Below are 57,671 nucleotides of genomic sequence, written 5' to 3'. Positions count from 1 at the left end.
GCACTACCACAAGATTCGACAAAAGTAAATAGTTAACTCAAAATAAAATTTATACATATAGCAACTTGCAAAAATGCGGTTGCTTTTTTTGTGTCTATTATTAAAGGAATTAATCATTACTTGAAGTTATTACTATTTTTATAGTCATAAAATTACCAAAATAGTTGTATGACTATTTTTATAGTTATATATTTGTCGTAAACATTTGGGAAATGATTGAATTAACGAAAGCAGAAGAACAGGTAATGCAATATTTGTGGAATATTGAAAAAGGCTTCTTAAAAGATATTGTAGAGCAATACCCTGAACCTAAACCAGCTTATACAACTGTTTCAACAGTGGTGAGAGTTTTGGTAAAGAAGAAAGCTATTGGATACAATACTTATGGAAAAGTAAATGAATATTTTCCTCTGGTAAAAAAAGAAGACTACTCTAAAAAGTATGTAAACACATTGGTTAACAACTTTTTTAATAATTCACAAAAGCAATTTGCCTCTTTCTTTGCAAAAGAAAGCGACCTCTCAATCTCGGAACTTGAAGAACTAAAAGAACTAATTGACAAACAGATAGAGCACAAGAAAAAATGATATATATTGGATATTATTTACTAAAAACAAGTATTGTTTCCGGTATTTTCTTTTTGATATATCAGGCATTACTACGGAAAGAGTCTTTCTTTCAAATGAACCGCTTTTATTTGTTAGTAAGCCTGCTTTTTTCTTATCTATTCCCATTTGTCAAGCTGAATATCTACACCGAAACTAATTCACAATTACCAATAATTAGCAACATCCAGAGCTCAATCAACCAGTTTTCTTTTTCGGAAGAAATACTTTTGAATGAAGTTCATTCAACACAACCTGTCAACCTTGTTAATTACGTTGGATCAGTATTATTAATAGGTGTTTCGGCTGTTCTACTATTCCGATTTTTCAAACATTTATTTCAAATAATAAAAACCATTATAGTAAATGATAAAATAAAGCAAATTAAATACACTTTAGTGCTATTAAAACAGCACAACACCTTTTCTTTCTTTCGTTATATTTTCATTTCCCAAAACCATTTGGAGTCAACCAATGGGGATGTAATACTCAATCATGAACGCAGTCATATCAAAAACAAACATACTTTTGATCGACTATTCATTGAATTGATGACCATTCTTTTTTGGATGAATCCGTTTATTTATTTGTATCGAAAGGCACTTGAAGAGGTTCATGAATTTCAGGCCGATAATGATGCTATTAGCACTAACGAATCCATCAGTAATTATTTTAGATTGGTTCTGCAGCATTCGGCTGGAGAGGCATACACGCCTCTGATGAGTCCTTTCAGTTATAAACTCATCAAAAAACGAATTACTATGTCAAATCATAAATCAAAATCAATTAAAAAATTCCTTTTTATATTTCCAGTTGCATTAGCTCTATCTGTGGTACTGATATCCAATACCAATTCATTATCGCAGGATAAGATAGCAACCGATATTCCAGAATCACTGACATGGCCAACATCTCAGGAAGAAGCCAGTATGTTATTTACTAAAATTAAAGGAGATGATGCTAACTCTATTCTATCTGATAATGTATTTCCCATTTTAATTAACTCCAAAGGACAATTATTATTGAAAGGAGATAAAGCAGATATGAATGAAGTCAGACCTGCTGTAATGAGTTTCTTATATAATTCAGGATTGACAGCTCAGAATCTAAACAACAATCATTTTTCAAATAACAGTTTTGTATACTTACAAAGGGATATCAGCACACCCGATGAAGATGCCAATGCATTACTAAATGAGGTTAACAATGCCTATTCTGATCTACGAAATGAAATTGCTACGAGCGCTTTTAATAAATCGTTAAACAATTGCAATTCAAGAGAACGAGAAGCAATTATGAATTTCACTCCAAACAGAATTTACATTGCTCAACCGAAGAATATGCTTAGTTCAAAAAAGGATACTAAACAAACAAGCTTTATTTCCCCAATTAAAAATGGTGATTCATACACAATAACATCCGATTATGGCATGCGTATTCATCCTATTTCAAAGGTAAAAAAGTTGCACAAAGGAACCGATTTTAAAGCTGAATTGAACACACCAGTTATTGCAATAGCTGATGGAACAGTTCGAGAGATACAGAATAATTTCCAACAAGGAAAAGGATATGGTAAATACATTATTATAGATCATTCAAATGGATATTCATCGCTTTATGCTCAACTAAATGATTACAAAATAAAAGAAGGCGATAGAGTAAAACAAGGTGATGTCATTGGTCTTGTTGGTTCAAGTGGTATGTCAACCGGTCCACACCTACATCTGGAAGTTAAGAAAGACGGTGAAAATATTGATCCGATGAAAGTCATCAAATAAAAGAGTTCACTGAAAAAATTGACGCATGGATGACTATATTGTTTTCCGTGCGTTATTTTTTTGAGAACAAGTAAGCCACAAATCCGTTTATCTTTCGCCTAAAAGATTGTTATCTTTGGGCTTCCTAAAAACGGACTTATGGCAGAAAAAAAGGCAACAGATAAAAACACTTTTGTAGAGGATGCGGGACAGATAGACGTTTATGGTGCAAGGGTTCATAATCTTCAGAATATAGACCTGACTATTCCGCGAGATAAGCTGGTTGTTGTAACCGGATTAAGTGGAAGTGGAAAGTCATCGCTTGCTTTTGATACCATTTATGCCGAAGGACAACGTCGTTACATTGAGACTTTTTCTGCCTATGCACGACAGTTTTTGGGTAACATGGAGCGCCCTGATGTAGACAAAATAACAGGCTTAAGTCCGGTTATTTCCATAGAACAAAAAACCACCGGAAAAAATCCACGTTCGACAGTTGGTACAACTACCGAGATATACGATTTCCTTCGTTTATTATATGCTCGCGCCGGACAAGCTTACTCGTATAAAACGAGTGAGTTAATGGTGAAATATACCGATGAGCAGATTCTAAAACTCATTATTGAACAATTTAATGGGAAAAAGGCATATATAGCTGCACCGTTAGTAAAAGGACGCAAAGGTCATTACAAAGAATTATTCGATCAGATACGTAAAAAAGGATTTTTGCATGTAAGAATTGATGGGGAGATCCATGAAGTTGTTCAGGGAATGAAAGTCGATCGTTATAAAAATCACTTTATCGAAATGGTGGTTGATCGGGTTAAAATCTCCGGTGATGACACCAGACGCCTGAAAGAAAGTATTCAATTAGCCATGCAACATGGTAAAGGAATTATGATGCTGGTGGATGCCGACACAGATGAGCAACGATATTACAGTCGTCAGCTGATGTGTCCTACCAGTGGAATATCCTATAACGAGCCGGCACCACACTCCTTCTCTTTCAACTCGCCTCAAGGAGCTTGCCCTAAGTGTAAAGGCCTGGGAACCCTTGATGAAGTTGATTTTGATAAGATTGTGCCCGATGCAAAATCAACCATTAAAAAAGGGGGTATTGCACCGCTAGGAAAATATAAAAACAACCTCATCTTCTGGCAGATTGAAGCCATTGGTGAGAAGCATGGATTTACAATCAACACTCCCATCAAAGACATTCCAGAGGAAGCAATTGATATAATATTACATGGATCTAGCGAGCCAGTTACTATAAAGAACGACTCACTAGGTGGCGCTTCCAATTATTATCTCAGTTTTGAAGGAGTAATCAAATACATTCTCGATCAGCAGGATAATGATACATCAATGAAAGCCCGAAAATGGGCTCGTCAGTTTATTAAACATACGAACTGTGATGAATGCCATGGCCAACGCTTAAACCGCGAAGCCCTTCATTTTAAAATAGGTGATAAAAATATTGCTGAACTGGCAGATATGGATCTGGGTCTTCTGCACGAATGGTTCAATGGTGTTGAAGACCGAATGACCGATAAACAAAAGAAAATAGCCCATGAGATACTCAAAGAAATTAGGAGTCGCTTAGGTTTTCTGATTGATGTGGGCTTGGATTATTTATCGCTAAATCGTGGTGCCATGACCCTTTCGGGTGGTGAAAGTCAGCGCATCCGTTTGGCCACTCAAATTGGATCGCAATTGGTGAATGTTCTTTATATTTTAGATGAACCAAGTATTGGATTGCACCAAAGAGATAACCATCGTTTAATAAATTCGCTAAGTCAACTTCGCGACACAGGTAATTCTGTTTTAGTTGTTGAGCACGATAAAGACATGATGATGGCCGCCGATTATGTCATCGACATGGGGCCTCATGCCGGGCGTCATGGAGGAGAAGTGGTTGCGGCCGGAACTGCAATGGAGATCATGCAAAAAGATTCTTTGACTGCCGACTATTTAACCGGACGTAAAAAGATTGAAATCCCACAAAAACGACGTGAAGGCAATGGAAAGGTAATTAGCATTAAAGGAGCTACCGGCCATAACCTTAAAAAGGTAAATGTTGATTTCCCACTAGGTAAACTTATTTGCGTAACCGGCGTCTCGGGTAGTGGAAAGTCCTCGTTGGTGAACGAGACCCTCTATCCTATTCTCAACCAACATTTTTATAATGCCGTAAAAGATCCTCTACCTTACAAATCAATTGAAGGATTGGACCATTTAGATAAAGTAGTAGACGTAGATCAGGCTCCATTAGGAAGAACACCTCGATCAAATCCGGCTACTTATACTAAAATGTTCGATGAGATAAGAAAACTGTTTGCTGAATTACCCGAGTCTAAAATACGAGCCTACAAACCGGGCCGTTTCTCGTTTAATGTTGCCGGCGGACGATGTGAAACATGTAAAGGCGGAGGTGTGCAGGTAATTGAGATGAATTTCTTACCTGATGTGATGGTTGAATGCCCCGATTGTGGCGGAAGACGATACAATCGGGAGACACTGGAAGTTCGATACAAAGGAAAATCAATTGGTGATGTACTTGATATGACCATCAATCAGGCTGTAGACTTCTTCGCCCACATTCCTAAACTGATCAAAATTATAAAGACCCTTCAAGATGTTGGATTGGGTTATATCACTCTGGGTCAACCATCAACCACATTATCTGGTGGGGAAAGTCAACGGGTAAAACTGGCCACCGAATTAGCCAAACGCGATACCGGAAAAACTATATATATATTGGACGAGCCAACTACAGGTTTGCATTTCGAAGACATCAGAGTTCTGCTGGATGTGCTGCACCGACTGGTTGATAAAGGAAATACTGTTTTGGTAATTGAGCACAATCTGGATGTAATAAAAGTGGCCGACCATATTATCGACATAGGTCCGGATGGAGGACGTTTTGGTGGTGAACTGGTTTGCTCCGGCACTCCGGAGCAAGTTGCTAAGAACAAGAAAAGCTATACCGCCAAGTTTTTGAAGGAAGAACTAAAAGCATAATCTAAACTTTTTTAGGAGACAGGTATTCATTTTTTGGATACCTGTTTTTTGTTGTATTGATTCGACTGAAACGGATGTTATCCCAATTTATTCCGTATTTTTAATTCCATAAAACCTTAACATTATGAAACGCACCGTACGAATTAAATGCCTTAATAATAATCTTCAAAAGGAATATCCTTTGGGAACAACTCTTCAGCAAGTAGCCGAAGATATGAATATCAAATTACAGAATCCTATTTTAGGGGCATATGTAAACAATACTCTAACCGAATTATCTTACGAACTATATCATCCCAAAAACATAAAGTTTATAGATATAACCGATCCGGATGGAATGAGAATGTACATCCGCAGTCTTTCGTTTGTGCTATCTGTTGCGGTAAAAAAGCTATATCCTCATGCAACTTTACGAATTGAGCATTCGGTATCTAAAGGAACCTATTGTTCTTTAGAGAATATTGAGGAATTACAGATGACGGAAGTTCTGGAGATAGGAGATAAAATGAGAGAGCTGATCAATGCAGACATCCCTTTTATTCAAAAAGAAGAAGAGTCGGATGAAGTGATTAAACTATTTGAAGATGAAAATCAGTTTGATAAAACAGCCCTGATCAAGCATCGTGGTCAGGTTTATTCTACCTATTATACTTTAGATGATTATGCCGGAATGTATTATGGATACTTGGTTCCGTCAACAGGGTATCTGAAAGTTTTTGATTTGATAAAGTATTACAATGGAATGTTACTTCAGATTCCCAAGCGAAACCAACCCAACGAACTTGAAGAGATTGTAATTCAAAATAAAATGTTTGATATCTTTCAGGAGTTTGCTGAATGGAACAGAGTGCTGAAAGTAAGCAATCTGGCTGATATCAATTCAGCCTGTAATAATGGAAAGGCAGAGACCTTAGTTAAAGTTTCAGAAGCCCTGCATGAAAAAAAGATTGGTCATATTGCTGATATGATTGACGCCAGAAACCATAATGTCAAGTTGGTATTAATCAGCGGTCCTTCATCAAGTGGAAAAACCACTTTTGGAAAACGACTGGCTATTCAATTAATGGTAGCAGGTATGAAGCCTCTCAACCTATCTCTGGATAATTACTTTGTGAACCGCGAACAAACACCACTCGACGAAAATGGTGATTACGACTTTGAGGCATTAAATGCTTTAGATGTAGAATTATTTAACCAACAATTAGTTGATCTATTAGCAGGCAAGGAAGTTGAAATTCCCAAATTCTCATTTGAAAAAGGAGAGCGCTATTACGACGGAGAGAAACTACAAATGGATAGCGATAACATTCTTATTGTGGAAGGAATTCACGGATTAAATCCTGAATTAACACACCTCATCCCCAATGAATCGAAATTTAAAATTTATGTTTCAGCCTTAACATCCATCAACATCGACAATCAAAATCTGATACACACGACCGACAATCGATTGATCAGAAGGATTGTGCGCGATTACAAATACCGTAAATACTCGGCGCAGGATACCATATCTCGCTGGCCTAGTGTACGACGTGGTGAAGACTTGCATATATTCCCTTATCAGGAAGAAGCTGATGTAATGTTTAACACGGCGCTACTTTACGAATTATCAGTATTAAAACCTTTGGCTGAATCTATTCTTTTAGAAGTGCAGCCCAACCAAAAGGAATATTCCGAGGCTCAAAGACTATTGCGATTCTTTAGTTATTTCAGGCCTCTTCTTAATTCCGATATTCCGCCAACATCAATATTGCGAGAATTTGTTGGAGGAAGTAGTTTTAGTTATTAATTCGCTCTATAATTAAAAAACTTATAAATGGTTTGAGTTGTTAGGTTGCAATTAATACTATTTCAGCCCAACAACTTTTATCATTTTATTACCTTTGGCGCATTCATATTTAAAAAGTTCAGATGAGTAAAAACCTGGTTATAATACCTACCTATAACGAAAAGGAAAATATTGAGAATATCATTCGGGTAGTTTTTAATTTACCGCGCGATTTTGAAATACTTATCATTGAAGATAGTTCACCTGATGGAACAGCTGATATTATCAGAAGGCTTCAGAAAGAATTTCAGGAGAAGCTTCATATGGTTGAACGCAAAGGTAAATTAGGTTTAGGCACCGCCTACATTGCAGGTTTCAAATGGGCTATAGAGCATAAATATGATTTTATTTTTGAAATGGACGCCGACTTCTCTCATCCGCCAAAAGATTTGATTAGCTTACATGATGCCTGTTTGAATCAGAATGCTGATCTGGCTATTGGATCGCGATATATTTCAGGAGTAAATGTTGTGAACTGGCCAATGGGGCGCGTTTTAATGTCATACTTTGCTTCGGTATACGTGCGTTTTATTACCCGCATGAAAATTATGGATACCACTGCCGGTTTTAAATGCTACAGAAGAAAAGTATTGGAAACCATTAAACTAGATAAAATACGATTGAAAGGTTATGCTTTTCAAATTGAGATGAAATTTACTACATGGAAATACGGTTTTAAAATAGTGGAAGTCCCCATCATATTTACCGATCGTACTGAAGGAACTTCAAAAATGAGTGGTGGCATCTTCAACGAAGCTGTTTGGGGTGTTATTAAAATGAAAATTGCCAGCTTCTTTAAAAGCTACGAAGTTTGACTTTGAATCGCACTCTTGGTAAATTTATCTATTAATCCATAAAACAAGCTTATGTCTACCATACTTATAAAAAATGCCACTATTATTAATGAAGGCATTCAAAAAAAAGGAAGTGTTTTAGTTGAAAACGATGTGATCAAAACCGTTTTTTTCGATGATTCATCCCCTGAGGCTGATCAAACCATTGATGCCGAAGGATTACTTTTACTTCCCGGTGCTATTGATGACCAGGTTCATTTTCGTGAACCCGGCCTTACTCAAAAAGCCGATATCAGAACAGAATCCAAAGCGGCTGTTGCCGGTGGCATTACCTCATTTATGGAAATGCCCAACACCAAACCTCAGGCTACCACGCACGAGATACTGGAAGAAAAATATAAAATAGCAGCCAACAGTTCTGCAGCCAACTACTCATTTTATATAGGCGCCACCAACGACAATGTAGAGGAACTTTTAAAGACGAATCCAAAAACGGTTTGTGGAATTAAAATATTTATGGGTTCATCAACCGGTAATATGTTGGTTGATAACGAATCAATTCTTGATAAAATATTTGCTGAGAGTAAAGTATTGATTGCTACTCATTGCGAAGATGAAGATACTATCAAGGAAAATACTACCATTTATAAAAACAAGTTTGGCGATGATATGCCATTCAAATATCATCCGGTGATACGATCGGCTGAGGCATGCTACAAATCATCGTTAAAGGCTTCTACCCTGGCACGAAAACACAATGCACGCCTTCATATTCTTCATTTGAGCTCTGCCGGTGAGTTAGAATTACTCGATCAGGGAATGCCTTTAAAAGACAAAAGAGTTACCGGAGAGGTTTGTGTTCATCACCTTTGGTTTACCGATAATGATTACGACAAATACGGATCGCGAATTAAGTGGAATCCGGCTGTTAAATCAGAAAATGATCGTAACGGATTACGCAAAGGATTAACTGATGGGGTACTTGATGTGGTTGCTACCGACCATGCTCCTCACACCAAAGAAGAAAAAGACAATAAATATTTTCAGGCTCCATCAGGTGGCCCACTTGTACAACATGCTTTAATTGCCATGTTGGAGATGGTGAAACAAGGGCATTTCACCTACGAAATGGTGGTTGAAAAGATGAGTCATAACCCGGCCATCTTATTCCAGATTGAAAAACGCGGTTATATTAAAGAAGGATACAAAGCCGATTTAGTATTGGTTGATCCCAACAACGCCTGGGAAGTTAAATCCGATAACATTCTTTATAAATGTGGATGGTCGCCATTTGAAGGAACCACCTTCTCACATAAAGTAACCCACACTTTTGTAAATGGTCAATTAGCCTATGTCAATGGCAAAGTAAATGAAGAAGTAAGAGGTGAACGCTTATCATTCGACAGATAATATTAAAACATATGAACAAATTACCACAACTAAAGCATATCGTATTTATGGCGATATGCTTTGCTTTTATAATACAAGCCTGCAATCAAGAAACCACCTCCACAGGTTCATCTGCCAATTCAACCATCAGCGGTGAACTTCTGGCCGATACCATTATTTACACGGTTGAAATTAAAAACTACGATCCTAACGATCATTGGACAAACGAATGTTTAAGCAAATTGGATCGTTCAAAAATGGTAGATAAGTTTTTTGAATCGGTATACAACCATAATGCACAAGCTTATAACTATATGACTGAAGCACCTATGAGTGTTTCTGAAGTAAAAGCTATTGAAGAGCAAGAAGGTTTCTCAAGAGACCAGGTTGGAAAGCTGCAGTTCTGGGAATCGTGGTACTACGACGAAAATAAGCAGATAATGACCAAAAAAGTATTAGCTATTCTGGTATCGTACGAAGCCACCACACAAGATGGCGATTTTCTGGGACACAAAGCAGCTTTCTATATTAAAATGAAGTAGAATTCATCGATTAACTACTTTACACTCTACTCACCTGTATTTATTAAGTATTAAATTCTGAATTGTAGATTTTTATAATATGAGAGGTAGATCAACTTAATTACATAGCCTAACCTCTTCGCTTCATATATTCTACCTTCTATTCCAAACTTTGCTTTCTAACCGGGATTGTAGGATAAAATTGAAGTATCTCTACTTTATCTCCATTAAAATAAAGATGTAAAATATTTGATTGCTTATCAAAGGCATCAAAAAGAAGTGTATTTTTTATGGTAAGGGTTTCAAACTGATCAATCGCTGCCAGATTTCCAGTAAAAGTGACCTGACATACATTATCCTCAATCAAAGCAATAGTTTTTAATGTAAATACAACTACTACCTCATCGATACTGACAGACACCTGACTTACCACATAGTTGTCAATGGTGGATTTCATTTCATCCGACGGATCGTTATAATTAAATGGAAGCTGAGGAAACTCTTTTTGCAGTGTGGACTCAAAATCGTCGGCAAAAAAGTTCAATGTCAATTCACAGCTCTTGCTATCAGAATCAACAACCAGCTTGCCCGTAGTAATTTTTATTGGATGCGCCTTTATAGCAAAGCTTGAAATTAAACACAAAGTAAACAGCAGAATGTACTTATATGGATTACGCATCATAACTAGACCAGAGCATTTATAATCATTGTCAATGCAATTCCACCACCAGCACCTGATACTACCAAATTCCAATCTCGATGTTGAATTGCGAATATTCGTGTTAGTAACCAATTAATCACCAAAAATATACTCACTATAAATACCTGACCCAGTTCTATACCTAAATTGAAAGAAAATAATGGAAACACAATTGATTCGTCAGAAATACCCATCATCATCGAACGAAAAAAATTAGAAAATCCCATCCCATGAATCAATCCAAATGCCAAGGCTAAAAAATAATTGAGATGCACTTTTCTTTTTTGTGCAGTTTTATTGCCAATATTGTAAATACTGGTGAGCAAAATAGTAATAGGTATTAAAGTTTCTACCAACTGTTGATTAACCGGTATAATGTTTAAGCCTGCCAACGCCAGAGTAACCGTATGACCAATGGTAAAAGCAGTTATTAGTATTAAAATCTGTCGCCATTGGCTTAACTGATAAACAGCACAAAGCGTCACAATAAAAACCAAATGATCGACACCCTGCAAATCGGTTATATGATCGACACCTTGTCTTAAATAAAAAAGAAATTGATCCATTCTAATATCGGGTAATTTTAATAAGTTGCACCAAATTAACATTTTTAGAAATATCTAAACTGGATAATTGTCCATAAACCTTGATAATATGAAGTCGTATCTACTTTTGGTTTTATTTATTATAAGTGGAATCAATGCATTTGCTCATCGCGAAGAGACGTATTATATAATTGGAACCTTGCACAATAAAGAGATAGTTATTCAATTAGAAGAGTACGGCGACGTATGTATGGCGCGGTATATTACCGAGGATAATATGTATGATAAAAGTATGGAAGGCACCATACTCCGGAATGGACATTTTGTTTTAACCGCATCTTATTTTAATAGTGAAACAAATCAGAAAGTAGTCACTGATTCTGTTTCATTGCAAGAAGTTAAAACCGATCAATGGGAAGGTAGCTGGAAAGATAAGAATGGAAATATATCTGATTTTAAACTTAAACGTCTTGAGGTGGAAGACCTCAACCACCCATGTATTAGTGCCATTAAAAAATACCGAATTACTCCTTATCTGGCATACAAAACACGACATATCCAATTCGATACGCTAAAGACTGAAAAAATTAGTAAACATGTTTATGTGCAATATCTTACCGAACCCAATAGCGATATTACCTTGTTCAGAGTTAAAGCTCATAAAAAAGGCATATTAGAAGTTGATTCTATTAATACCTGGCTGGAATCACAACATTTGAATGCTATCAATATGAAATACAGCTGTGTTATTCAGGGCAAAAAAGGTAATTATTCGATTGGTTTTGATATTTTCTTTCTGGATAATGAATTAATCAGCTACCAAACCATTACCAGTGCCTCTTGTTATGGAGTTCCTGAAGCCGATAAAAAAGAGTTATTTAACTTACAAATGAGGAATGCTGAACCGATTTTCTTCGAAGACTTATATTGGTTTGGCGAAAATCCACAAACCAATTTAACACAAGGTGAATACAAATGGTTTCAGTATAGATATAAAGTATTTGGTCCAAAAGTATTGGATCTTTTAAACCAAATTCACCCAAGAGAAATGAATACCAAAAGAGAAGATGGATTTAGCTATAACAATGTCAAAATATGGCAATTTCCTGAGTGGCACTTAACTCCCAAGGGTGTTTATTTGGGTTATAAATCACCAGGTACCGCACGAAAAAATGACTCTACTCCATGGTCAATCATTCCATACAAAAAACTAAAATCCTACCAAACCAAAAAATTCAATTTAGGAATGTAACAGCTTTCCATCATTCTATTATCATTTAAAATTCCACTCGCTTTGCTTTACTACATAACGGGCCGTTTTTCTACTAACCTGAGAGTCCACCACTTCCTTGCCATCAATTACTTCAGATATGGCCTTATCTGTATAATGTCTGATGGTTACCAGCTCCATATCAACATTATATAATACACCGTAATGCTCGCTTAATTCATCCATTACAGCATCAATATTTTTATGATGATCGACACAAACCGAAAAATTCAATGCTGAACTTTGCATCAAATTAATCTTCAAACGATGCTTACTAATAACCTGAAAAATCTCACTTAGATTTTCTTCTAAAATAAATGAGAAATCTTTTGGTGAAATACTTAAAAGCGTCTGCTTTTCCTTTAAAACATATATTGGAGGCAACTGAACATTCTGTTCCGTATCCTTTATGGCAGTTCCTTTATTTTCAGGCTCAATAAAAGACTTAACCAACAGAGGTATTTGCTTATTCTGCAATGGTTTTATAGTCTTCGGATGAATCACCTGGGCTCCGTAATAAGTTAGCTCAATTGCTTCCCAATACGAAAGTTCATCAATCATTCTGGCCTTTGGATACCAACGAGGATCAGCATTTAATACTCCCGGTACATCTTTCCAGATAGATAAACTTTCGGCATCTAAAGCATAGGCTATAATAGCACCTGTATAATCCGACCCCTCGCGCCCAAGAGTTGTTGTAAGATTGGTATCAGTTGACCCAATGAAGCCCTGAGTAATATATCTCTGTGTACCTTCAAAAGAGAAAGCTTCTTTCATCAATTCAGAGCTTAATTCCCAGTTTACTCCGGCACTTCTGAACAAATCATCAGTGCGCAATATTTTTCTTACATCTATCCACTCATTCTGCCACCCCAACTTATTCAAATAAGAACTTACAATAAATGTACTTATCAGCTCTCCGAAAGGTACAATCTGGTCGTATTCAAAATCGTAATTAAGCGATGGTTCTGTATCCAGCTTAAGCTGCAATGCTTCCAACCATTCATCTATTACACCTTGTTCTTCAGGCTCAAATAAATCAGTAATAATACTAAGATGATATTCCTTTATTTTTTGATAATGTTGCTCAATGCCATTCCCATTAAAATAGGCATAAACCAACTCTTCAAAAGCATTGGTCATTTTACCCATAGCCGAAATAACTACTACTAATGAATCATTATAACTATTTACTATTTTAGCCAGATTCTTTACTCCTGCTGCATCTTTTACTGAAGCACCACCAAATTTAAATACTTTCATTGCTTAACTAATTGTTAAGTAAAAATAATTCAAAGCTCCAGAATTTCTATATATAACTACAAAATTATTTCGCCTATCAATCTATAAGTGACTTTAATCAATTTCAAAAACCCATACTTCCAGAGACTTGTTATATCAATAAATAGATATTAGTTACAATCTAAAACCAAGTACTATGACAAAATTTGAAGTAACAACGTTAAGCGAGTACATTCTTAACAAGCAAATGACAATCCCTCAATCGCGGGGAGGCTTCTCTCACCTGCTTCATCATGTTAGCACTGCGGCTCGCATGGTAAACCGCGAGGTAAACAAAGCAGGTTTAGTTGATATACTGGGAGAAGCCGGCAACACCAACGTTCAGGGCGAAGATCAGAAAAAACTGGATGTATTTGCCAATGATCATTTTATTGATGCCATTCGTGGATGCGGCGAAGTATGTGCCATTGCTTCTGAAGAAAATGAAAGCTTCATCTTTTTTGATGATGAAAAAGGCAGAAATGGTAAGTATGTTTTTTTGATGGACCCTCTGGATGGATCATCCAACATAGATGTTAACGTATCCATTGGAACTATCTTCTCAATTTACAGAAGAGTTACCCCAGTTGGAGAAAAAGCTTCGATGGAAGATTTTCTGCAACCCGGAACAGCTCAATTGGCCGCAGGTTATATTTTATACGGTAGTTCCACCATGCTGGTATACACAACCGGCAATGGGGTGAATGGCTTTACACTTGACCCAAGTATTGGAGAGTTCTGTCTCTCACACCGACACATACAAACACCTGAAGACGGTCGTATCTATTCTATTAATGAAGGGAATTATAAGAAGTTTCCCAAAGGCGTTAAAAAATACATAAAATATTGTCAGGAAAGAGACGATGCCACTCAACGCCCATACACATCACGATACATTGGTTCTTTAGTAGCAGATTTTCATCGTAACCTTTTAAAGGGTGGAATTTTCATCTATCCCGAAACAGAGACAGCTCCATTGGGAAAACTCAGGTTGCTATATGAATGTAATCCTATTGCATTTTTAGCCGAGCAAGCAGGAGGAAGAGCTAGTAATGGTGAAAAGAGAATTATGGAAATTCAACCAACATCATTACACCAACGTGTCCCGTTTTATACAGGCTCTAAAAATATGGTTGCTATGATTGAGGATTACCTTACAGACTTTGCTCATAAAAACTCAAAGCGTTTTAAAGCTGCTCAGGAATCGGTCAGTCACAATTAATAAGTAATGCTAAATCAATGCAAAGGCTTTTCATAACCGGAAAGCCTTTTGTTATTTTCAATACTAAAAGCCCTACTTCACTCATTACTATTGAATAGATAATTTCAATTACCTTTGCACAAAATTTTACGAAGTGGAGCTAAGCCGAATACTATCATATTACCAAAGCGATGAAAGAATTAATCAGGTTAATTCACACATCGAAAAAGATGAAAAATCGATTTACCTGAATGGTTTAGTGGGGAGTGCTAAATCTGTATTAATGGCTACCCTTATAAACGATGGGCCGCACCTGGTGATAATGAACGATCGTGAAGAAGCAGCATACGTTTACAACGACTTGGTTCAACTTAGTTCTCAAAAAAATGTTTCTTTCCTACCTTCGTCATTTAAGCGATCGCCTGAATATGGACAGAAAGATTCTCAGAATGTATTACTCCGTACAGAAGCATTAAGCCATATTCATTCCGATGAGAATAAGCTGTTTCTGCTCACCTACCCAGAAGCTTTAATCGAAAAAGTAATTTCGGCCGACGAACTGGATAATAATCGTCTTGTCATTAAAAAAGGCGACCAGTTAGATATATCATTTATTACCGAAGTACTTACCGAATGTCATTTTCAGCGGGTTGACTTTGTTTTCGAACCCGGCCAGTATTCAGTTAGAGGAAGTATTATCGATGTCTACTCCTTTTCCGATGAAGATCCATATCGTATTGATTTTTGGGGTGATGAAGTGGATAGCATTCGTAAATTTAACCTAGAGAATCAACTATCAAAAGAAAAAATCGATAAGGTGGTAGTGGTACCTAACCTAACCGAGAATCAAAGCAATCAATCCTTAACTGCCTTATCTGATTACTTACCAACCAGCACAAAAATCTGGATGGAAGATCCTCAGTTTATTCAAGACAGATTAAATGCATTAGCTGTAAAAATACAAGAAATTACTCCTCTGGAGGATGAGGAAGAAGAAAATGAAACTCAATACTTAACTGAGAGTCAAGTTTGCAATTATGACGAATTCAAAAAAGGATTGAGCAATAAAACAGTGCTGGTTTTTGGCAGCAAAAATATTTTGAAAAGCTCATCAGTGGTGAATTTTGATATGTCACCACAACCTGTATTTCATAAAAACTTCGATTTGCTGGAAACGGATTTGCAAGAGAAAAGAAAGAACGACTTTGAGAACCACATTCTTTCAGACAATCCCAAACAGTTTGAACGCCTGCAAGCCATCTTTCATGACAGGGGAATAAAGGTAAAGTATGCCGAAATTGACCATAGCTTACATGAAGGATTTATTGATAATGATGCCCTGCTGGCTTTTTACACCGATCACCAGATATTTGAACGATACCATAAATTCTCATTACGAACCGAAAAAGCCAAAGCTGCGCAACAAGCAATTTCACTGAAAGAAATAAACCGCTTGAATCCGGGCGATAACGTTGTTCATATCGATCATGGTGTAGGTCGTTTTGGAGGCTTGGTCACTACACAGGTAAACGGGAAACCACAGGAAGCCATTCGACTAATCTATCGTGATAACGATGTACTGCTGGTGAATATCCATTCGTTACATCGCATCAGCAAATTCAAAGGCAAAGATGGGACACCTCCCAAAATCAACAAACTGGGTACACCAGCCTGGCAGAAGTTGAAGGATAAGACCAAAAAGAAAGTAAAAGACATTGCTCGAGAGCTAATTGCCTTATATGCAAAACGGAAAGCCAATCCGGGTTTTGCTTTTGCCCCTGACACGTATCTTCAAACAGAGTTGGAAGCTTCCTTTATTTACGAAGACACTCCCGATCAAAATAAATCAACCCTTTCCATCAAAGAAGATATGGAATCATCCACCCCCATGGATCGCCTGGTTTGTGGCGATGTTGGTTTTGGAAAAACGGAGTTGGCCATCAGAGCAGCGTTTAAAGCCGTAACTGACAATAAACAAGTGGCTGTATTAGTTCCAACCACTATATTGGCTTTACAACATTTTCAGACCTTTAAGGATCGGCTAAAAGATTTTCCGGTATCGGTTGATTATATCAGTAGATTGAGAAAACCCAAAGATATTCGTGAAGCAATAAAAAATCTAAAAGAAGGAAAGCTTGATATACTAATTGGCACACATCGACTGATAGGCAAAGATGTTGAGTTTAAAGATTTAGGTCTTTTAATTATTGATGAAGAGCAACGCTTTGGCGTATCGGTAAAGGAGAAATTAAAGCAGTTGAAAGTAAACGTTGATACACTAACTTTAACTGCAACTCCCATACCACGAACCCTGCAATTTTCGTTGATGGGTGCGCGTGATTTATCCATTTTAAATACAGCACCACCCAACCGACATCCAATTATTACTGAATTGCACGTGTTGAATGAAGAGATAATCAAAGAAGCTATTCTTTACGAAGTTGAACGGAATGGTCAGATTTTCTTTATTCATAATCGGGTTCAGAATATTTTGGAGGTTCAGGAGATGGTTAACCGAATACTTCCTGATATTAAAACAGTGGTGGCTCATGGCCAGATGGATGGACCAACACTTGAAAAAATTATGCTTGACTTTATTGCAGGCGAATATGATGTTTTGATTGCCACTACCATTATCGAATCAGGATTGGATATTCCTAATGCCAACACCATTATTATTAACAATGCCCATAACTTTGGACTAAGCGAACTGCACCAACTTCGTGGTCGTGTGGGACGGTCGAATAAAAAAGCTTTTTGCTACCTATTGGCTCAACCCTTATCAACTTTGACTCAGGAAGCGCGCAGAAGATTAAAAATCATTGAAGAATTTTCTGACCTGGGCAGCGGATTTAACATTGCTATGCAGGACCTGGACATAAGAGGTGCCGGCGACTTATTAGGAGGAGAACAGAGTGGATTTATCTCTGACATTGGATACGAAACCTATCAACGTATTTTAAATGAAGCATTGCTTGAATTGAAGGAAACAGAATACAAAGAACTTTATAAGGAAGAGCAGGAGAAAGACATTGAAAATGCTGAATATGTAAAAGATTGTGTTGTGGAAACAGACAGCGAACTCCGACTTCCTGAATCATATATTGAGAACATTGCAGAACGAATGCAATTATATCGTGACCTGGATAACATTGAGGAAGAAGAAGAATTGAAGATTTTTGAAAACAATCTAATTGATCGCTTTGGACCAATACCTGAATCAGGTCAACGATTATTTGAGATTGTTCGCATAAGAAGAATGGCCAAAAAACTGGGAATTGAAAAGATCATCCTCAAAAACAACCTCCTATATCTATATTTTGTATCCAACCAGGAATCTATCTTCTTTCAATCGCCAATATTTAGCAAGATACTAATGTGGCTACAGAATAATCCTAAAAAAGCCACTATGAAAGAAGGTAAAACTAAACTTTACCTGATGATGAAAAATATTAACTCAATTGAGGAAGCCAAAGACATTATCACCGAAATGAATCAAGCCATTTAGCTTTATTTTCCCGGATAAAAGAAGATTTCGAGCACCTCTCCTGAAACATCCTTTATTATATGACTCTTGAATAAAGTGGGTGTTTTGTCTTTTGCTATTAACTTATATACCAATGTAGATTCATCTTCAATTTTTTCGAAGTAATCTTTTCGCTCATCCACTTTTTGGTCATTTAATTCCAATCCATTAAAAAGAAGGCTATTGCTTATCTCCTTTATTTGCAGGTGCTGATCTGTAACAAAATATGGCAGTCCAAAAGAATCTATCATGGTTTTATAAGCCAAAGATGTTTTATTACTGTATTCCATATCCGAAGCTTCAACCATTGTAACCTGCAACGATTTCTTTTTATTAAAGACAATGGCCGACCCTGATATTTTTGAATAAAAAACCTGTCCATGAACATCCTGCATCGCCAGTAATTTATTCTGAAAGCCTATTCCTTTATTTTTGAAATCATCCAATAATGCGGTAACCAATTCAGTGTATTCAGGCTCCACAAAATTAATATATGGTAGTGTAATAACATCTTCCATATAATGCGTCTTGAACAAGTCAAGCGCTAAATGATTAAGATATTGAATTCTTCCTTCTTGCAAAATCATCAACGGCATTGGAGCATCGCTAATAAACTGACGATATCCTCGCTCTCGCTCCCGTTGCTCCTGATCAACCCTATGCTTATAAAATGCCAGATCAATGCTTATACCCAGCTCCTTTTTATTTACTGGCTTAACCAAGTAACCATATGAATTGGAAACGATAGCTCTTTTAATTACTTGACTGCTGGTATCAGATGAAACATAAATAACAGGTATATCCAACTCTCTACGCAATTGTTCCGATGTTTGTATACCGTCTAACTCTCCGTCGAGGTGAATATCCATCAATACAACATCAGGCCGAAGACGATGACACAAATCCAAAGCTTCAGCTCCGGTAGAACATCGTCCAACCAATTCATGGCCAAGTTCACGCAGAAACATAGTAAATATGGCTGCTATAAACTTATCGTCCTCTACAACAACTACTTTTCTCATACTTAAAATTGTTTCACCAGGTTTGGGTTAAGCAGAATTATTATTCTTATCTTTGTGGCCTTATATCAACCAATTAACAAACTAACAACAGTCAATTTAGTGTGAATTTAGTTATTGACAGAGGAAATACCCATCTTAAATATGGTATTTTTGACAAGCGGAAGTTAGTAGCTTCTGATTCAATCAATTTTCTTGATAAAAGTGATATTAAAAAACTGGTTGATAAATACCACTTAACTAATGTAATTCTTTCTTCAGTAGTAGCGAAAAAAAACGATGAATTAGTATCCAATCTGAAAGAGGAAATTCCAACTTTTATTGAATTATCGCATAATACACTTCTTCCTTTTTCGTGGAATTACAAATCTAAAGAAACTATTGGTAAAGATCGACTGGCTGCAATTGCAGGTGCTCTTGAACTATATCCTGATACCAATTTATTAGTATTTGATGCCGGAACAGCTTTAACTTATGAACTCATAAATGATAAAAGTGAATTTGTAGGTGGAAATATCTCACCAGGTTTACAAATGCGATTTAAAGCTTTAAATTCTTTTACCAGCCGATTGCCCTTATTAACTCCTAATACAGATGCTCCTTTTTTAGGCAACTCCACACAAGAAGCTATTGAAGCGGGAGTTCAAAATAGTATGTGTTTTGAGATAGAGGGGTTGATTGAACATTTTAAAAGCAATTATAACGAACTGACCTGTATTATTACGGGAGGGGATGCAGAATTTTTTGCAAGGAAATTAAAAAATCCCATCTTTGTAGCTCCTAATTTGGTGCTTATTGGACTTAATAGAATTCTAGAACATAATGTATAACAAATATAAAAGCGGTTTAACCTTAGTATTCATTGTTTTACTGTCGTTTTCAGCCTATGCGCAGAAACGAACTTATTCACCTTACTCAAGATACGGTATTGGTGAATTACAGGATGGTGGATTTGGACGTAACGCAGCAATGGGTCGAACCGGAATTGCACTTCAAAACTCATACAACCTAAACAACATTAACCCTGCCTCCTACAAAGGTTTAGATACATTATCATTCTATTTTGAAGGTGGTTTGATGAATTATCAGCAAAAGTTAACCTCAAATGAGTCAACGTCTGATTTTTCAGACATGCATTTTGATTATTTTGCCATTGGATTTCCTGTATCAAAATGGGGATTTATGTCAGTAGGTCTTCAACCGGCCTCTGCTGTTGGTTATGATTTTTATGATGAGAATACAGGTTCTGATATTCCAGGAGATCATTCCTTAACTTCAGCAATGGGTAGTGGCAATACAACAAAAACCTATGTTGGTCTGTCAATAAGTCCTATAAAAAACCTATCGGTAGGTGCACATGCAACCTATTTATTTGGAAAAACAAAAAATTCAAATGTTGCCCGCTTTCAGAATGATGCATTCGCCTCATATCTTGGAAGTCAGGAAACATTTCGTATTAATGATGTTTATTTTGATTTTGGTATTCAATACAAAATTGATATCAACGAGCGTAACAGCATTATGTTGGGTGGTGTATACAGTCCTAAAACAGGAATAAATGCTAAAGTCACAAAATTGGTTGCTCGAGGAAATACATTGGATTCAGACGGAATGATGGTAATAGCTGTTGACACCTTACAATTCTCAGAAAATGAACTTAACAAAAGTGCATTTGAAATGCCAGAAAAGATAGGTGTTGGATTGGCATACAATTTAAAAGAAGCATTAACCTTAACGGCAGAATACACTCTTGAAAAATGGAGTGAATCTAAATTTCCTGATGACTTAACAGAAACTGCCGATATGCAAAGATGGGCTTTTGGTGGTGAAGTTATTCCTAACGAACGCAGTGCCAGCTCTTATTTAGCGCGTATCAGATATCGCTTCGGAACCTATTACAAAAAAGACTATTTAATATTAAACGAACACCAATTAACTGACTTTGGCATAAGTTTTGGTGTAGGTTTACCATTGAAAAGAACAAAAACGTCATTCAATTTAGCTTTTGAATGGGGACAAAGAGGAACAACAGATTATAATCTAGTTAAAGAGAACTATGCTAAATTAACCATGAACCTTACTCTTCACGAGTTTTGGTTTATGAAACGTAAATTTGATTAATTAAAGATAAACCGCAATACCATGCCAATGAAAATTACTACATTATTAATTACAGCATTGCTATTAAGCACTGCAACATTTGCACAAAAGGGAGTTGAAGATGGGTCCAAATTTGGACACGGAGAAGATAGCATTAGATGCATGGAAAACCTTTCGTTGTATTCTGAATACTATAAGCAAAAAAACTTCAAGGAAGCTTTTCCATATTGGGAAATAGCATTTAATGAATGCCCAGTTTCAACAAGCCGTCTTTATTCTGATGGAGAAAAAATGGTTCAAACCATGTTGAAGAAGGAAAAAGATGCTACTAAAAAAGAAGAACTTTATCAACTATTGATGAAAGTTTATGATCAAAGAATTCAATACTTTGGAGATCATAGCAGGTATCCAACTTCGTACATCAACGGTAAGAAAGCAGTTGCAATGCTTACTTTCAAAAGAGACGATTCAGAGGTTGTAAAAGAAGCTCAGGCTTTATTAAAGTCTTCTGTTGCTGAACGCAAAACAAAAACACAAGCTGCCGTACTTTTATCTTATATGGTTAGTACTATTAACACTTACAAGCTTGGCGCTACTTCTGGTGAAGAATTAGTTAATACTTACCTTGAAGTATCTAACATTTTGGAAAAACAACAAGATGCTACTTCAAAACAAGCTATTAAAGACAAACTTGGAGAGTTAAAAAATCAGGTTGAAGGATTATTTGCTCAGAGTGGAGCAGCTGATTGCGAAACACTAGCCAGCATTTTTGGCCCTCAGTTACCAGATCATACTGAAGACCTGGACTGGTTAAAAAGAGTGAATCGTTTATTAGCGAGAGGTGACTGTACGGAATCTGACTTATTCTACAAGTCATCTGAACACTTGCACAATATCGAGCCATCTTCATCATCGGCCTTCGGTTTAATGCAAATGTACCTTAAAACAAACGATTTAGAGAAAGCCATCCAGTACGGTAAAGAAGCTGTTGAATTGGAAGAAGATACTAATACAAAAGCTAAGTATCACAATTACTTATCTATTATTTATCTTTCACAAAAACAATTTGCCGCTGTTCGTGCTGAAGCCAATAAAGCTATTGCCCTTCGTCCAGACTGGGGAGAGCCTTATATGATGATTGGTAAAGCTTATGCTGCTGCTGCTAACAACTTCGGTTCTGATGAATTTGAACACAAAACTGCTTATTGGGCAGCTGTTGATCAATTTATTAAAGCAAAATCAGTTGATGCTGAATCTGCAGCCAAAGCTAATGATCTAATTGTAATGTATTCACAATACTTCCCAGGTAACGAAGAAATTTTCTTCCGCAACCTGAAAGAAGGTGAAGCTTATAAGTTAGGTGGTTGGATAAACGCTCAAACTACAGTAAGAGCTAAAAAATAAAAATTTGATACCTTTTATAAAAAATAGTATTCAAAACATATATTCAGCAAGCAGTATTGTACTGCTTGCTGTTTGTGTTTTTATGTACTCATGTACAGCTAACAAACCCGAAGAGATACATGAAATTAGTAACAGAGAAGAACTGCCAACTCTGATGTATCGCAATTTAGAATCAGTCATAACGGATTCGGGACGAGTTGAAAGGCGACTTCTTACTCCTGAGCTGAAACATTTCACTTACCCAAAAGAAGAAGCTCGTATGGAGTTTCCAGAGGGATTAAATTTTATAACCTATAAGCCTAACGGAGTGGTTAGGGGACAAATAAAATGTAAGCACGCGATCTATCACGAAAAAGAGGATCTTTGGGAACTTAATAATGATGTTGAAGCAGTAAGCGAGAAGAATGAAATTCTAAATACCGAACAATTATTTTGGGATATGAAGAAAGAAATCATCTACTCCGATAAATTCGTAAAAATCACAAGTGAAGATGATGTCATTATGGGAGTTGGCTTTGACTCTGATCAAAACATGGACAATTGGGAAATACGAGATGTTAGTGGCGAAATGGAATTTGAGGATGATGGTTCCAATTAATTTTTTCTATCTTTCATACTGAAAAGTCGCATTGCTTAAATGAATAGCTACACTATTATTTTACTAACCTTAGTATTTTCAGCCTTTTTTTCGGGTTGCGAAATGGCTTTTTTCAGCTCCAACAAACTACTTTTGGAGCTTAACAAAAAAAAGTATCCTTTTCCTGCCCGTATCATTGATCGCTTTGTTCAAAATCCAGGTGTATTTCTTTCAACTATCTTAGTAGGTAACAATGTAGCTTTGGTTATTTATGGTTTACAGATGGCTGATTTATTAGAGCCATTTATAAAACTACATATTACCGATTCCGACAGTGGCATCTTACTTCTTCAAACATCGCTGTCAACATTAATAATTTTAATAACGGCTGAATTTCTGCCTAAGACATTATTCAGGATACATCCAACCATGTTACTGAATATTTTTGCAATACCACTACTTTTCTTCTACGTAATTCTATATCCCATAAGTAGATTTACTATGTGGCTTTCCGATATAGTTATTAAGGTTATTCTTCGCTCAAAAAATGCTCAGCCAAAGCCTCAATGGATGTTGGGTAAAGTTGATTTAGATAACTTATTAACTGAGCACAATGAAAAGATTGATAAAAAAGATGATTCATCACATGAAATAAAGCTCCTGAAAAATGCCTTAGATTTTTCAAAGTTAAAGATTCGTGACTGTACTGTTCCTCGCACCGATCTTCAAGCTATTGAAGTACAAGAAGAGATGGAACCTTTAAGAGCTAAATTTATTGAAACAGGCTTATCTAAAATATTAGTTTATAAAGACAGTATAGACAACATCATTGGCTACGTGCATGTTTCATCACTTTTTAAGAAACCAAAGAAACTCAGAAACTGCGTAAGCCCTATTTCCATCGTTCCGGAAACCATGACAGCAAACAAGGTTTTGGAATTATTTACAAAAGAACATAAAAGTATTGCTTTAGTGGTTGATGAATTTGGAGGTACTGCAGGAGTGGTAACCTTAGAAGATATTCTGGAAGAAATATTTGGTGAAATTGACGATGAGCATGATATTTCTGAATTTATAGAACAGCAAATCAACTCCAACGAATATGTATTCTCGGCTCGATTAGAGATTGATTACCTTAACGAGAAATACGATATTAACCTACCAACCTCGGATGAATACGAAACCATTGCCGGATTAATTTTAACGCATAATAAGTCAATACCCGAGGTAAATGACGTCATTACCATTGGTAGTTTTACCTTTCAAATAATGGAAGCAACCAACGCTCGTATTGAATTAGTAAAGGTTTTGATTTCTTCGCAATAAAGTGTTTACAACTTTATTAGCATAAACAACCATACTCGGAATGCATAATACCATGTTTTTTGTATATTCGTAACCTATTTTGAAAAAAGACAATAATTATAAGTAATAAGGAATGGCAACATTAGAGAAAATTAGGAGCAAAGCCGGTTTAGTGATCGTTGTGATCGGAGTCGGTATGGCTGCCTTTTTGTTGGGAGACTTAATGAACTCAGGAGGTTCAATGTTTAGAAGTAGCAAAATGGAAATTGCGGAAATAAACGGAACCACCGTATCATTACCTGAATATCAGGCTTATTTAACTGAATTAGAAGATTACTATAAACTGAATTCACGTTCTTCTGCAATGGATGAGAATACTTCTTACCAGATCAGAGAACAAGCATGGAATCAGATGGTACAAGACGTTATTATGAATGAAAAGTATGAAGATCTTGGCATTCACGTAACATCTGATGAAATCTTTGACATGGCAACAGGAAAAAATGTACATCCTCAAATTCGCCAAATGTTTACTAACCCTCAAACAGGAATGTTTGATAAGCAGCAGGTAATTAATTTCTTAAGACAAAAAGACGCAGATCCAAGTGCACAATTCTTTTGGATGTTTCTGGAGAAACAAATCAAGAATGAGCGTTTGATGAAAAAATACAGCGACCTGATTTCAAAAGGTATGTATGTAACAACTGCACAAGCAAAAGCTGAAGCCGAAGCTAAAAAAGCTGTTGTTGATTTCGATTTTATTGTAAAGCGTTACGCTACCATTCCTGACTCAACCATCACTGTTTCTGACAGCGAAATTAAGGATTACTACAATTCAAATATTGAAAACTACAAGCAAGATGCTACTCGTGAGGTAGAATATGTTTCATTTGAAGTAAAGCCTTCTGACGAAGATAAAGAAGCAACCTTAGAGTGGATTAAAAATGCTAAAGCAGAGTTTTCAAATCCAGAAACTGATGCGGTACAATACGTTAAAATGAACTCTGAAACAGAGCATGTAGAGCGTAACTGGAAAATTGAGCAACTTAGTTCTAAACTACAGGATTTTGTTAGTGGTGCTCAAGTTGGAGAAGTGTACGGTCCTTATCAGGAAGGTGAAACTTATAAGTTAACTCGTTTAGTTGACGTTAAGCAAATTCCTGACTCAGTTAAAGCTCGTCATATTTTATTGAAAGACCCTACTGTAGCTGACAGTTTATTTAACCTTGTAAAAGGTGGTGCTAATTTTGCTGAAATAGCTCGTGCTAATTCTGAAGATCCGGGTTCTGCTATCAACGGTGGAGACTTAGGTTGGTTTAACGAAGGAACAATGGTTAAACCTTTTAACGATGCTTGTTTCAACGGTAAAAAAGGTGATATTGTAAAAGTTCAGTCTCAATTTGGTACACACATTATCAATATACAGGATAAAGGAAAACCAGTTACAAAATACAATATTGCTACTTTGGATCGTAAAGTTGCTTATAGCTCAAAAACAAACCAACAAGTTTACGCACAAGCGGCTAAGTTTGCTTCTCAAAACAAAACTTACGAAAAGTTCAACGAAAGCATTCAAAGTGAGAATTTAATAAAACGTTACGGACGTAATATTCGTAAAACAGACCGCAATGTTTCTAACATGGATGGCTCAAGAGAAATGATCCGCTGGGCTTTCGAAGCTGATATCCATGACATGTCTGACATTTTTGAATTTGGAGATGAATATGTGATTGGTTTCTTAACAGGAATTAAAGAAGAAGGATATCAAACATTGGCTTCTGTTAAGTCTTCTATCGAGCGTCAGTTACGAAACAAGAAAAAAGCTGATATGATCATTGCTGATTTAAAGAGCAAGAAACAAGGAAATGATTTGAATGCTCTTGCTTCTGCAACCAATACTGAAGTTCAGTCGGCAAGCGACATCACATTCGCTTCATACCAGGTTCCTGGAGCAGGTGTTGAACCAGCATTAGTTGCTGTTGCTACTACCACCAAAGAAGGTGAAGTAAGCACTCCTGTTGCTGGAAATAACGGTGTTTTTGTTGTGAAAGTAACAACAGTTACTACTGAAGAAACCAATGTTGAGGCTGCTAAATCTCAATTGGCACAAACCAGTTCTTATAAAGCATATCAAGCATATCAGGTTATAAGAGAGAATGCAAGCATTGATGATAATAGAATTAAATTTTACTAGAATTAATCAATCCTATATATTAAAAGCAGAGTTTACAGCTCTGCTTTTTTTGTATCCGCACCAAAACTTACAGAGACCACCTTTTTACTTTATGTAACTAGTTTTATAAGCTATATAGATATCTTCAATGCCGATAAAACCATCTCTAAACACCATAGAGATACTTTTATAACTTATGTAACTACCTTTAAAGCCGACACAAATACCTTTAAAGCTTATAAAACTATCTCTAGACATTATAGAGATACCTTTATGACTTATGTAACTACCTTTATAAACTATACAGATACCTTTATGGCCCATATAACCACCTCTTAACATTATAGAGATACCTCTACACCATATGTAACCAGCTCTATAAACCATAAAGGAATAATTAAGCCATATTGGTATTTTTTTCACAAAAAAAAACCGGATTCGATGCAGAACCCGGCTCTTACTATAATATAAACTGATACTATCCTAACAGCTCTTTAACTACTGCAGAAATATCTTTTCCATCCGCTTTACCAGCTAATTCTTTAGATGCAACACCCATTACTTTTCCCATTTCTTTCATCGAGGTAGCACCTGTTTTTTCAATAATTGCCTTCACAGCTGCAGTTAGCTCGTCTTTACTCATTTGAGCTGGTAAATAACCCGAAATAGCTACCACTTCTTCCAATTCTTTTTCAGCTAAATCCTCACGATTTTGTTCTTTATATAATGCTGCTGCATCCTTACGCTGCTTCACCATTTTTTGAATAATTTTTACAATGGCTGTATCATCCAGTTCACCACCTCCACCTTTAGCCGTTTTAGCTTCCAGAACTTCTTTTTTCACACCACGTAAAGCTTCGAGACGCACACGGTCTTTTGCCTTCATGGCTTCTTTAATATCATTGTTAAGTGTTACTTCTAAACTCATTTTCTTATTATTTAATCAACATTATCATGTAAATATGGATTATCGCGACTAATGCGCGGTCCGTTCTTTGAATCATCTGATAAAGAGAATCGACTCACCTGCGATTGTTGCTTCACTTCAGGCTTAGGATTACCTTCGCCCATCTGCTTGCGTTTATAGGCAGGAACATTTTCTAATTGCTCTATCATACGCTCATCTTCCATCTCCTCCTGAGTAAGCTGAATTCTTCGATAGCCATAGGCATTATTTTGCTCTATAGAGCCAGCACTTTCAAAGGTATCATCCAACTGAAACTTCTCAACCTCGGGTGATTTATTAGCTTGCGGAACAATAGGCTTATAATACTTTTCTATTCGTTGTTGCTTTTGCTTTTCGATTAACTCAAAATCAATCACCCTTTCACTCTCTTCATCATCCAATTCAAAAGCAGTCGGTTCTTCTTTTTGACTATCAATAATATCACCATTTTCGTCCAGTGAAAAACGAGTAACGGCTTCTTCTTTCTTTTTTTCCTGATGCTCAATCAGCTGTCCGGACACAAAACCGGTAGCTATAATGGTTACACAAACCTGTCCTTCCATTGTATCATCATTACCTGTACCCCAAATGATAGAAGCACTTTCGCCCACCACATCTTGCACATAATCGGTAATCTCACCTACCTCATCCATGGTAACTTCATCGCTACCCGACGTAATATTAAGCAGTATATTTTTCGCTCCTCTAATATCATTATTATTCAATAAAGGAGACTCCAACGAAGCCTGTATGGCATCTATAGCACGTGTTGCTCCCTCAGCATAAGCCGATCCCATAATAGCCACACCACTATTTTTCATTACTGTTTCAACATCGGCAAAGTCGACGTTTATATAGCCATGAACCGTAATTATTTCAGCAATACCTTTAGCTGCTGTAGCCAAAACATCATCGGCCTTTGAGAAAGCATTCGACAATTTTAAATCGCCAAACATCTCCCGCAACCTTTCATTATTGATGATTAACAACGAATCAACATTCTTTTCCATTTCGGCAATGCCATCCAATGCCTGATTGATTCGTAATTTTCCTTCAAAGCGAAACGGAATGGTAACAATACCCACAGTTAAAATGCCTAATTCCTTAGCTTTTTGGGCTATAATAGGTGCTGCTCCGGTACCTGTTCCTCCACCCATACCGGCAGTAACAAATACCATTTTTGTATTATTTTCTAATACTGTAACTACATCTTCCAGATTTTCAATGGCGGCCTCACGTCCTTTGTCCGGGCGGTTACCGGCACCACGTCCTTCAGTAAGTGACTCGCCCAACTGAATTTTTACAGGAATAGGACTATTCTCTAATGCCTGAGCATCGGTATTACACACCACAAAACTTACATCTTTGATACCTAAACCATACATGTAGTTGACGGCATTGCTTCCACCTCCTCCAACACCAATTACTTTAATGATTGAGGAATTATCCTGAGGTATATCGAAATTCATCAAATCTTCACTCATTTCCGTCCTTTTTAATCAACTCTACATTTCAACATCTTTCTCATCAAAGATGGTTTCTATCTTTTTCTGCAAACCACTAAACAGGTTTCCGGTCATGTAGCTATTTTTTTCTTTCTTAGGCTTCTCGCGCTTTACATTATTTTTAGCCTGGTTCTTTTCATTCCTAGGTTCTACATCACCAAACAACTCAGGTTCGATAATTTTACGCTTTGGACGCTCCATTGCACTTAAGACCAAACCAATACTGGTAGAAAAGTTAGGCAGATGAGCCATTTCGGGCAAATCACCTTCTACAAAACGATCAGGTAATCCCATTCGTACATCCAGTCCAGTTCGGTACTTCATTAATTGAGGCAAATCTTTTAATAACGATCCTCCGCCAGTAAGCACAATACCAGCTCCCAGCTTATCGTAGCAACCTGAACTTTCTATCTGAAACAGGATGTAATCGATGATTTCTTCCATTCGAGCCTGAATAATGTATGCCAGACTTTTAAATGATATTTCTTTAGGCTCCCAACCAGCAACACCCGGAATGGTTACCACCATATCTTCACGAGCGCTATCGCCAATTGCCGAACCAAATTGTACTTTTAATGATTCTGCCTGTTTGTAAAGTACTGAACAGCCTTCTTTAATATCTGAAGTAACAACATTGCCTCCAAAAGGAATAACTGCTGTATGACGAATTATGCCATCGTAAAACACAGCCACATCAGTTGTACCACCACCAATGTCGACCAGTACCACTCCGGCTTCTTTTTCTTCTTCGGTCAATACACTTTTTGAAGATGCTAGCGGCTCAAGAATCAAGTCGTTAAGTTGCAATGCCACTCTATGTATACACTTCTCAATGTTTTTAACAGATGCAATACGCCCCAGTACGATATGAAAATTACCTTCCAATCGTCGTCCGGACATACCTACCGGGTTCTTTACGCCGGTTTCATTATCCACAATATAATCTTGCGGAATAACATGCATGATTTTTTCGCCTGCATCCACCGGAATTTTATAGTTATCATCAAATAGCTGGTCAACATCGCGCTGGTTAATTTCAAAACCATTCTCGATAAAACGATAGGCGCGGTTTCTCATACTTTTGATGTGTTGACCTGCAATACCTACAAACACTTCGGTAAGGGTAATATCCAGTTTCTGCTCAATTTTAGCTATAACCTTCTTAATGGAAGCTACTGTTTCATCAATATTCAATACAACTCCACGCTTCACACCTATTGATGGCACTTGCTCCATGCCCAACAACCGAAGCTTTCCTTCTTCCGTTTTACGTCCTACAATGGCAACAATCTTTGTGGTACCAATATCGATGGCTGCAATAATGTTAGGTTCTTGATTCATACAACTATGCTTTTGTGCAAACGACTTGTCCTTTATACTTTAAGTTGACTTTTTTATACAAATTCCATTCACGGGCATCCCATCCCGTTTTATATAAAGCTTTCAGGTTTCTGAATTTCTCATTCATTCTATCAATACCTCCGAACTCAATCAAATGATCACCTACCCGAGGTACTAAAACAAATTCTCCTTTTTCATCAACATAAACCTGCTCAATTTGGGCTTTTAAAAATGAATCATTATTGATGGCCTGTGCCAGGCTAACCAAATCATTCATCGATTCTACCCTATTGATATAACCGTTAGCTACCAGGCTATGTGCAGTGTGCTTTTTAAACAAAGGCATCTTTTTACCATTGGTATCAAGGTAATAAGATGAATTACCTTCAAAAACACGCAACATAGGTTCTCGTTGAGATATATCAATATGAAGCGCACCTCCATATGTGAAGTACACTTCGCAATTTTCTATGGCTGGATGTTTTCTGAAGAATATCTCCATATCCTCACAGTTTATCTCATTGATTTTTCGACCTAAGATGCCCGGGTATTTTTCCAGAGCAATATCAGTTATCTCATCTCTGCTGATAAACCGGTTTTGTATGCTATCACAGATAGCCGGAACAATCTCTCCACAAACCCTTTGACTTTTCCCCACAGATACAAATGAAAATATGATAGGGAAATAAATAGCCACTACCACAATCAAAAGTATGTTTTTCCACTTCTTCATATTCTCAAAAAGCCCATTAAACCGTTTAAATATAACTTTTTCAGCATTTTTTATACTCAATTATAGGCAATAGTTATTAACAATTTGCTAAACACCTATTTAATTCGGATGAATTGCTTCAATTGCTTTTCTAAATCTTCTGTAAGCCTATCTATATCGCCCGCTCCAAGAGTTAATACCACCTCCGGAACATTCTTTTTCATATCTAACAACAAGTCATCATAATTCAACAACTTAACATGTTGTAATTGCATTCTGTCTGCAATCATTTTTGAAGATACGCCATCAATTGGCTCTTCCCTTGCCGGATAAATATCCAACAAGTAAACCCTATCGCACTGATCTAATGCCTTCGCAAACTCATCGGCAAAATCCTTTGTGCGGGTATATAAATGCGGCTGAAAAACAACCGTTATTTTTTTATTTGGATAAATAGCTCTTACCGAAGAAACCGTTGCATTAATTTCCTCAGGATGATGTGCATAATCATCGATATAAATTAAATTATCCTCTCGAATACGATATTCAAATCTTCGTTTTATGCCTTGAAATTCAGGTAGGGCTTTTCGAATTTCATCTTCTTCAACTCCCGCTAAAAGAGCCAATCCAATTGCCCCAACAGCATTTTCAACATTCACCATTCCGGGCACCCCCATTTGTAATTTCATTATCTTCCCAAATGGAGTCTTAAGATTGAATTGATAGATACCGTCAACTTGCTTTAGATTAAAAGGATAAAAATCACCCTCTTCCTTAGCAGAATAGGTAAACACTTCCACATCTTCATCAGGTAATTCCACAGGAAGACCTTCTTTATGTAACAAAGCTCCACCCGGGTTAATCAACTGCACAAACTGATTAAATGCTTCATATACCTTTGATGCGTCACCATATATATCCAGATGATCAGCATCCATAGCTGAAATCAATGCCAGGTGTGGAGTTAACTGCAAAAACGAACGATCAAACTCATCCGCTTCCATCACCACATATGAAGATGCATCATCATGCAAGAAATTAGTCGAATAATTACGTGTAATTCCACCAAGGAAAGCATTACAACCAACCAGAGACTGCCTCATTAGATGAGCTGTCATACTTGATATGGTAGTTTTCCCATGTGTACCTGCCACACATATTCCTTCCATTCCACGAGTTAACAAACCTAACACTTCAGCCCTTTTCTTAACCTGAAAATTGTTTTGTCTATAATAGTTCAATTCACCATGTCCGACAGGGACAGCTGGGGTATAAACTACCAAACAATTGGATTGATCCTTAAAACTGTCTGGAATGTTATTTACATCATCCTGAAAGCTTACCCCTATACCTTCGTTAATTAAAGTTGAAGTTAATGCAGTTGATGTTTTGTCATATCCAGCCACATTTTTCCCTTGTTGTTTAAAAAAACGGGCCAACGCACTCATTCCAATTCCACCAATTCCGATGAAATACACACTTTTTATATCATCCAACTTCAGCATTTACTTCTTACTTTGTGCTAACTTTATTACTTCATTTGCTATATCTATGGCTGCCTCTGGCTTTGCCAATTGATTGATATTTTCTGACAATTGCTTTAATTTAACCTCATCCATAGCTAAAACAGACGCTTCGTGTACAATTGCATTCACATCACTATCCCTTACCAATATCGCAGCTTCTTTTTCAACGAGTGCCATCGCATTTTTTGTCTGATGATCTTCTGACACATTAGGTGATGGCACAAAAATGGTAGGCTTACCAAGTATCGCTAACTCCGAAATTGTTCCAGCTCCAGCACGCGACACCACCACATCAGCCATAGCAAAAGCCATGTCCATCCGACTGATAAAGTCAGTAACAATTACTTTATCTTTTAAACTCTCAGGCAAAGCCGTTTTCATTTCTTCGAAATAAAATTTACCTGTTTGCCATATCATCTGACAATCATCAGGCATATCAGCAATACCATGCAATATACCATTATTCACCGATCTAGCCCCTAAACTTCCACCAATCACCAAAATAGTCTTCTTATCTTCGCTTAGATTCCAAAATTCAGCTGCTTGTTTTTTGTCTACTGATGAAATTAAATTCCCTCTTACCGGATTGCCAGTCAGGATAATTTTTCCAGCCTCAAAAAATCGATCCATCTTGTCATAAGCCACACAAATTTTGACCGCTTTTTTAGACAGGATACGATTAGTTACGCCGGGAAACGAATTCTGCTCTTGCAATAAACAAGGAACCCCATTATTGGAAGCCACCCTAAGAACAGGACCACTGGCATAACCACCAACACCTACTGCCACATCAGGGTTAAAATCTTTAACAACCTTACGCGCTTTATTTAAACTTTTAATCAATTTAAATGGGAACGATAAATTCTTTAGTGTAAGTTTTCGCTGAAACCCGGCAACAGGCAAACCAACAATGTCGTAACCCGCATCCGGCACTTTCTCCATTTCCATCTTACCTTGTGCTCCAACAAATAAAATTTTAGCATTTGGAAGCTTTTCTTTTACAGCATTAGCAATAGAAATAGCAGGAAATATATGTCCTCCTGTTCCGCCTCCACTTATGATGACTTTAATTTCACTCATTGTTCTTCAATATTTTCTTCAACCTCAAGGGCTGATCGTTCCTTCATGTTATTTCTGCTGACACTCAATATGGCACCCAAAGCCAAACAAGTAAATAGCGTAGATGTACCTCCCATACTAACCAAAGGCAAAGGCTGCCCCGTAACAGGAAAAACTCCCACTGCCACTCCCATATTGATAAATGCCTGAACCGACAACAAGGTGGCCAGGCCAATTACCAGAAATGCGGGAAATGTTCTGGTGCTGGCACGAACAATAACACCAGACCGAAATAGTAATATCAAATAGGCCAACATCACCAGCAAAGCTCCAACCAAACCAAATTCTTCAGTAATAATGGCGAAAACAAAATCGCTATATGGATGGGGTAAAAAATATCGTTGATGACTATTACCCGGACCTTTTCCAAATACTCCTCCTGTAGCAATGGCCATTTTTGAACGCTCTGATTGATAATCGGCCGTATTACTATCATCATCTTCCATATGTCTCATAATACGAGCCTTCCACGTACTGGCTCGATGAAGAAACGGCACATATTCTGATGAGAAAATGATAACCGTTACAAAAATTAAAACGGCAGCCACCGTCCCTAATATATATTTTAGCGACACCCGACCTATAAACATCACAATTAATGCAGTGGCACCAATCAGGCCGGCTGTTGAAAAGTCTTCTTTAAAAATCAATCCACAAACAATACCTACATGAATCATTATAGGTTTAAATGCATCATTTGCATTACTATCATCGCGTTGATGTTGAGCCAATACCTTTGCAATAAACATCATTAAAGCCAATTTTGCCAACTCCGATGGCTGAAACGAAATACCTACCACCGGTAATGTCAACCATCTACTTGCCTGATTCAGACTGACACCTGTTAGTAAAGTTATCAACAACAAAGCTTCTGAAAAATAGAGAAACACAGTTGCAAAACGAGCAAACCACTTGTAATGCAAATGGTGCACTGCAATGATAATACCAATACCAACCATTAAAAATTTGGCATGCCTAAAAAGGTAATAAATAGCATTGCCATCGTGATGTTTATATGCCAGATTTCCGGTTGCACTATAAACAACCAAGCTTGAAAAAACAGCCAAAGCAATGATAACAAACCAAATGATTCGATCACCCTTGATATATTTGCGTAAGGTTTCGTTCATTATAATATTCTACAAATCTCTTACAGTATCTTTAAACTGATTTCCTCTGTCAATATAGCTGCTAAACAAATCAAAACTTGCACAGGCTGGCGACAATAAAACCACATCCCCTTTTTTCCCTTGTTGATAAGCTAACTCAACTGCTTCTTTCATTGATCTGGCTTCTTTAATAACCTGTACTTCTTTTCCAAATGAATTGATAAGCTTGCTATTATCAGTACCCAAACAGATTAAAGCTTTTACTTTCTTTCGGGCCAGAGGTAATAAATCTTCATAATCATTTCCCTTATCAACACCACCTGCAATCCACACCACGGGTTTATCCATACATTCTAATGCATACCAGGTAGAATTTACATTGGTAGCTTTTGAGTCGTTTATAAATTCAATTCCTCTTACCGAACACACTTTCTCTAAGCGATGCTCAACTCCCTTAAAAGAAGTTAGACTTTCGCGAATAAATTTCTTTTTAATCTTTAATACCGATGCTACAATTCCGGCAGCCATCGAATTATAAAGATTGTGTTTACCTTGCAATGAAAGTTCCTGTGATAGAATACTCATAGTGTCCTGGTTGTAATTAATAATTACCTCGTCATTAGTGACGTACGCTCCACTTTTCAGTATATCCTTTTGAGTGAAGGGTATCAGGTTAGATTTATAAATGTGATGTACTAATTCATTAACAATATTCTCATCGTCTTCACAATAGATAAAAACATCCTCTTCTGTCTGATTTTGAGCAATCCGAAATTTACTTTCGATATAGTTTTGCATTTTAAAACCATATCTATCCAGATGATCGGGAGTAATATTCAGCAAAACAGCTACATCAGCCCTGAAATCAAACATTCCATCCAGCTGAAAACTACTCAATTCAATCACAAACCAATCCGGTTTTCTCCCTTCGGCAAGCTGCCGTGCCAGACTCGTCCCCACATTACCTGCCAATTCAACATTTATTCCGGCATTCTTCAGTAAATCATAAATCAATAAAGTGGTGGTAGTTTTACCATTGCTACCGGTAATACAAATTGACTTACAATCCATATATCTTCCCGCAAATTCAATTTCCGAAATAACCGGTATCCCTTTTCCTTTTGCTTTTAAAATCAAAGGAATATCATCAGGTATTCCAGGACTTTTCATTATTTCATCAGCCAGAAGAATTTTATCTTCGCTATGCTTATTATCTTCAAATTCTATTCCCGCATTGATAAGCTCAGTTTTATGCTTTTGTGTGATACTGGCTTTATCAGAAACAAACACAGTCCACCCCTTTTGCACAGCTAACAAAGCTGTTCCAACACCACTTTCGCCTGAACCGAGAATAACCAGCCTCTTCATTTTATCTTACTTTTAAGGTTACAATAGTTAATATTGCCAGTATGATACCAATAATCCAGAATCGAGTCACAATCTTAGATTCGGTATATCCTTTTTTTTGATAATGATGATGGAGAGGAGCCATTTTAAAGATACGCCGCCCTTCACCATATCTCTTTTTGGTATATTTAAACCAACTCACCTGCATCATCACTGACACATTCTCTACCAAAAAGATTCCACAAAGTATTGGTATCAACAGCTCAATGCGCAACAAAATGGCAAACACCGCTATAATACCTCCCAGAGTTAAACTTCCGGTATCACCCATAAAAACCTGAGCAGGAAATGAATTATACCATAAAAAGCCAACTGTAGCCCCGATAAAAGCAGCTATAAACACAACTAATTCTTCGGAGTGTGGGATGTACATTATATTCAAATAGTCGGCATAAATCATATTACTCGACAGGTATGCAAATACACCTAGCGTAGATCCTATTATAGCCGATGTTCCCGTAGCTAATCCATCTAACCCATCTGTAATATTAGCTCCATTCGAAACCGCTGTAATGATGAATATAACAGCCACAACAAAAACCAGCCATCCCCATTTCTCAGCCTGATCACCTAAAAACCATACGACTTTTGAATAGTTAAATCGATTACTCTTTACAAATGGTATGTTTGTTACCGTTGATTTTGTATCCTTAGTAGCCGGCCTTTCAATCATTGTGCCATCTTCAGCCTGCACCACAACAACTTCATCCGGAATTCTTTCGCGGACAACAACATCATCACTGGCAAAAAGCGTTATACCCACTATCAAACCTAAACCAACCTGACCGGCAATTTTAAATTTACCAGCCAAACCTTCTTTATCTTTTTTAAATACCTTGATATAATCATCAACAAAACCAATTGCCCCCAACCAGATTGTAGATATAATCATTAAGATAATATAGACATTATCCAACTTACTCAACAAAAGAACCGGCACCAGAATAGCGGCAATAATGATAACACCTCCCATAGTTGGCGTACCTTTTTTAGCATATTGCCCTTCTAAGCCCAAATCGCGAACTACTTCTCCAATCTGTTGCCTTTGAAGTTTCTTAATTACCTGCTTTCCAATAATAGCTGCAAATAACAAAGCTATGATAACAGCCATACCGGCACGAAACGTGATGTATTGAAAAACTCCTGCTCCCGGGAAGTTTAATGTTTCAAGATATCTAAACAAATAGTACAACATTAGCTCTTATTCTTCAGCGTTAAAAATTTCGTTTATTACTTCCCGGTCATCAAAGTGATTTTTCACTCCTTTTACCTCCTGATAGGTTTCGTGTCCTTTACCGGCCACCAAAATAATGTCGCCCGGCTGGGCCACAACACAGGCTGTTCTGATAGCTTCCTTTCTATCCACTATCGACAGCACTTTTATTCTTTCTTTGAAGGTCACACCCTTCATCATCTCTTCAACTATCTGAGCAGGATCCTCGCTTCTTGGGTTATCGGATGTCAATATCACTCTTGAACTTCCCTGCACAGCTTCTTTTGCCATCTCTGGTCGTTTCATTGGATCGCGATCCCCACCAGCTCCTACTACGGTTATTAACTGCTGATTACCCTGACGCACGAGATTAATGGTTTCAATCACATTTTTTAAAGCATCCGGTGTGTGTGCATAATCAACAATAGCCGTTTTTCCTGTTTTTGATCGAATGGTTTCAAATCGGCCATCCACAGATTTTAACTGACTCAAAGCAACCAACACTTCCATTTTATCGAAGCCTAACAATACGGCAGCCCCGTATACAGCCAAAAGATTCTGAGCATTAAAGTTACCAACAAACTGAGTCCAAATCTCATGACCATCAATATCTAACTGCATGCCCTCAAACATGCTTTCAATAATCTTTGCTTTGAAAGTACCCATTCCTTTTAACGAATAGGTATTTTTAGCAGCACGGGTGTTTTGCATCATCACCATGCCATTTTTATCGTCAGCATTAACCAGACTAAATGCTTCTTTATCCAGGTTATCGAAAAACGATTTTTTAGCTTCAATATAAGCCTTGAATGTCTTATGGTAATCGAGGTGATCATGCGTAATATTGGTGAATAATGCTCCGTCAAACTGCAAACCTTCCACTCTATTTTGATCCAGAGCATGCGAACTTACTTCCATAAAGCAATAATCGCAACCTGCCTCAACCATTTCGGCCATCAATTTATTAATAGCTACAGAGTCGGGTGTTGTATGAGTAGCCTCTACTTTTTCGTTCCCTATGTAGTTGGCAACCGTTGAAAACAGCCCTGCTTTATACCCCATTATTGAAACCATTTTATACAACAAAGTGGCAATGGTCGTTTTTCCATTGGTACCTGTAACCCCTAGTAACTTTAATTGTCGCGATGGATAATCATAAAAGGCCGACGCCATTTTGCCTAACACCAAAGAACTATTCTCAACAACAACTATCGTAACATCATCAGGATATTTTTGAGGCTGATCTTCGCACACCACACATTTACAGCCAGCATCAATTACTTGTGGAATAAATTGATGTCCATCTGCCACTGTCCCTTTCACTGCAACAAAAACAGATCCTTCTTTTGCTTTTCTTGAATCGAAGCATATATCGGTTACATCCAGGTCTCTTTTATTAAAGATCTGCCTGATATCTACCTCTTGTAATATTTCGAATAATTTTTTCACTTATCTTCTTTCAACTAGCCCATTTGCAAATAAATTGTCGATCCTTTCCTAAAATTCTGACCAGCCGTCATGGATTGCTGTCTCACACGCCCCACTCCTTTAATCACCACTTTCAATCCCATATTCTCAAGAATCGAAACAGCATCCTTAGCTCCCATCCCTAAAACGCTTGGCACCAACCCTTCGGGAAAACTTTTAACCGTTAGATTAATATCATGCTCGCGAGCTTTGGTTGATGCCCACTCTGAATTAATTTCTTTGCCTTTTACATTAATACCAACCTCATCAAACACAGCCAACAGATCCTCTTTCAACCCACCTTTAGCATACGGAAGATATTCATCAACAGGTATTTCAAACTGTTTCTTCACATCCGGATGATCATAATTTTGTGCATAGACACGATCTGCTATTTCACCAAATACCGAACCTGCAACAAGATTACCGTAATATACATTGTTAGACGGCCCATTGACAACAACTATACAACTATAAAGTGGTCTGTCAGCAGGAAAATACCCTACAAACGATGCCTGATATTGAACTCCGCCCTGGCCTTTGTATCCTGTGTTACCTTTTGCTATTTGAGCCGTACCTGTTTTTCCGGCTATTTGATATCTGTTATTTTTTATATTTTTCGCAGTCCCATGTTCCACCACTCCTACCAATAAATCATGTACTTTTTCAATAGTACCCAATGAACATATGGATGGATTAAGCACTTCAGTTTTATTTTGCTGAATAATTTCTCCATGATGGGCAATCGCGTCAACAAATAGGGGCTTTACCATTTTTCCATTATTAGCCACCGCATTATAGAAAGTTAAAACCTGAAGTGGAGTTAACTGAGTTTCGTACCCAATAGACATCCATGGCAATGTTGTTCCCCACCAATCCTTCTCTCCCGGATACTTTATACGCGGTATTCCTTCTCCTTTTATTTCAATACCCAAAGGATCTTTTAATCCCATTAAGTAAAGACGATCAACAAACTTCCGTGGATTATCTTTATAGTTATTGAAGATTATTTTTGATATTCCAACATTCGATGATTTCTCAAACGCCTCACGCACAGAGATAGTACCAAAACCACCGTGATGACTATCTGTCATTCTACGATCGTAAAAATAGCAGTAGCCCTTGCCCGTTTCAATGCTATCATCGAGGCTCACAACATTATCTTCCAAAGCCACCATCATAGAGGCTAATTTAAATGTTGAACCTGGCTCAGTAGCTTCACCAATGGCATAATTATATTGCTCATCATAATCACCGTAAGAAGTCAACCCTAAATTTGCAATGGCTTTAACTTTACCGGTATTTACTTCCATCAACACAGCACAACCATGATCAGCTTTATGCTTTCTTAACTGCTCAAGCAAGGCATGCTCCGCCACATCTTGTAAACCAATATCAATGGTGGTAATAATATCTTTTCCATCTGTAGGCTCAATTTCTTCTTCAACCACCCAATTACCAGCAACGCGCGTACGATTACTAATACCACTGATTCCTTTAAGCGTATTGTTATAAGCCATTTCTAAACCAAATCGCCCGCCCAAATCCTTTTCAGCATATAAGCTTCCAATGGTTCGTGAAGCTAAATCACCAAAAGGTAATTTCCTTCGCTCGTATTTCTTTTCAATAAAACCACCTTTATTGGGACCCAGTCTAAACAAAGGAAATTGCTTCACTTCTTTCAGATCTGTAAAAGAAATTCGTCGGGGATGAACCTGGTAATATCTCTTTCCTTGGGCTCTTGCTTTTTTAAGGTTATTTCGATAGTAATTAACAGAGTGGTCTCCATAAAATTTAGACAGACAAATAGCCAAACTATCAACGTTAGCATTAAATACTTCGTCCGTCAGACCATTGGCACGCATATCCATATAAATACGATATGTAGGCACCGAGCAAGCCAGCTTACGCATATCCGAAGCTAGAATATCTCCTCTGTTAGCATCTATAATGATGTCTTTATTATTTAGCTTCTTTTCTTCTTCAGCCCACTTATCTCCTTCAACAACCTGCAGAAAAAGAGCGCTGACAATAATCCATACAGCCAACAGACCTATACTGATATAGACCACTCCAAATCGTAATATGATCCCTTTTTTAATCTGCATTCCGATTATTTTCGCACTTTTAATTTACGTGGAGGCTCTGTCAATTCCTCAAGATTCAAATTATTAGCTCGCACTTTCTTTAGCACTTCACTTTGCTTACTCATATACATCAATTCCGATGATGTGGTAATAGCCTCGTATCGCAATTCTTTTAAATCTTTATTCAAGGTGGCAACATTGCGCATTAGCTCTTCCATCTTGTAGTGATTTCCGATATACAAAAAGCCCATAAATGCCAAGTAAATAAAGAATGGCATCTGTTTGGTCACCATTGTTCGGGTAAAGATTCTACCATTGATGATATCGCGAAACGAAACACTCTTTATCTCACCAAATTCCTCTTTGGATTGAATAAAGTCTGTGAATTTATTTTTACGCCAATTCATACTCTCTCTGCTATTCTTAGTTTAGCACTTCTGGCTCGCCCATTTCTTTCTATCTCCTCATCTGAGGGAGCAATAATTTTTCTATTCACCGCTTTAAATGGAACATTGGTTTGTCCATATATATCCTGCTCAGCGTTTGTTTTATCACAACTTCCTGATCGAATAAAATTCTTCACCAAACGATCTTCTAAACTATGGTAAGAAATAACACTTAAGCGCCCTCCAACAGCAATTGCATCAGTTGAAGCATGTAAAACGGCTTTTAACACCTCCATCTCCTGATTAACTTCTATTCGCAATGCTTGAAATACCTGTGCTAAAAATTTCGATTGTTCTTTTTTAGGTCCACATTTTTCAGCTACCTCTTTTAAATCAGTAGTCGTTTCAAATAAATTACTTTGACGATGCTTAATAATCTGCCCGGCCAACTTACCCGATTGCTTTATTTCGCCATACTGCCAAAACAATCTTTTTAAATCCAACTCTGAATACTGATTAACAATATCGGCTGCCGTTCGCTTTAACTGCTGACTCATACGCATATCTAATTGCGCATCAAAACGGAATGAAAAACCTCTTTCAGCTTCATTAAAATGATGAGATGACACACCCAGATCACCAAGTATACCATCCACCTTATCAACACCTATAAATTTTAGAAAGTGAGTTAAATATCTGAAGTTGTGACGCACAAAAATCAAACGATCATCATCCGGCCTATTGAGATATGCGTCCGCATCCTGATCGAATACAATTAATTTACCTTCATCTAACCGGCTTAGAATTTCCCGGCTATGACCTCCTCCACCAAAAGTTAAGTCGACATAAGTGCCGTTCGGCTTAATCGCCAAACCATCCACCGACTCTTCCAACAACACTGGTATATGATATTCTTGTTCCATGCGCTATTATTTACCCTACTCAACATCCAAAGAATCACTTCCCAGCAATTCTTCAGCTAAATCACCCAGTTCATCACCCTCTATATCTCCGGCTTCAAACTGCTGCTTACTCCACAACTCAATACTACTACCCACCCCCAGCAAAACTACCTCACCGTGTATGCCAATCATATCCATCAATCGTTTTGGCACTAAAAAACGCCCATTCGAATCCAAAGTTACTTCCCCAGCAGAACGATACATCAAACGCTTTAACCGCCTATCCTTTTGACGGTATGCACTCAACTTTTCTTCCAACACCTTCACCTCTTGCAGCCAATGATCGTAAGGAACCAAAACAAGACAATCTTCAAACAAATCTTTCCTGACCACAAAGCACTGCTGCTCACCTCCACTCATTGCTTTTTTAAAGAGAGAAGGCAACACTATGCGCCCCTTAACATCGGGCTTACAAACAAAATCGCCTATAAACGTGATCATTACAAAATTGAAATTGGTAACGTAAAAGTAAATAAAAAAGAAACCACTTCCAACCACTTTATACCACTTTACACCACTTTGTTAATAACTTTCCTATCAGCACTTACAGTAAAAACCATTTTCATTGAATTACTGCCATTATTTTTAATTATTTTTCTAAACTTTGGACGCAAATTGTTAATAAGTACCATGAGTGATAATACACAACCGGCAAAACTGATTGATATTGATAATGTATTTGAACAGAAAAATCCGGCACTAAAAAAATACATACCTGGTTTTCTGATTAAATACCTAAAGCGAATCACCCATCAAGAAGAAATTAATGAGTTCATTGCCAATAACGCTCAGTTTTATGGGATAGATTATGCGGAGGCTATTGTAAAAAATTTCGGTGCAAGATACATTATTCAAGGCAAAGAAAATATACCTAAAGAAGGAAGATTTGTTTTTGCAGCTAACCACCCATTAGGCGGTTTGGATGGGATGGTATTTGTAGCAGCTGTAGGTAAGTTTTTTAACCAATTAAAATTCCCGGTTAATGATATTCTGATGAATATTAAAAACCTCGGTTCCATTTTCTTACCGATCAACAAACATGGTGGACATAGTAAAATTGCTGCACAACAAATTGAGGAAGCCTATGCCAGTGATCAACAAATATTAATGTTTCCAGCCGGATTAGTATCACGAAGAAAAAAAGGCCAGATAAGAGATCTGGAATGGAAAAAAACATTTATCGCTAAGGCCAAAAAGCACAAGAGGAGCATTATCCCCGTTCATATTTCAGGAGAAAACTCCAACTTCTTTTATAATCTGGCAAATCTTAGAAAGAATTTAGGCATCAAAGCTAACATCGAGATGCTTTATCTGGTTGACGAGATGTATAAACAACATAACCAAACCATTACAATTACTTTTGGCAAACCTATTTCTGTTGAAGAACTAAATAATAACACATCTCCACACGAATGGGCTCAAAAAATAAGAGATGAAGTTTATGCCTTGAAAAAATAAACTAAATTTGTATTTGCATTAACAAAAACACTGAATGAGAGCAAAAGACATAATACCTCCTGTACCTCGCGAAGAACTTGAGGCTGAGCTTACACAGGAAACTTTTGTTAGAAACACCAATAAGGGGAATAACAAAATTTACGATTTTACTGCTCACCAGGCACCTGCCCTAATGAAAGAGGTAGGCCGACTGAGGGAAGTAAGTTTTCGCATGGCAGGTGGAGGAACAGGTAAAGACGCTGACATTGACGATTATGATATAGCAGAGGTACCTTATCGTCAGCTTATCGTTTGGGATCCGGACGAAAAAGAGATTTTAGGTGGCTACCGTTATTTACTTGGTAGTGATATACCGGTTGATGAAGAAGGCAATGTTAAATTGGCCACTTCCAGACTTTTTCATTTTTCGAAAAAGTTCATAAAAGAATTTCTTCCCAACACCATCGAATTAGGACGTTCATTTGTTCAACCTATATACCAATCGTCAAAGGCAGGAGCAAAAAGCCTTTTCGCATTGGACAATCTTTGGGATGGACTTGGATCTTTAATTGTTAGTCATCCAGAGATGAAATATTTCTTTGGAAAAGTAACGATGTACACACATTACAATCAGGATGCCCGAGATCTAATTCTTGGATTTATGGCAAAACATTTTAATGATCCGGATAATTTAATTTATCCACATGCCCCGGTTAAAATTGGCTTAACCCCGGACGATTTGAAAGAGATTTTTCCCAATGACACTTTTGCTGAGGATTATAAGATCTTAACTAAAAAAGTACGTGAATTTGGAGAAAATATTCCTCCATTGATTAACGCTTACATGAACCTTTCTCCATCAATGAGGACCTTTGGCACAGCCATTAACGATCGTTTTGGAGACGTAGAGGAAACCGGTATAATTATTACCATCAATGAATTGTACAAACAAAAAGTTGGACGTCACGTTACTACTTTTAAACCTGACGAACCACACAAATAATACGATCACAAAATAAAGAAAGAGCTGCAATCAAACAATTGCAGCTCTTTTTTTTTATATATTTATTCAGAATCGAACCATTATGATAAAACATTTTGATTTAGTAGTTATTGGCAGTGGTCCGGCAGGATATTCTGCAGCAATAAGAGCCCTTGATTACGGATTACACGTTTGCATTGTTGAAGGCAAACATCTGGGTGGAGCGGGCATTATGAATGGTGCTTTAACATCAAAAACCATGTATGAGCTCAGCATGGATTATGCAGTAGCTGCCCGTACCGACAGAGGATTTCGATCAGGCTCTTTAAGTGTCGACTTCAGCGAAGTAAAAAAGACAGTTATCAGAGCTGCTAAGGAAAAACAATATCAAATGCTCAGTCAGATTGAAACCTTTTCGCCCGAAAAATGTGAAAATGGCTCTTTATCCATTGAATACGGATGGGCTCAATTCAAATCTGTTACATCAATTGAAGTTATCAATGGTGATTCGAAACAAGAAATCACAGGTAAAAATTTTGTGATTGCTACCGGTTCTCGCCCAAGAGAATACGATGGTCTGCAAATTGACGGAGAGCGCATTATAACATCGGATGGTATTTTGAATTTAAAAGAATTCCCGGAGCGTATGCTAATTATTGGTTCCGGTATTATCGGATGTGAATTTGCAACTATCTTCTCAAACTTCGCACAAACAGAAGTACACTTATTAGACAGATCACATAGAGTTCTTCCATACGAAGACGATGATGTTAGCGACTTTGTTTCTGATAACCTGGAGAAAAATGGAGTTCTGATTCATCACACTGCTACGCTACGCAATATCAAAAAACATCAAACCCACCTTGAAGTCGTTCTTGATTATCAGGATGGACACAGTAAAGTAATTGAAGTAGACGTGGCTTTAGTTGCTATTGGACGCATACCCAATACCGAAGGTCTTGGATTAGACAAAATAGGAATAAACGCTATGGCAAATGGAACCATTCCCATTCAGGATGATTGCGTGTTACACGATGCCAAAGGACACTGTCATATTTATGCGGCCGGAGATGTAACAGGACACACACAATTATATAGCGTTGCAGAATTTCAAGGAAGGTTAGCTGCTGAAAAAATTGGAGATATTCCACAATATCCTCTTGACTACTCACACATGTCAACTCTTATGTTCTTTAAACCCGAAGTAGCAGCCGTTGGTGCCAACGAAAAAATATTGCAACATAAAAAAATACCATATAAAGCTGCTTACTACTCAAACAAACTGGTTAACAGAGCAATTGCAATGCGAAACACCAATGGTTTTGTAAAAATACTAGTAAGCAACGACGAAGATCAACGAATCCTGGGAATGAGAGCAGCAGGCCCACAGGCTTCAGCTTTTATTGTTTCTGTAGCCCATCTAATCAATCAAGGAAATAGCATACACGAAGTATTAAAAATTTTCTATCCTCACCCTAGCATCCCTGAAGGAATACAAGAATGCCTGAGGACGATCAACAATAAATCGGTTTATAAAAAAGAAGCTTTTCCAGATCTAATACATATCAGAGAGTGGTATCCTGAATAAAATACATCATCATGGCAAAAACCAATAAATTCAGATTTTCATTTATCATTGTATTATTAATCGGTATATGGTTATTGTTGCCTCATCATATAAGAATGGCACTTACCTATTGGTTTCCAGGCATTGAAGATTATAAGATTTTTGATAACAGAACAGTGATAGCTGCAGATGATGCATTTATTTGGCCTTTAGCTTCAGATTACAATCAGACAGAACTTTCTTCAGAATATAGAGACACGCTTGAAAGCTATCAGACAATTGCCTACCTGGTTATTCAAAATGATAGTATTATTTACGAAGAATATTGGGATGACTTTGGTCCTGAATCTTATACCAACTCATTCTCAGCTGCAAAAAGCATTGTTTCTCTGTTAATAGGAGCAGCCATTGATGATGGCTACATTCAATCCGTAGACCAAAAAGTTGGAGATTTTCTTCCATATATGAATGATGGAAAAAATGCTGAACTGAAAATTCGAAACTTGTTAACCATGAGCAGTGGTTCTAATTGGGACGAAAGTTACACAAGTCCATTATCAATGACCACCAAGGCTTATTATGGAAACAACCTGACAGATTTGGCCAAAGATATGTATATCGTTGATGATCCAGGCAAGATCTACTCATATAAGAGTGGAGACTCTCAGCTTCTATCTCAGGTTTTAATACATGCAACTGGTAAAAGTCTAAGCGAGTATACTTCTGAAAAACTATGGAAACCCATGGGAGCCTCTCAAAATGCACTTTGGTCGCTAGATAAAAAAAATGGAACAGAAAAAGCATACTGCTGCTTTAATAGCAATGCCCGTGACTTTGCCTTGTTGGGAGCCTTAATCAATCATCAAGGATATTGGAGAAATCAGCAAATCATAAGTGAAAATTACATTAATGATGCTACAACTTCTGCCAATTACTTAAAAACTGAGGATAACAAACCTGTTGATTTCTATGGCTTTCAATATTGGATACTAAATTATGATGGAATGAAAATACCTTATGCACGCGGGATATTAGGACAGTATATTTTTTCAATTCCAGAAAAGAATGCCATTATTGTTCGCTTAGGACACAAGCGAAGTAAGGTAAAAGTAAACTATCATCCTTCGGAAATTTACAGCTACTTAGAAATGGGAATTAACCTTTTAAAATAAAAAAAGGCCGGAACAACCGGCCTCTCTTATCTTATATTGTATACTTCTTAATAAGCTCTTCCGCCATTACCTTCAACAAAATTGATATATGAAGTATTCACTACTTTATTACCTCCTGGTGTTGGATAGTCACCAGTAAAATACCAGTCTCCTTTATCATCAGGACAAGCTGTATGAAGATTTTCAATGGTTTGATATACCAATTCAACTTCAGCATCAATATCTTCAGGACGTAACATTTCAGAAATTTTAGCAGAAATTTGTTCTGGTGTAAAAGGTCTGTAAATTTCTTTAACGTAGTTTACAATCTCCTCTTTAGGAAGATTCTGTTGTTCTTTACACTTTTTGTAAACATCATCAATAACCTTCTCCTGACCTGAGTCCTTCAATAACTCAATAGCTGCTGAGAAAGCACAGAAATCTTTCAACTTAGCCATATCGATACCGTAACAATCAGGATAACGAATTTGAGGTGCTGATGAAACAACAATAATTTTCTTTGGATGAAGACGATCTAAAATTCTTAGGATACTTTTCTTCAAAGTAGTACCTCGAACAATTGAGTCATCAATAATAACAAGAGTATCAACCCCATTCTTTACAATACCATAAGTAACATCGTAAACGTGAGCCACCATATCATCCCTGCTATCGTCATCAGCAATGAAAGTACGCATCTTAACGTCTTTGATAGCTATCTTTTCAACCCTTGGCTCAACAGCTAATATCTCATCCAATTCTTCAGGAGTAATATCTTTTCCTTTGTCAAGAATTTTCCGCTTCTTAACCTGATCCAATTCCTGACGGACACCATCCATCATTCCATAAAAGGCAGTCTCAGCAGTATTTGGTATATATGAAAATACCGTATTCTCAACGTCGTAATTTACTTTCTCAAGTAGTGTTTTAGCTAATAGTCGACCTAAATCCTTACGTTCGAGATAGATTTTCTTATCGCTACCACGAGAGAAGTAAATACGCTCAAACGAACAAGAAGTACGCTTTTGAGGTACTCTTACTAACTCTTCAGTAACAGTGCCATCCTTTTTAATAATTAAAGCATGTCCTGGTTTTAATTCCTGTACCTGCACTGAACGAACATTCATAGCAGTTTGAATAACCGGACGCTCCGATGCTACTACCACAATCTCATCATCCTTGTAGTAACAAGCCGGACGAATACCCCAAGGGTCACGAGTTACAAAGGCATCACCATGACCAATTAATCCTGCTAAAGCATATCCTCCATCCCAACGACGACTTGAACGTTCCAGAATCTCACGAACATCCAATTCCTGCTCAATAGCAAATGAGATATCACGATTACTCAACCCTTCATTCTTATGCTTTCTGAATAACATTTGGTTTTCTTCATCTAAAAAGTGACCAACGTTTTCAAGTATGGTAACCGTATCGGTATAATCTTTAGGATGCTGACCTAAATCAAAAAGAGATTTGAAGATCTCATCAACATTGGTAAGATTAAAATTACCTGCCATTACCAAATTACGCGATCTCCAGTTATTTTCTCGCATAACAGGATGCACGTATTCAATACTGTGATTCCCAAAGGTTCCGTAACGCAAGTGGCCTAAATAGAGCTCTCCGGCAAATGGTAAGTTCTCTTTAGCATATTTTGGATCTTTCAACAACTCAGGTTCATGATCCTGCAACTTAACCAATGGCTCATTAATCTTCTCAAAAATATCCTTTATAGGATTTGTCTTGTTCGATCTTTGTCTGAAAAAATACTTTTTCCCCGCCTCCTGATCAATCTTTAAGTTAACTGCTCCTGCACCATCCTGTCCACGATTGTGCTGCTTCTCCATTAACAAGTACAGTTTATTTAAACCATACATCCATGTACCGTACTTTTCCTGATAATACTCTAACGGTTTTAATAAACGTATAAGAACAATACCGCACTCGTGCTTAATCTGATCACTCATGTTTTCTCCTTAAAAAATGATGCGCAAATTTAAATTCTATTTTTCAATCGCCCAACTTGGACTATATAAAATAAAGAAGCCGGATTACTCCGGCTATTTCTATCTTACTTACAATTCTTCCATTCTTACCATTCCCTTAACTACATAACAGTTAGGAAAAAACTCTTTCAAGTCCTTGAGCAAAGGTAAGGCTTCATGCTTATTCCTGTAACTACCTACTCTAACCCTCCAAAATGGTGGATTATAAGTGGTGGTAATTTTAGCATCCGGAAACTCTTCCAGAACTTTGGTTTTAACATCCATTGCATTGCGCTTGCCTTGTGGACCAGATCCTGAAAAAAGCTGAATCTGATAGCCATCTACTCCTCCTTTACGTTCATTCTCTTTCACCATTGTTTCCATCAAAAAATCTATTCCCTGATCCTGATGAATGGTAACAACTCCTTGTCCCTCTTTTATGGTCTGTACTTCCTCTGTTAGATTTTGTGCCTTTGTACTAAAACCAAAACCAATACATGTTATTATAATGATAAGAAAATGCTTCATTCTATTCCTTTTTGGAAGCCACAAAGATAAATAATCTTAGCATTTAAAACTCATCAGTAGTTATTATTTTATTCATAGGTAGGCACAACAAAAATAGGCCTGGTCGAACTATTTATTAACTCATTAGCAAAAGGCTTAAAAATATTTGCGAAAGGATTATGACTATGATTTATATGCACAGTAATTAAATCTGCATCTTTTTCTTCTGCAAAATCAATAATTTTTTGAACTGGCTTTGCTCCAACCAAAACAGATTTTTCTACTTCAACACCAGCTCGGGTAACAAAATATCTTTCCACTTGACGATTAAACATAGCCACACGTTTTAGCAAATACTGCAGTTTTGTTTCTCGCATTGTGACTAAAAAAACTTTTGACTTAAAAGCTGCTGCGATCCCGGCAACAACCGGTATTTTTTTTCTACTTGGTTTCGAAAAATCAACAGGCACCACTATTTTTCTAATTCCTCCATTCCATTTCATCTCCTGATTTAATACCATAACAGGGCAGGGAGCATGAGCTACTAAACTATAAGCATTACTCCCAATCCATTTACTTTGAAAACCAGAATCTCCATGCGCCCCCATAACAATCATACTCGAATCATCGTATTTTGCCTGATTGCTGATTTCGTGTACTACATTTCCTTCTCGTACTTTATAATCAAACTTTCCACCTGGCACTACATATTCGGCATCATATTTTTCAAGCAATTCCTTTAACCACTGATCCACTTTTTCATTCAACCTGTATTCTGCCTGATTTTTTGCATATGTAGGTGCGTAAGATAAACCCGTTTTAACATGCATTAATCTCACATTAGCATTAATATGGTTTGCTACTGCAATTCCATATTCCATTGCATTAATTGCTGCTTCAGAAAAATCAATAGGGATTAATACTCTTTTCATGGAAGTTGGATTTTGATTTATATTTAAATATAATAAAATTTTGATGGATTCATTTACCTTTCAAAACATTATACCATCAAAAAAATCTCAGTTTCCATTTTTTGGAATGTTAGTTAATATCAATTAAAACAACTGCTTATATTGGCCAATGCGAAAGTATGCATTACATTTGCACCCGCAAACCGAGAAGTCTAATATTTCCCATACAATACGAAATGAACTTTAATAATGTAAAACCTTTGACATCGACAAAATCAGGTAAAAAACTATTTATCGAAACGTACGGATGTCAGATGAATGTTGCCGACAGTGAAGTGGTAGCCTCTGTGATGGAGATGGATGGTTATGGAGTAACTTACGAAATGGATCAGGCTGATGCTATTTTCATTAATACATGCTCCATCAGAGATAATGCTGAGCAAAGAGTTATGGGACGCTTGCAACAACTGACTGCAATGCGAAAAAATAATCCTGATTTGATTATTGGCATTATTGGTTGTATGGCCGAAAGGGTAAAGGATCAGCTTTTTGAAAAAGGCGCTAACATTGTAGTAGGACCAGATGCCTACATGGATTTACCTAATTTAATTGGAATGGCTGAAAATGGCGAAAAAGCCATTAACGTAGAATTATCTACCAATGAAACATATGCTGATGTTGTTCCATCAAGAATTAGTAAAAATCGAATCTCAGGATTTGTTTCTATTATGCGAGGCTGCAATAACTTCTGCTCATACTGCATTGTTCCATACACACGCGGAAGAGAAAGAAGCCGACAACCCGAAAGCATTAAAAGAGAAATTCAGGACTTACAAGATAAAGGCTTCAAAGAAATCACCCTTTTAGGCCAAAATGTTAATTCTTATAACTGGACGGGAAATGAATGCAATAAACTTAATTTTCCTGGCCTGTTGAATTTTGTAGCAGGTAATTTTCCTGATATGAGAATAAGGTTTACCACCTCGCATCCTAAAGACATGTGTGACGAAACCTTAAAAGTAATGGCTAAACATCCAAATATTTGCAAGCACATTCATTTACCGTTACAATCGGGAAGTAGTAAAATACTTAAACTAATGAACCGCAAATACGACAGGGAATGGTATATGGAACGTATCTCTGCTATTAAAACAATACTGCCCGAATGTGGTTTATCGACAGATGTATTCTGTGGTTTCCATAATGAAACAGACGAAGATCATAAAGAGACCCTTAATCTAATGAAATGGGTTGGTTATGATTCCGCATTTATGTTTAAATATTCTGAGCGTCCAGGAACCTATGCAAGCAAACACCTTGAAGACAACGTGCCAGAAGAAGTTAAATCAAAACGCTTACAGGAAATAATTGATCTTCAAACTGAACTATCGATTAAAAGCAATAAAGCTGATATTGGAAAAACATATGAGGTTTTGGTTGAAGGTACATCTAAAAAATCGAAAGATGAACTATTTGGCAGAACCTCACAGAATAAAGTAGTTGTATTTCCAAAAGAAAATTACAAGACCGGTGATTTTGTTTCCGTTAAAGTAACAGAAGCTGGATCTGCAACTTTAAAAGGCATCTCAATAAAATAACCCATTATGAACGAAAAAATTAAAGAATTCAGAGAGTATCGATCGGCCATGAATGAAAAACTTCTGGCCGGTAACAACAAGGTAATTAAGCGAATTTTCAATCTTGATACCAACACTTACATGGAAGGTGCCTTATCAACCAAAGTAAAAGAAATGCTAGGTTTGGTAAGCTCTATGGTTTTACGTTGTGATGATTGTATTAAATATCATTTGGAGAAATGCCATGAACAAGGTGTTACAAACGATGAAATGATGGAAATCTTTTCCGTTGCCAATTTAGTAGGAGGCACCATAGTTATTCCTCACACACGAAGAGCCATTGAATACTGGGAATTATTACACGAAAAATAATAAAACTCCTAATAATATATTAGAAAGCACCTTAACAGGGTGCTTTTTTGTATTACACAAAAAAGCAGAAGACATTCAACCTTCTGCTTTTCTAATTTAAAATATTTTTAAATATAAAACCGGGAAGCGCACTTCCCGGTCTTTCCTTTACTAATTAAACCAATAATAGGTCATCAGAAAAGGGCTTTGGACGGTCACAAAAAAAGAAATACCTATCGAGTTCATGCTTTTTCATTGATTTAAGCACTCCCTCCTTCACATTAAACAGACTCAGCTGACTTTGATTCATCTCTGACAAACGCTGTACTGCCATTAAAGCATTCAATCCATCATCATCTACCTTCTCTACTTTTTCCAAATCCACAATTAAATTTGTGAATGGTCGCTTTAATATATCCATCATGCGAGATTTAAGATCACCAGAGTTTTTTAAATCTATGTTCTCCTCTTTCTCAAACGATACTAATGTGGTATTTTTAAAAACTTTAATATTCATGGCTTCGGGTATTTATGCCAATTCATTAAACAAGCCCCGTACCACAATTTATATATACTTGATTTACTGGTATTTAAATTTTACCCACCTATTCATTATTCCATTATAAAGAATGTATTCCATATTATGGACACTTTTTATCAATTTAAACTCCTCAAGCATTAATAAAAGCCTATATACTTTCTATTACCAATAGATTAAGCTAATTTTGCACCAAACATTTTATAGTATAACATGATAAATGAGTTAAACTTTGATTCGATTCGTCCTTATAAAGACAACGAAATACACGAAGTTTTTGAACGATTAAAGAACGAACATGATTTTTTAGAATTAATCAAGTTCCTTTATCCCAATTTTTCAACTGAAAATTTTCTTAAAAAGCTATTAAGTATCCAAAGTATAAATGAGTTTCAGGCTGAAGTCATTTATCCATATGTAAAAGAAGTTTTACGAACTACAACCAAAGGAATTACACATTCGGGCTTAACTGATCTTGATCCGAATGGTCATTACTTATTCATATCTAATCACCGCGATATTGTGTTGGATTCTGCCATCCTAAATATATTAATGGTAGAAAATAACTTTAACACAACAGAAATTGCTATCGGCGATAATCTATTGATATTTCCATGGATCACCGACCTGGTTAAATTAAATAAGACTTTCATTGTCAATCGCAATCTGCCTGTTCGTCAAATGATGGAAAGTTCAACCAGACTATCACATTACATCAGAAAAACACTTGCTGAACGAAATCAAAGTATTTGGATAGCCCAGCGAGAAGGAAGATCAAAAGATGGTGATGACAGAACTCAAATCAGTCTTTTAAAGATGATGAATATGAGTGGAACGGGAACTTTTGCTGAGAATTTTGGCGAATTAAATATTGTACCTGTTTCTATCTCGTACGAATATGATCCGTGTGATTATTTAAAGGCTCTGGAGTTTCAAATGAAAAGAGATAATCCGGAATATAAAAAGTCGCAGGCGGATGATTTAAAACACATGGGCGCCGGATTAAGAGGTAGAAAAGGTCGTGTTCATTTTGGTTTCGGAAAACCCATTAACCATAGTCATTTGCAAAAATTAAATGAATTACCTAAAAACGATCAGTTACAAGAATTAGCAGAAATGATTGATCAGCAAATTCACAATAACTACAAATTTTTCCCAGGTAATTTTATAGCTGATGATTTATTTACCAATCATACCAGACACACTAAAAAATACACAGAAGAAGATAAATCCATCTTTTTGGGCTATTTAGATGAACATTTGTCTCGAATTGATGGCGACAGAGATTATCTTCATAATGTACTTTTAGAAATGTATGCCAACCCGGTGAAGAATTTTTACACATCAGACGAGAAATAATAAATTTATATAATGCAAAAAAAATCCGCAAGATGACTCTTGCGGATTTTTTTATGCTTTTGCGTTTTTTTACTTCTCTTTTAAAGTCAACGCAATATTTAATTCTTCTAATTGATCAGCACTAATTGGCGAAGGAGAATCAATCATTACATCGCGACCAGCATTATTTTTTGGAAATGCAATTACATCACGAATAGAATCTATCCCAGCAAACAAAGCTACTAATCTATCAAATCCAAATGCTACACCACCATGAGGAGGCGCTCCATACTTAAAGGCATTCATCAGAAATCCGAATTGAGCTTCTGCTTCTTCTTCAGTAAAGCCTAGCAGCTTAAACATTTTTTGCTGTAACTCATCATTAAAGATACGGATGGAACCACCACCTATCTCAACACCATTAATCACTAAATCGTAAGCATTAGCTCTTACTTTTCCAGGATCTTTTTCCAACAAATCGAAATCTTCGGTTTTTGGAGAAGTAAAAGGATGGTGCATCGCATAAAAACGCTCAGTATCTTCATCCCATTCCAATAATGGGAAGTCTACAACCCATAGTGGAGAAAATGAATTTTTATCTCTTAAACCTAATCGAGAACCCATTTCAAGGCGCAACTCACATAGTGCATTTAACGTTTTATTTAAAGCTCCTGCCAAAATAAGAACCAAATCACCAGCCTTTGCATTAAACTTCTCACCTAACGCTAATAGTTGATCCGCATTAAAAAATTTATCAATGGATGATTTTACCGATCCATCAGCATTGTATTTAATATAGATCAAACCTCCAGCTCCGATCTGTGGTTTCTTAACAAAATCTGTTAACTGATCCAACTGCTTGCGTGAATAATCAGCACAACCATTAGCACAAATACCTCCAACATAATCAGTCGTGCTGAATAATTTAAATTCAGAGTCCTTAACGTCTTCGGTGATATCAACAAACTTCATTTCAAAACGGGTATCAGGCTTATCTGATCCATAATACTTCATGGCATCAGCATATGATAATCGTGGAAATTCGTAATCTAGTTCAATACCTTTTATGGTTTTGAATAGATGTTTGGTCATCCCTTCGAATGTATTTAAAATGTCATCTTGCTCTACAAACGACATCTCACAATCAATCTGCGTAAACTCAGGTTGACGATCGGCTCTTAAATCTTCATCACGAAAACATTTTACAATTTGAAAATAGCGATCAAAACCACCTACCATCAATAACTGCTTAAACACTTGTGGTGACTGAGGCAAGGCATAAAATTGTCCTTCATTCATGCGAGAAGGTACCACAAAGTCACGTGCTCCTTCAGGAGTAGACTTTATTAAGACAGGTGTTTCTGTTTCAATAAAATTCTGTGTATTTAAATAATTACGGATTTCGAAACCCATCTTATGACGTAGAACCAGATTATCTCTAACTGGTGCTCGACGTAAGTCAAGATATCGATATTTCATTCGTAATTCATCACCCCCATCTGTGTTATCTTCAATTGTAAAAGGAGGTAACTCTGATGAATTTAGAATTTTTAATTCTTCCACCAAGATCTCAATTTCTCCTGTTGGAATTTTTGAGTTTTTACTACTACGTTCCGCAACAACACCTTTAACTTGAATTACAAACTCTCTACCCAAATCGTTCGCTTTCTCACATAATTCTTTATGCAATTCTTCATTAAAAACAAGTTGAGTAATACCGTATCTGTCACGCAGATCGATAAAAGTCATTCCTCCTAAGTTACGTACTTTCTGTACCCATCCACTTAACGTTACAGATAGGTCTAAGTGTTCCTTTCTTAATTCACCGCAGGTATGTGTTCTGTACATTGTAATTCTTTGTTTACTACTGCAAAAGTATAATTGTACGCAGTAATTCTCTCGTTTAAATTTAACTTTGCGAAAATAGTAAGAAAAAAGTAATTATATAGTCGTATAACAATCGGATTAATAATAAATATGGATCAAATAAACTTTTCTGACCAATACTTTATGAAACAAGCCTTCATAGAAGCTGAAAAAGCATTTCAAAAAGAAGAAGTACCTGTGGGAGCTATTGTTGTTTGTGAAGGACAAATAATATCTCGGGCTCATAATTTAACTGAAACACTAAACGATGTGACTGCACATGCTGAGATGTTAGCTATAACTTCTGCATCCGAATTTTTAGGAGGAAAATACTTAAATCAATGCACCCTTTATGTAACTCTTGAACCATGCACAATGTGTGCTGGAGCATTAAACTGGGCACAATTAAAAAGGCTTGTATTTGGTGCTAATGATGAAAAAAGAGGATATGAACGCTGCTCCCCAGTATTAACCCATCCAAAAACTGAAATAACAAAAGGCATAATGGAAGAAGAATGCAAAGAGATTATCCAGCGATTTTTTAGAAAGAAACGATAACCAATAAACACAAAAAAACCCGTTGCTCATGATTGAACAACGGGTTTTCCTAAAAAAGGGCGGCGACCTACTCTCCCACTTCTACGCAGTACCATCGGCGCTGC

At 36.8% G+C, this 57,671-nt stretch carries 48 protein-coding genes (1 of these 48 running past the window's edge); 25 read left to right on the top strand and 23 right to left on the bottom strand.

Translation table 11 applies throughout. The annotated features are described in order from the left end of the window. The 8 genes from KEM10_RS18815 to KEM10_RS18780 all read left to right on the top strand — a co-directional run. Window positions 1-36: the final stretch of a lytic transglycosylase domain-containing protein gene (locus tag KEM10_RS18815; protein WP_212218002.1), read on the top strand. The gene continues 939 nt to the left of window position 1, outside the view; only the last 36 of its 975 coding nucleotides appear in the window; its start codon lies beyond the left edge, outside the window; it ends in the stop codon at window positions 34-36. Between the two features lie 176 nt (window positions 37-212). Continuing rightward, complete coding sequence (locus KEM10_RS18810) at window positions 213-587, top strand: BlaI/MecI/CopY family transcriptional regulator (protein ID WP_212218000.1); 375 nt, start codon at window positions 213-215, stop codon at window positions 585-587. Then, window positions 584-2,383 carry a M23/M56 family metallopeptidase gene (locus KEM10_RS18805; protein WP_212217996.1) on the top strand — a complete coding sequence of 600 codons (1,800 nt, stop codon included), beginning with the start codon at window positions 584-586 and terminating at the stop codon, window positions 2,381-2,383. The genes KEM10_RS18810 and KEM10_RS18805 overlap by 4 nt, the downstream gene beginning before the upstream one ends. Before the next feature lie 138 nt (window positions 2,384-2,521). Continuing rightward, window positions 2,522-5,383: an excinuclease ABC subunit UvrA gene (gene uvrA / locus KEM10_RS18800; protein WP_212217993.1), complete on the top strand. Its 2,862-nt coding sequence runs from the start codon at window positions 2,522-2,524 to the stop codon at window positions 5,381-5,383. Window positions 5,384-5,507: 124 nt separating this feature from the next. Beyond that, the gene (locus KEM10_RS18795) at window positions 5,508-7,172 is read left to right on the top strand and encodes a nucleoside kinase (RefSeq protein WP_212217990.1); all 1,665 of its coding nucleotides are present in this window, start codon (window positions 5,508-5,510) and stop codon (window positions 7,170-7,172) included. Between the two features lie 122 nt (window positions 7,173-7,294). Then, window positions 7,295-8,026, top strand: a complete 732-nt coding sequence (locus KEM10_RS18790; RefSeq protein ID WP_212217987.1) for a polyprenol monophosphomannose synthase — start codon at window positions 7,295-7,297, stop codon at window positions 8,024-8,026. Window positions 8,027-8,077: 51 nt separating this feature from the next. Then, the gene (locus KEM10_RS18785; RefSeq protein ID WP_212217984.1) at window positions 8,078-9,415 is read left to right on the top strand and encodes a dihydroorotase; all 1,338 of its coding nucleotides are present in this window, start codon (window positions 8,078-8,080) and stop codon (window positions 9,413-9,415) included. 11 nt (window positions 9,416-9,426) lie between these two features. Further along, a complete protein-coding gene (locus KEM10_RS18780) occupies window positions 9,427-9,936 on the top strand; it encodes a hypothetical protein (protein ID WP_212217981.1) in 510 nt (169 codons plus the stop codon). 139 nt (window positions 9,937-10,075) lie between these two features. Here KEM10_RS18780 and KEM10_RS18775 read toward each other — a convergent pair whose 3' ends face one another. Both KEM10_RS18775 and KEM10_RS18770 read right to left on the bottom strand, forming a co-directional pair. Further along, window positions 10,076-10,597 (bottom strand): DUF6702 family protein, encoded by a 522-nt coding sequence (locus tag KEM10_RS18775; protein ID WP_212217978.1) that lies wholly within the window; start codon window positions 10,595-10,597, stop codon window positions 10,076-10,078. A gap of 2 nt (window positions 10,598-10,599) precedes the next feature. Next, the gene (locus KEM10_RS18770; RefSeq protein ID WP_212217975.1) at window positions 10,600-11,181 is read right to left on the bottom strand and encodes a HupE/UreJ family protein; all 582 of its coding nucleotides are present in this window, start codon (window positions 11,179-11,181) and stop codon (window positions 10,600-10,602) included. Between the two features lie 88 nt (window positions 11,182-11,269). Between KEM10_RS18770 and KEM10_RS18765 the strand changes: the two genes are divergently transcribed. Further along, window positions 11,270-12,412, top strand: a complete 1,143-nt coding sequence (locus tag KEM10_RS18765) for a hypothetical protein (RefSeq protein ID WP_212217972.1) — start codon at window positions 11,270-11,272, stop codon at window positions 12,410-12,412. Between the two features lie 21 nt (window positions 12,413-12,433). On the opposite strand, the gene KEM10_RS18760 is transcribed toward KEM10_RS18765, so the two are convergent. Beyond that, complete coding sequence (locus KEM10_RS18760) at window positions 12,434-13,693, bottom strand: aspartate kinase (RefSeq protein ID WP_212217969.1); 1,260 nt, start codon at window positions 13,691-13,693, stop codon at window positions 12,434-12,436. 175 nt (window positions 13,694-13,868) lie between these two features. On the opposite strand from KEM10_RS18760, the gene fbp reads away from it, so the two are divergent. Next, window positions 13,869-14,933, top strand: a complete 1,065-nt coding sequence (gene fbp / locus KEM10_RS18755) for a class 1 fructose-bisphosphatase (protein WP_212217966.1) — start codon at window positions 13,869-13,871, stop codon at window positions 14,931-14,933. Window positions 14,934-15,066: 133 nt separating this feature from the next. Next, window positions 15,067-18,420 (top strand): transcription-repair coupling factor, encoded by a 3,354-nt coding sequence (mfd, locus tag KEM10_RS18750; RefSeq protein WP_212217963.1) that lies wholly within the window; start codon window positions 15,067-15,069, stop codon window positions 18,418-18,420. A gap of 2 nt (window positions 18,421-18,422) precedes the next feature. Here the strand turns inward: mfd and KEM10_RS18745 are convergent, their stop codons facing one another. Further along, window positions 18,423-19,460 carry a response regulator gene (locus tag KEM10_RS18745; protein WP_212217960.1) on the bottom strand — a complete coding sequence of 346 codons (1,038 nt, stop codon included), beginning with the start codon at window positions 19,458-19,460 and terminating at the stop codon, window positions 18,423-18,425. Between the two features lie 101 nt (window positions 19,461-19,561). Between KEM10_RS18745 and KEM10_RS18740 the strand changes: the two genes are divergently transcribed. The 6 genes from KEM10_RS18740 (at window position 19,562) to KEM10_RS18715 (ending at window position 27,037) form a co-directional block, all read left to right on the top strand. After that, window positions 19,562-20,287 (top strand): type III pantothenate kinase, encoded by a 726-nt coding sequence (locus KEM10_RS18740; protein ID WP_212217958.1) that lies wholly within the window; start codon window positions 19,562-19,564, stop codon window positions 20,285-20,287. Next, a complete protein-coding gene (locus tag KEM10_RS18735; RefSeq protein ID WP_212217955.1) occupies window positions 20,280-21,578 on the top strand; it encodes a hypothetical protein in 1,299 nt (432 codons plus the stop codon). Before KEM10_RS18740 ends, KEM10_RS18735 begins: the two co-directional genes overlap by 8 nt. Before the next feature lie 21 nt (window positions 21,579-21,599). Beyond that, a complete protein-coding gene (locus KEM10_RS18730) occupies window positions 21,600-22,961 on the top strand; it encodes a tetratricopeptide repeat protein (protein ID WP_244826020.1) in 1,362 nt (453 codons plus the stop codon). A 4-nt stretch (window positions 22,962-22,965) separates the two neighbouring features. Continuing rightward, window positions 22,966-23,559, top strand: coding sequence for an LPS export ABC transporter periplasmic protein LptC (gene lptC / locus KEM10_RS18725; protein WP_212217952.1), 594 nt, complete (start codon window positions 22,966-22,968; stop codon window positions 23,557-23,559). A gap of 39 nt (window positions 23,560-23,598) precedes the next feature. Further along, window positions 23,599-24,864 (top strand): hemolysin family protein, encoded by a 1,266-nt coding sequence (locus KEM10_RS18720; RefSeq protein ID WP_212217950.1) that lies wholly within the window; start codon window positions 23,599-23,601, stop codon window positions 24,862-24,864. Window positions 24,865-24,976: 112 nt separating this feature from the next. Beyond that, window positions 24,977-27,037, top strand: coding sequence for a peptidylprolyl isomerase (locus tag KEM10_RS18715; protein WP_212217947.1), 2,061 nt, complete (start codon window positions 24,977-24,979; stop codon window positions 27,035-27,037). A 457-nt stretch (window positions 27,038-27,494) separates the two neighbouring features. Here the strand turns inward: KEM10_RS18715 and KEM10_RS18710 are convergent, their stop codons facing one another. The 14 genes from KEM10_RS18710 to KEM10_RS18645 all read right to left on the bottom strand — a co-directional run bounded on the left by KEM10_RS18710 (window position 27,495) and on the right by KEM10_RS18645 (window position 43,237). Beyond that, window positions 27,495-27,944: a GatB/YqeY domain-containing protein gene (locus KEM10_RS18710; RefSeq protein WP_212217944.1), complete on the bottom strand. Its 450-nt coding sequence runs from the start codon at window positions 27,942-27,944 to the stop codon at window positions 27,495-27,497. An 11-nt stretch (window positions 27,945-27,955) separates the two neighbouring features. Next, on the bottom strand, window positions 27,956-29,446 hold the full coding sequence (gene ftsZ, locus KEM10_RS18705) for a cell division protein FtsZ (RefSeq protein WP_212217941.1): 1,491 nt from the start codon (window positions 29,444-29,446) through the stop codon (window positions 27,956-27,958). Window positions 29,447-29,467: 21 nt separating this feature from the next. Further along, window positions 29,468-30,808, bottom strand: coding sequence for a cell division protein FtsA (ftsA, locus tag KEM10_RS18700; RefSeq protein ID WP_212217938.1), 1,341 nt, complete (start codon window positions 30,806-30,808; stop codon window positions 29,468-29,470). 4 nt (window positions 30,809-30,812) lie between these two features. Further along, window positions 30,813-31,541, bottom strand: a complete 729-nt coding sequence (locus tag KEM10_RS18695) for a cell division protein FtsQ/DivIB (RefSeq protein WP_212217935.1) — start codon at window positions 31,539-31,541, stop codon at window positions 30,813-30,815. A 95-nt stretch (window positions 31,542-31,636) separates the two neighbouring features. Next, window positions 31,637-33,025 (bottom strand): UDP-N-acetylmuramate--L-alanine ligase, encoded by a 1,389-nt coding sequence (gene murC, locus KEM10_RS18690; protein ID WP_212217932.1) that lies wholly within the window; start codon window positions 33,023-33,025, stop codon window positions 31,637-31,639. Further along, on the bottom strand, window positions 33,026-34,126 hold the full coding sequence (murG, locus tag KEM10_RS18685; protein ID WP_212217929.1) for an undecaprenyldiphospho-muramoylpentapeptide beta-N-acetylglucosaminyltransferase: 1,101 nt from the start codon (window positions 34,124-34,126) through the stop codon (window positions 33,026-33,028). Beyond that, the gene (locus tag KEM10_RS18680; RefSeq protein ID WP_212217926.1) at window positions 34,123-35,295 is read right to left on the bottom strand and encodes an FtsW/RodA/SpoVE family cell cycle protein; all 1,173 of its coding nucleotides are present in this window, start codon (window positions 35,293-35,295) and stop codon (window positions 34,123-34,125) included. The genes murG and KEM10_RS18680 overlap by 4 nt, the downstream gene beginning before the upstream one ends. A 9-nt stretch (window positions 35,296-35,304) precedes the next feature. Then, entirely contained in the window at window positions 35,305-36,642 is a 1,338-nt protein-coding gene (gene murD, locus KEM10_RS18675; protein ID WP_212217923.1) for a UDP-N-acetylmuramoyl-L-alanine--D-glutamate ligase, read from the bottom strand. A 1-nt stretch (window position 36,643) separates the two neighbouring features. After that, entirely contained in the window at window positions 36,644-37,864 is a 1,221-nt protein-coding gene (gene mraY, locus KEM10_RS18670; RefSeq protein ID WP_244826012.1) for a phospho-N-acetylmuramoyl-pentapeptide-transferase, read from the bottom strand. Window positions 37,865-37,882: 18 nt separating this feature from the next. Then, window positions 37,883-39,343, bottom strand: coding sequence for a UDP-N-acetylmuramoyl-L-alanyl-D-glutamate--2,6-diaminopimelate ligase (locus KEM10_RS18665; protein WP_212217917.1), 1,461 nt, complete (start codon window positions 39,341-39,343; stop codon window positions 37,883-37,885). 14 nt (window positions 39,344-39,357) lie between these two features. Further along, on the bottom strand, window positions 39,358-41,469 hold the full coding sequence (locus KEM10_RS18660) for a penicillin-binding protein (protein WP_212217914.1): 2,112 nt from the start codon (window positions 41,467-41,469) through the stop codon (window positions 39,358-39,360). A 5-nt stretch (window positions 41,470-41,474) separates the two neighbouring features. Then, window positions 41,475-41,855: an FtsL-like putative cell division protein gene (locus KEM10_RS18655; protein ID WP_212217911.1), complete on the bottom strand. Its 381-nt coding sequence runs from the start codon at window positions 41,853-41,855 to the stop codon at window positions 41,475-41,477. Then, window positions 41,852-42,757 (bottom strand): 16S rRNA (cytosine(1402)-N(4))-methyltransferase RsmH, encoded by a 906-nt coding sequence (rsmH, locus tag KEM10_RS18650; RefSeq protein ID WP_212217908.1) that lies wholly within the window; start codon window positions 42,755-42,757, stop codon window positions 41,852-41,854. Before rsmH ends, KEM10_RS18655 begins: the two co-directional genes overlap by 4 nt. 15 nt (window positions 42,758-42,772) lie before the next feature. Further along, entirely contained in the window at window positions 42,773-43,237 is a 465-nt protein-coding gene (locus KEM10_RS18645; protein WP_212217905.1) for a division/cell wall cluster transcriptional repressor MraZ, read from the bottom strand. A gap of 189 nt (window positions 43,238-43,426) precedes the next feature. Here KEM10_RS18645 and KEM10_RS18640 point away from each other — a divergent pair, with 189 nt between their 5' ends. From KEM10_RS18640 to KEM10_RS18625, 4 genes are all read left to right on the top strand, one after another. Further along, entirely contained in the window at window positions 43,427-44,254 is an 828-nt protein-coding gene (locus tag KEM10_RS18640; protein WP_212217903.1) for a 1-acyl-sn-glycerol-3-phosphate acyltransferase, read from the top strand. 34 nt (window positions 44,255-44,288) lie between these two features. Next, a complete protein-coding gene (locus KEM10_RS18635) occupies window positions 44,289-45,236 on the top strand; it encodes a GNAT family N-acetyltransferase (protein ID WP_212217900.1) in 948 nt (315 codons plus the stop codon). A gap of 82 nt (window positions 45,237-45,318) precedes the next feature. Beyond that, window positions 45,319-46,803 carry a dihydrolipoyl dehydrogenase family protein gene (locus tag KEM10_RS18630; protein WP_212217897.1) on the top strand — a complete coding sequence of 495 codons (1,485 nt, stop codon included), beginning with the start codon at window positions 45,319-45,321 and terminating at the stop codon, window positions 46,801-46,803. An 11-nt stretch (window positions 46,804-46,814) separates the two neighbouring features. Continuing rightward, a complete protein-coding gene (locus KEM10_RS18625) occupies window positions 46,815-47,954 on the top strand; it encodes a serine hydrolase domain-containing protein (protein ID WP_212217894.1) in 1,140 nt (379 codons plus the stop codon). Between the two features lie 47 nt (window positions 47,955-48,001). On the opposite strand, the gene KEM10_RS18620 is transcribed toward KEM10_RS18625, so the two are convergent. The 3 genes from KEM10_RS18620 to KEM10_RS18610 all read right to left on the bottom strand — a co-directional run bounded on the left by KEM10_RS18620 (window position 48,002) and on the right by KEM10_RS18610 (window position 51,360). Continuing rightward, the gene (locus tag KEM10_RS18620; RefSeq protein WP_212217891.1) at window positions 48,002-49,903 is read right to left on the bottom strand and encodes an amidophosphoribosyltransferase; all 1,902 of its coding nucleotides are present in this window, start codon (window positions 49,901-49,903) and stop codon (window positions 48,002-48,004) included. Between the two features lie 108 nt (window positions 49,904-50,011). Continuing rightward, window positions 50,012-50,449, bottom strand: a complete 438-nt coding sequence (locus tag KEM10_RS18615; RefSeq protein WP_212217888.1) for an SPOR domain-containing protein — start codon at window positions 50,447-50,449, stop codon at window positions 50,012-50,014. A gap of 68 nt (window positions 50,450-50,517) precedes the next feature. After that, window positions 50,518-51,360 carry a universal stress protein gene (locus tag KEM10_RS18610; protein WP_212217885.1) on the bottom strand — a complete coding sequence of 281 codons (843 nt, stop codon included), beginning with the start codon at window positions 51,358-51,360 and terminating at the stop codon, window positions 50,518-50,520. A gap of 215 nt (window positions 51,361-51,575) precedes the next feature. Between KEM10_RS18610 and miaB the strand changes: the two genes are divergently transcribed. Together miaB and KEM10_RS18600 are read left to right on the top strand one after the other, a co-directional pair. Continuing rightward, a complete protein-coding gene (miaB, locus tag KEM10_RS18605) occupies window positions 51,576-52,937 on the top strand; it encodes a tRNA (N6-isopentenyl adenosine(37)-C2)-methylthiotransferase MiaB (RefSeq protein ID WP_212217882.1) in 1,362 nt (453 codons plus the stop codon). Between the two features lie 6 nt (window positions 52,938-52,943). Beyond that, window positions 52,944-53,288 (top strand): carboxymuconolactone decarboxylase family protein, encoded by a 345-nt coding sequence (locus KEM10_RS18600; RefSeq protein WP_212217879.1) that lies wholly within the window; start codon window positions 52,944-52,946, stop codon window positions 53,286-53,288. A 154-nt stretch (window positions 53,289-53,442) separates the two neighbouring features. Here KEM10_RS18600 and KEM10_RS18595 read toward each other — a convergent pair whose 3' ends face one another. Then, a complete protein-coding gene (locus KEM10_RS18595; protein ID WP_212217876.1) occupies window positions 53,443-53,784 on the bottom strand; it encodes an STAS domain-containing protein in 342 nt (113 codons plus the stop codon). 234 nt (window positions 53,785-54,018) lie between these two features. Here KEM10_RS18595 and KEM10_RS18590 point away from each other — a divergent pair, with 234 nt between their 5' ends. After that, complete coding sequence (locus KEM10_RS18590; RefSeq protein WP_212217873.1) at window positions 54,019-55,164, top strand: 1-acyl-sn-glycerol-3-phosphate acyltransferase; 1,146 nt, start codon at window positions 54,019-54,021, stop codon at window positions 55,162-55,164. Between the two features lie 69 nt (window positions 55,165-55,233). Here the strand turns inward: KEM10_RS18590 and aspS are convergent, their stop codons facing one another. Next, window positions 55,234-56,991 carry an aspartate--tRNA ligase gene (gene aspS / locus KEM10_RS18585; protein ID WP_212217870.1) on the bottom strand — a complete coding sequence of 586 codons (1,758 nt, stop codon included), beginning with the start codon at window positions 56,989-56,991 and terminating at the stop codon, window positions 55,234-55,236. A 129-nt stretch (window positions 56,992-57,120) separates the two neighbouring features. On the opposite strand from aspS, the gene KEM10_RS18580 reads away from it, so the two are divergent. Beyond that, on the top strand, window positions 57,121-57,567 hold the full coding sequence (locus KEM10_RS18580; protein ID WP_212217867.1) for a nucleoside deaminase: 447 nt from the start codon (window positions 57,121-57,123) through the stop codon (window positions 57,565-57,567). The last annotated feature ends 104 nt before the right edge of the window (window positions 57,568-57,671 follow it).

The sequence above is a fragment of the Carboxylicivirga linearis genome, assembly GCF_018271995.1.
GTDB classification, from domain to species: Bacteria; Bacteroidota; Bacteroidia; order Bacteroidales; family Marinilabiliaceae; genus Carboxylicivirga; species Carboxylicivirga linearis.
This window is presented reverse-complemented; position numbering and strand designations above follow the sequence as displayed.

What these genes read in the sequence shown, in the direction of transcription:
- KEM10_RS18810 (WP_212218000.1), top strand. Translation starts at nt 213, where the DNA reads ATGATTGAATTAACGAAAGCAGAAGAACAGGTAATGCAATATTTGTGG.
- KEM10_RS18805 (WP_212217996.1), top strand. Translation starts at nt 584, where the DNA reads ATGATATATATTGGATATTATTTACTAAAAACAAGTATTGTTTCCGGT.
- uvrA (WP_212217993.1), top strand. Translation starts at nt 2,522, where the DNA reads ATGGCAGAAAAAAAGGCAACAGATAAAAACACTTTTGTAGAGGATGCG.
- KEM10_RS18795 (WP_212217990.1), top strand. Translation starts at nt 5,508, where the DNA reads ATGAAACGCACCGTACGAATTAAATGCCTTAATAATAATCTTCAAAAG.
- KEM10_RS18790 (WP_212217987.1), top strand. Translation starts at nt 7,295, where the DNA reads ATGAGTAAAAACCTGGTTATAATACCTACCTATAACGAAAAGGAAAAT.
- KEM10_RS18785 (WP_212217984.1), top strand. Translation starts at nt 8,078, where the DNA reads ATGTCTACCATACTTATAAAAAATGCCACTATTATTAATGAAGGCATT.
- KEM10_RS18780 (WP_212217981.1), top strand. Translation starts at nt 9,427, where the DNA reads ATGAACAAATTACCACAACTAAAGCATATCGTATTTATGGCGATATGC.
- KEM10_RS18775 (WP_212217978.1), bottom strand. Translation starts at nt 10,597, where the DNA reads ATGATGCGTAATCCATATAAGTACATTCTGCTGTTTACTTTGTGTTTA.
- KEM10_RS18770 (WP_212217975.1), bottom strand. Translation starts at nt 11,181, where the DNA reads ATGGATCAATTTCTTTTTTATTTAAGACAAGGTGTCGATCATATAACC.
- KEM10_RS18765 (WP_212217972.1), top strand. Translation starts at nt 11,270, where the DNA reads ATGAAGTCGTATCTACTTTTGGTTTTATTTATTATAAGTGGAATCAAT.
- KEM10_RS18760 (WP_212217969.1), bottom strand. Translation starts at nt 13,693, where the DNA reads ATGAAAGTATTTAAATTTGGTGGTGCTTCAGTAAAAGATGCAGCAGGA.
- fbp (WP_212217966.1), top strand. Translation starts at nt 13,869, where the DNA reads ATGACAAAATTTGAAGTAACAACGTTAAGCGAGTACATTCTTAACAAG.
- KEM10_RS18745 (WP_212217960.1), bottom strand. Translation starts at nt 19,460, where the DNA reads ATGAGAAAAGTAGTTGTTGTAGAGGACGATAAGTTTATAGCAGCCATA.
- KEM10_RS18735 (WP_212217955.1), top strand. Translation starts at nt 20,280, where the DNA reads ATGTATAACAAATATAAAAGCGGTTTAACCTTAGTATTCATTGTTTTA.
- KEM10_RS18730 (WP_244826020.1), top strand. Translation starts at nt 21,600, where the DNA reads ATGCCAATGAAAATTACTACATTATTAATTACAGCATTGCTATTAAGC.
- KEM10_RS18720 (WP_212217950.1), top strand. Translation starts at nt 23,599, where the DNA reads ATGAATAGCTACACTATTATTTTACTAACCTTAGTATTTTCAGCCTTT.
- KEM10_RS18715 (WP_212217947.1), top strand. Translation starts at nt 24,977, where the DNA reads ATGGCAACATTAGAGAAAATTAGGAGCAAAGCCGGTTTAGTGATCGTT.
- KEM10_RS18710 (WP_212217944.1), bottom strand. Translation starts at nt 27,944, where the DNA reads ATGAGTTTAGAAGTAACACTTAACAATGATATTAAAGAAGCCATGAAG.
- ftsZ (WP_212217941.1), bottom strand. Translation starts at nt 29,446, where the DNA reads ATGAGTGAAGATTTGATGAATTTCGATATACCTCAGGATAATTCCTCA.
- ftsA (WP_212217938.1), bottom strand. Translation starts at nt 30,808, where the DNA reads ATGAATCAAGAACCTAACATTATTGCAGCCATCGATATTGGTACCACA.
- KEM10_RS18695 (WP_212217935.1), bottom strand. Translation starts at nt 31,541, where the DNA reads ATGAAGAAGTGGAAAAACATACTTTTGATTGTGGTAGTGGCTATTTAT.
- murC (WP_212217932.1), bottom strand. Translation starts at nt 33,025, where the DNA reads ATGCTGAAGTTGGATGATATAAAAAGTGTGTATTTCATCGGAATTGGT.
- murG (WP_212217929.1), bottom strand. Translation starts at nt 34,126, where the DNA reads ATGAGTGAAATTAAAGTCATCATAAGTGGAGGCGGAACAGGAGGACAT.
- KEM10_RS18680 (WP_212217926.1), bottom strand. Translation starts at nt 35,295, where the DNA reads ATGAACGAAACCTTACGCAAATATATCAAGGGTGATCGAATCATTTGG.
- murD (WP_212217923.1), bottom strand. Translation starts at nt 36,642, where the DNA reads ATGAAGAGGCTGGTTATTCTCGGTTCAGGCGAAAGTGGTGTTGGAACA.
- KEM10_RS18660 (WP_212217914.1), bottom strand. Translation starts at nt 41,469, where the DNA reads ATGCAGATTAAAAAAGGGATCATATTACGATTTGGAGTGGTCTATATC.
- KEM10_RS18655 (WP_212217911.1), bottom strand. Translation starts at nt 41,855, where the DNA reads ATGAATTGGCGTAAAAATAAATTCACAGACTTTATTCAATCCAAAGAG.
- rsmH (WP_212217908.1), bottom strand. Translation starts at nt 42,757, where the DNA reads ATGGAACAAGAATATCATATACCAGTGTTGTTGGAAGAGTCGGTGGAT.
- KEM10_RS18645 (WP_212217905.1), bottom strand. Translation starts at nt 43,237, where the DNA reads ATGATCACGTTTATAGGCGATTTTGTTTGTAAGCCCGATGTTAAGGGG.
- KEM10_RS18640 (WP_212217903.1), top strand. Translation starts at nt 43,427, where the DNA reads ATGAGTGATAATACACAACCGGCAAAACTGATTGATATTGATAATGTA.
- KEM10_RS18635 (WP_212217900.1), top strand. Translation starts at nt 44,289, where the DNA reads ATGAGAGCAAAAGACATAATACCTCCTGTACCTCGCGAAGAACTTGAG.
- KEM10_RS18630 (WP_212217897.1), top strand. Translation starts at nt 45,319, where the DNA reads ATGATAAAACATTTTGATTTAGTAGTTATTGGCAGTGGTCCGGCAGGA.
- KEM10_RS18625 (WP_212217894.1), top strand. Translation starts at nt 46,815, where the DNA reads ATGGCAAAAACCAATAAATTCAGATTTTCATTTATCATTGTATTATTA.
- KEM10_RS18620 (WP_212217891.1), bottom strand. Translation starts at nt 49,903, where the DNA reads ATGAGTGATCAGATTAAGCACGAGTGCGGTATTGTTCTTATACGTTTA.
- KEM10_RS18615 (WP_212217888.1), bottom strand. Translation starts at nt 50,449, where the DNA reads ATGAAGCATTTTCTTATCATTATAATAACATGTATTGGTTTTGGTTTT.
- KEM10_RS18610 (WP_212217885.1), bottom strand. Translation starts at nt 51,360, where the DNA reads ATGAAAAGAGTATTAATCCCTATTGATTTTTCTGAAGCAGCAATTAAT.
- miaB (WP_212217882.1), top strand. Translation starts at nt 51,576, where the DNA reads ATGAACTTTAATAATGTAAAACCTTTGACATCGACAAAATCAGGTAAA.
- KEM10_RS18600 (WP_212217879.1), top strand. Translation starts at nt 52,944, where the DNA reads ATGAACGAAAAAATTAAAGAATTCAGAGAGTATCGATCGGCCATGAAT.
- KEM10_RS18595 (WP_212217876.1), bottom strand. Translation starts at nt 53,784, where the DNA reads ATGAATATTAAAGTTTTTAAAAATACCACATTAGTATCGTTTGAGAAA.
- KEM10_RS18590 (WP_212217873.1), top strand. Translation starts at nt 54,019, where the DNA reads ATGATAAATGAGTTAAACTTTGATTCGATTCGTCCTTATAAAGACAAC.
- aspS (WP_212217870.1), bottom strand. Translation starts at nt 56,991, where the DNA reads ATGTACAGAACACATACCTGCGGTGAATTAAGAAAGGAACACTTAGAC.
- KEM10_RS18580 (WP_212217867.1), top strand. Translation starts at nt 57,121, where the DNA reads ATGGATCAAATAAACTTTTCTGACCAATACTTTATGAAACAAGCCTTC.